The organism is Streptomyces sp. NPDC001153, assembly GCF_053598315.1.
This window is the reverse complement of record NZ_JBSFJZ010000028.1, coordinates 54,804-111,352: the sequence shown is the minus strand read 5'-3', so window position 1 is coordinate 111,352 and position 56,549 is coordinate 54,804. Positions and strand designations below refer to the sequence as shown.

At 71.6% G+C, this 56,549-nt stretch carries 50 protein-coding genes, 2 tRNA genes and 1 pseudogene (2 of these 53 cut by a window edge); 26 read left to right on the top strand and 27 right to left on the bottom strand.

Annotation, left to right across the window (positions count from 1 at the left end):
- Together folC and ACWDEN_RS29300 are read right to left on the bottom strand one after the other, a co-directional pair.
- Positions 1-1,381 carry the 5' portion of a bifunctional tetrahydrofolate synthase/dihydrofolate synthase gene (folC, locus tag ACWDEN_RS29305; RefSeq protein ID WP_351615155.1) on the bottom strand. 131 nt of this gene lie to the left of the window's left edge, so 1,381 of the gene's 1,512 nt are visible here — the first part of the coding sequence; the start codon lies at positions 1,379-1,381; the stop codon falls past the left edge of the window.
- A 142-nt stretch (positions 1,382-1,523) separates the two neighbouring features.
- Entirely contained in the window at positions 1,524-4,148 is a 2,625-nt protein-coding gene (locus ACWDEN_RS29300; RefSeq protein WP_351615152.1) for a valine--tRNA ligase, read from the bottom strand.
- Positions 4,149-4,285: 137 nt separating this feature from the next.
- Here ACWDEN_RS29300 and ACWDEN_RS29295 point away from each other — a divergent pair, with 137 nt between their 5' ends.
- Positions 4,286-5,293 (top strand): hypothetical protein, encoded by a 1,008-nt coding sequence (locus ACWDEN_RS29295; protein ID WP_351615149.1) that lies wholly within the window; start codon positions 4,286-4,288, stop codon positions 5,291-5,293.
- 63 nt (positions 5,294-5,356) lie between these two features.
- On the opposite strand, the gene clpX is transcribed toward ACWDEN_RS29295, so the two are convergent.
- The 5 genes from clpX to ACWDEN_RS29270 form a co-directional block, all read right to left on the bottom strand.
- The gene (clpX, locus tag ACWDEN_RS29290; RefSeq protein WP_208900879.1) at positions 5,357-6,643 is read right to left on the bottom strand and encodes an ATP-dependent Clp protease ATP-binding subunit ClpX; all 1,287 of its coding nucleotides are present in this window, start codon (positions 6,641-6,643) and stop codon (positions 5,357-5,359) included.
- 170 nt (positions 6,644-6,813) lie between these two features.
- Positions 6,814-7,479, bottom strand: a complete 666-nt coding sequence (locus tag ACWDEN_RS29285; RefSeq protein ID WP_351615145.1) for an ATP-dependent Clp protease proteolytic subunit — start codon at positions 7,477-7,479, stop codon at positions 6,814-6,816.
- Between the two features lie 69 nt (positions 7,480-7,548).
- Positions 7,549-8,154 carry an ATP-dependent Clp protease proteolytic subunit gene (locus ACWDEN_RS29280; RefSeq protein WP_351615198.1) on the bottom strand — a complete coding sequence of 202 codons (606 nt, stop codon included), beginning with the start codon at positions 8,152-8,154 and terminating at the stop codon, positions 7,549-7,551.
- Positions 8,155-8,518: 364 nt separating this feature from the next.
- The gene (tig, locus tag ACWDEN_RS29275) at positions 8,519-9,907 is read right to left on the bottom strand and encodes a trigger factor (protein ID WP_450860708.1); all 1,389 of its coding nucleotides are present in this window, start codon (positions 9,905-9,907) and stop codon (positions 8,519-8,521) included.
- A 190-nt stretch (positions 9,908-10,097) separates the two neighbouring features.
- Positions 10,098-10,174 (bottom strand) — tRNA-Pro (locus ACWDEN_RS29270).
- 206 nt (positions 10,175-10,380) lie between these two features.
- Here ACWDEN_RS29270 and ACWDEN_RS29265 point away from each other — a divergent pair.
- Positions 10,381-10,451 (top strand) — tRNA-Gly (locus ACWDEN_RS29265).
- Between the two features lie 135 nt (positions 10,452-10,586).
- Positions 10,587-10,760 carry a hypothetical protein gene (locus ACWDEN_RS29260; protein ID WP_351615140.1) on the top strand — a complete coding sequence of 58 codons (174 nt, stop codon included), beginning with the start codon at positions 10,587-10,589 and terminating at the stop codon, positions 10,758-10,760.
- 570 nt (positions 10,761-11,330) lie between these two features.
- Here the strand turns inward: ACWDEN_RS29260 and ACWDEN_RS29255 are convergent.
- Positions 11,331-11,525: a hypothetical protein gene (locus ACWDEN_RS29255; RefSeq protein ID WP_351615137.1), complete on the bottom strand. Its 195-nt coding sequence runs from the start codon at positions 11,523-11,525 to the stop codon at positions 11,331-11,333.
- A 416-nt stretch (positions 11,526-11,941) separates the two neighbouring features.
- On the opposite strand from ACWDEN_RS29255, the gene ACWDEN_RS29250 reads away from it, so the two are divergent.
- Positions 11,942-13,177 carry an acyltransferase family protein gene (locus tag ACWDEN_RS29250; RefSeq protein ID WP_351615135.1) on the top strand — a complete coding sequence of 412 codons (1,236 nt, stop codon included), beginning with the start codon at positions 11,942-11,944 and terminating at the stop codon, positions 13,175-13,177.
- Here ACWDEN_RS29250 and ACWDEN_RS29245 read toward each other — a convergent pair.
- Together ACWDEN_RS29245 and ACWDEN_RS29240 are read right to left on the bottom strand one after the other, a co-directional pair.
- Positions 13,167-13,628, bottom strand: a complete 462-nt coding sequence (locus tag ACWDEN_RS29245; protein WP_351615133.1) for an HD domain-containing protein — start codon at positions 13,626-13,628, stop codon at positions 13,167-13,169. The genes ACWDEN_RS29250 and ACWDEN_RS29245 overlap by 11 nt on opposite strands.
- A 91-nt stretch (positions 13,629-13,719) precedes the next feature.
- Positions 13,720-14,892 (bottom strand): PP2C family protein-serine/threonine phosphatase, encoded by a 1,173-nt coding sequence (locus ACWDEN_RS29240; protein ID WP_351615132.1) that lies wholly within the window; start codon positions 14,890-14,892, stop codon positions 13,720-13,722.
- 186 nt (positions 14,893-15,078) lie between these two features.
- Between ACWDEN_RS29240 and ACWDEN_RS29235 the strand changes: the two genes are divergently transcribed.
- Positions 15,079-16,320: a GNAT family N-acetyltransferase gene (locus ACWDEN_RS29235; protein ID WP_450860705.1), complete on the top strand. Its 1,242-nt coding sequence runs from the start codon at positions 15,079-15,081 to the stop codon at positions 16,318-16,320.
- Between the two features lie 82 nt (positions 16,321-16,402).
- On the opposite strand, the gene ACWDEN_RS29230 is transcribed toward ACWDEN_RS29235, so the two are convergent.
- Positions 16,403-17,827 carry an amino acid permease gene (locus ACWDEN_RS29230; RefSeq protein ID WP_450860703.1) on the bottom strand — a complete coding sequence of 475 codons (1,425 nt, stop codon included), beginning with the start codon at positions 17,825-17,827 and terminating at the stop codon, positions 16,403-16,405.
- 236 nt (positions 17,828-18,063) lie between these two features.
- On the opposite strand from ACWDEN_RS29230, the gene ACWDEN_RS29225 reads away from it, so the two are divergent.
- A complete protein-coding gene (locus ACWDEN_RS29225; protein ID WP_351615126.1) occupies positions 18,064-18,549 on the top strand; it encodes a ribose-5-phosphate isomerase in 486 nt (161 codons plus the stop codon).
- A gap of 101 nt (positions 18,550-18,650) precedes the next feature.
- Positions 18,651-19,460, top strand: a complete 810-nt coding sequence (locus tag ACWDEN_RS29220) for an Fpg/Nei family DNA glycosylase (RefSeq protein WP_351615124.1) — start codon at positions 18,651-18,653, stop codon at positions 19,458-19,460.
- Between the two features lie 22 nt (positions 19,461-19,482).
- Here ACWDEN_RS29220 and ACWDEN_RS29215 read toward each other — a convergent pair whose 3' ends face one another.
- Positions 19,483-20,064, bottom strand: coding sequence for a biotin transporter BioY (locus ACWDEN_RS29215; RefSeq protein WP_351620261.1), 582 nt, complete (start codon positions 20,062-20,064; stop codon positions 19,483-19,485).
- 484 nt (positions 20,065-20,548) lie between these two features.
- Here ACWDEN_RS29215 and ACWDEN_RS29210 point away from each other — a divergent pair, with 484 nt between their 5' ends.
- The 8 genes from ACWDEN_RS29210 (at position 20,549) to ACWDEN_RS29175 (ending at position 29,133) form a co-directional block, all read left to right on the top strand.
- Positions 20,549-21,748, top strand: coding sequence for an ROK family protein (locus tag ACWDEN_RS29210; RefSeq protein ID WP_450860700.1), 1,200 nt, complete (start codon positions 20,549-20,551; stop codon positions 21,746-21,748).
- Between the two features lie 257 nt (positions 21,749-22,005).
- On the top strand, positions 22,006-23,046 hold the full coding sequence (locus tag ACWDEN_RS29205; protein WP_351620266.1) for an ABC transporter substrate-binding protein: 1,041 nt from the start codon (positions 22,006-22,008) through the stop codon (positions 23,044-23,046).
- Entirely contained in the window at positions 23,043-23,891 is an 849-nt protein-coding gene (locus ACWDEN_RS29200) for an ABC transporter permease (protein ID WP_351620267.1), read from the top strand. The genes ACWDEN_RS29205 and ACWDEN_RS29200 overlap by 4 nt, the downstream gene beginning before the upstream one ends.
- Complete coding sequence (locus tag ACWDEN_RS29195; RefSeq protein WP_450860697.1) at positions 23,867-24,601, top strand: ABC transporter ATP-binding protein; 735 nt, start codon at positions 23,867-23,869, stop codon at positions 24,599-24,601. Before ACWDEN_RS29200 ends, ACWDEN_RS29195 begins: the two co-directional genes overlap by 25 nt.
- A complete protein-coding gene (locus ACWDEN_RS29190) occupies positions 24,598-25,932 on the top strand; it encodes an LLM class flavin-dependent oxidoreductase (RefSeq protein ID WP_351620271.1) in 1,335 nt (444 codons plus the stop codon). The genes ACWDEN_RS29195 and ACWDEN_RS29190 overlap by 4 nt, the downstream gene beginning before the upstream one ends.
- A gap of 22 nt (positions 25,933-25,954) precedes the next feature.
- Complete coding sequence (locus ACWDEN_RS29185; protein WP_351620273.1) at positions 25,955-26,851, top strand: TauD/TfdA dioxygenase family protein; 897 nt, start codon at positions 25,955-25,957, stop codon at positions 26,849-26,851.
- A 125-nt stretch (positions 26,852-26,976) separates the two neighbouring features.
- A complete protein-coding gene (locus tag ACWDEN_RS29180) occupies positions 26,977-28,365 on the top strand; it encodes an amino acid permease (protein WP_351620276.1) in 1,389 nt (462 codons plus the stop codon).
- A 120-nt stretch (positions 28,366-28,485) separates the two neighbouring features.
- On the top strand, positions 28,486-29,133 hold the full coding sequence (locus ACWDEN_RS29175; protein ID WP_351620279.1) for a superoxide dismutase: 648 nt from the start codon (positions 28,486-28,488) through the stop codon (positions 29,131-29,133).
- A gap of 188 nt (positions 29,134-29,321) precedes the next feature.
- Here the strand turns inward: ACWDEN_RS29175 and ACWDEN_RS29170 are convergent, their stop codons facing one another.
- Positions 29,322-29,972 (bottom strand): mycothiol-dependent nitroreductase Rv2466c family protein, encoded by a 651-nt coding sequence (locus tag ACWDEN_RS29170; protein ID WP_351620282.1) that lies wholly within the window; start codon positions 29,970-29,972, stop codon positions 29,322-29,324.
- Positions 29,973-30,110: 138 nt separating this feature from the next.
- On the opposite strand from ACWDEN_RS29170, the gene pepN (ACWDEN_RS29165) reads away from it, so the two are divergent.
- The 4 genes and pseudogenes from pepN (ACWDEN_RS29165) to ACWDEN_RS29150 form a co-directional block, all read left to right on the top strand.
- The gene (pepN, locus tag ACWDEN_RS29165) at positions 30,111-32,690 is read left to right on the top strand and encodes an aminopeptidase N (protein ID WP_351620285.1); all 2,580 of its coding nucleotides are present in this window, start codon (positions 30,111-30,113) and stop codon (positions 32,688-32,690) included.
- 227 nt (positions 32,691-32,917) lie between these two features.
- Positions 32,918-33,955 (top strand): hypothetical protein, encoded by a 1,038-nt coding sequence (locus ACWDEN_RS29160; protein ID WP_450860693.1) that lies wholly within the window; start codon positions 32,918-32,920, stop codon positions 33,953-33,955.
- 169 nt (positions 33,956-34,124) lie between these two features.
- Entirely contained in the window at positions 34,125-34,931 is an 807-nt protein-coding gene (locus tag ACWDEN_RS29155) for an SGNH/GDSL hydrolase family protein (protein WP_351620290.1), read from the top strand.
- A 36-nt stretch (positions 34,932-34,967) separates the two neighbouring features.
- Positions 34,968-35,336, top strand: a pseudogene (locus ACWDEN_RS29150) (GNAT family N-acetyltransferase); the annotation flags it as partial.
- On the opposite strand, the gene ACWDEN_RS29145 reads toward ACWDEN_RS29150, so the two are convergent.
- The 6 genes from ACWDEN_RS29145 to ACWDEN_RS29120 all read right to left on the bottom strand — a co-directional run bounded on the left by ACWDEN_RS29145 (position 35,286) and on the right by ACWDEN_RS29120 (position 41,852).
- Positions 35,286-36,653 carry a glycosyltransferase gene (locus ACWDEN_RS29145; RefSeq protein ID WP_450860736.1) on the bottom strand — a complete coding sequence of 456 codons (1,368 nt, stop codon included), beginning with the start codon at positions 36,651-36,653 and terminating at the stop codon, positions 35,286-35,288. The pseudogene ACWDEN_RS29150 and the gene ACWDEN_RS29145 overlap by 51 nt on opposite strands.
- Positions 36,654-36,804: 151 nt before the next feature.
- Positions 36,805-37,947 carry a serine hydrolase domain-containing protein gene (locus tag ACWDEN_RS29140; RefSeq protein WP_351620293.1) on the bottom strand — a complete coding sequence of 381 codons (1,143 nt, stop codon included), beginning with the start codon at positions 37,945-37,947 and terminating at the stop codon, positions 36,805-36,807.
- Between the two features lie 95 nt (positions 37,948-38,042).
- A complete protein-coding gene (locus tag ACWDEN_RS29135; RefSeq protein WP_351620296.1) occupies positions 38,043-39,791 on the bottom strand; it encodes a TIGR03767 family metallophosphoesterase in 1,749 nt (582 codons plus the stop codon).
- A 201-nt stretch (positions 39,792-39,992) separates the two neighbouring features.
- Complete coding sequence (locus ACWDEN_RS29130; protein WP_351620298.1) at positions 39,993-40,481, bottom strand: NUDIX hydrolase; 489 nt, start codon at positions 40,479-40,481, stop codon at positions 39,993-39,995.
- Between the two features lie 10 nt (positions 40,482-40,491).
- Complete coding sequence (locus tag ACWDEN_RS29125; RefSeq protein WP_351620301.1) at positions 40,492-41,403, bottom strand: pyridoxamine 5'-phosphate oxidase family protein; 912 nt, start codon at positions 41,401-41,403, stop codon at positions 40,492-40,494.
- A gap of 2 nt (positions 41,404-41,405) precedes the next feature.
- Positions 41,406-41,852: a VOC family protein gene (locus ACWDEN_RS29120; protein WP_351620303.1), complete on the bottom strand. Its 447-nt coding sequence runs from the start codon at positions 41,850-41,852 to the stop codon at positions 41,406-41,408.
- Between the two features lie 110 nt (positions 41,853-41,962).
- Here ACWDEN_RS29120 and ACWDEN_RS29115 point away from each other — a divergent pair, with 110 nt between their 5' ends.
- Positions 41,963-42,505, top strand: coding sequence for a CGNR zinc finger domain-containing protein (locus tag ACWDEN_RS29115; RefSeq protein WP_351620305.1), 543 nt, complete (start codon positions 41,963-41,965; stop codon positions 42,503-42,505).
- 39 nt (positions 42,506-42,544) lie between these two features.
- On the opposite strand, the gene ACWDEN_RS29110 is transcribed toward ACWDEN_RS29115, so the two are convergent.
- Positions 42,545-43,393, bottom strand: a complete 849-nt coding sequence (locus tag ACWDEN_RS29110) for a hypothetical protein (RefSeq protein ID WP_450860689.1) — start codon at positions 43,391-43,393, stop codon at positions 42,545-42,547.
- 1 nt (position 43,394) lies between these two features.
- Positions 43,395-43,961, bottom strand: coding sequence for a sigma-70 family RNA polymerase sigma factor (locus tag ACWDEN_RS29105; RefSeq protein WP_351609489.1), 567 nt, complete (start codon positions 43,959-43,961; stop codon positions 43,395-43,397).
- A gap of 332 nt (positions 43,962-44,293) precedes the next feature.
- On the opposite strand from ACWDEN_RS29105, the gene ACWDEN_RS29100 reads away from it, so the two are divergent.
- Positions 44,294-45,313, top strand: a complete 1,020-nt coding sequence (locus ACWDEN_RS29100) for an aspartate-semialdehyde dehydrogenase (protein WP_351609487.1) — start codon at positions 44,294-44,296, stop codon at positions 45,311-45,313.
- Between the two features lie 24 nt (positions 45,314-45,337).
- Here the strand turns inward: ACWDEN_RS29100 and ACWDEN_RS29095 are convergent, their stop codons facing one another.
- Positions 45,338-45,484 carry an MFS transporter permease gene (locus ACWDEN_RS29095; protein ID WP_351609484.1) on the bottom strand — a complete coding sequence of 49 codons (147 nt, stop codon included), beginning with the start codon at positions 45,482-45,484 and terminating at the stop codon, positions 45,338-45,340.
- Here ACWDEN_RS29095 and ACWDEN_RS29090 point away from each other — a divergent pair.
- The 3 genes from ACWDEN_RS29090 to ACWDEN_RS29080 all read left to right on the top strand — a co-directional run bounded on the left by ACWDEN_RS29090 (position 45,477) and on the right by ACWDEN_RS29080 (position 48,338).
- Positions 45,477-46,130, top strand: coding sequence for a hypothetical protein (locus ACWDEN_RS29090; RefSeq protein ID WP_351609481.1), 654 nt, complete (start codon positions 45,477-45,479; stop codon positions 46,128-46,130). The genes ACWDEN_RS29095 and ACWDEN_RS29090 overlap by 8 nt on opposite strands.
- A 19-nt stretch (positions 46,131-46,149) precedes the next feature.
- Positions 46,150-47,511 (top strand): RNA polymerase subunit sigma-70, encoded by a 1,362-nt coding sequence (locus tag ACWDEN_RS29085; RefSeq protein ID WP_351609478.1) that lies wholly within the window; start codon positions 46,150-46,152, stop codon positions 47,509-47,511.
- Positions 47,512-47,579: 68 nt separating this feature from the next.
- Positions 47,580-48,338: an SDR family NAD(P)-dependent oxidoreductase gene (locus ACWDEN_RS29080; RefSeq protein ID WP_351609475.1), complete on the top strand. Its 759-nt coding sequence runs from the start codon at positions 47,580-47,582 to the stop codon at positions 48,336-48,338.
- 88 nt (positions 48,339-48,426) lie between these two features.
- On the opposite strand, the gene pepN (ACWDEN_RS29075) is transcribed toward ACWDEN_RS29080, so the two are convergent.
- Positions 48,427-51,000 (bottom strand): aminopeptidase N, encoded by a 2,574-nt coding sequence (gene pepN, locus ACWDEN_RS29075; RefSeq protein ID WP_351609472.1) that lies wholly within the window; start codon positions 50,998-51,000, stop codon positions 48,427-48,429.
- Between the two features lie 112 nt (positions 51,001-51,112).
- Here pepN (ACWDEN_RS29075) and ACWDEN_RS29070 point away from each other — a divergent pair, with 112 nt between their 5' ends.
- Positions 51,113-51,601 carry a DUF1203 domain-containing protein gene (locus tag ACWDEN_RS29070; protein WP_351609469.1) on the top strand — a complete coding sequence of 163 codons (489 nt, stop codon included), beginning with the start codon at positions 51,113-51,115 and terminating at the stop codon, positions 51,599-51,601.
- 214 nt (positions 51,602-51,815) lie between these two features.
- Here ACWDEN_RS29070 and ACWDEN_RS29065 read toward each other — a convergent pair whose 3' ends face one another.
- From ACWDEN_RS29065 to ACWDEN_RS29050, 4 genes are read right to left on the bottom strand one after another with little or no spacing between them, the layout of a single operon-like run.
- Positions 51,816-52,712, bottom strand: coding sequence for a LysR family transcriptional regulator (locus tag ACWDEN_RS29065; protein WP_450860685.1), 897 nt, complete (start codon positions 52,710-52,712; stop codon positions 51,816-51,818).
- Between the two features lie 17 nt (positions 52,713-52,729).
- Positions 52,730-53,659: a DMT family transporter gene (locus tag ACWDEN_RS29060; RefSeq protein ID WP_351609463.1), complete on the bottom strand. Its 930-nt coding sequence runs from the start codon at positions 53,657-53,659 to the stop codon at positions 52,730-52,732.
- Positions 53,660-53,688: 29 nt separating this feature from the next.
- A complete protein-coding gene (locus ACWDEN_RS29055; RefSeq protein ID WP_450860683.1) occupies positions 53,689-54,618 on the bottom strand; it encodes an EamA family transporter in 930 nt (309 codons plus the stop codon).
- On the bottom strand, positions 54,615-55,955 hold the full coding sequence (locus ACWDEN_RS29050) for an MFS transporter (protein ID WP_351609458.1): 1,341 nt from the start codon (positions 55,953-55,955) through the stop codon (positions 54,615-54,617). The genes ACWDEN_RS29055 and ACWDEN_RS29050 overlap by 4 nt, the downstream gene beginning before the upstream one ends.
- Positions 55,956-56,054: 99 nt before the next feature.
- Between ACWDEN_RS29050 and ACWDEN_RS29045 the strand changes: the two genes are divergently transcribed.
- Positions 56,055-56,549, top strand: partial view of a MarR family winged helix-turn-helix transcriptional regulator gene (locus ACWDEN_RS29045; protein WP_351609455.1) — the 5' portion only. The gene runs 12 nt beyond the window's last position; the window shows 495 of its 507 coding nt (coding positions 1-495); it begins with the start codon at positions 56,055-56,057; its stop codon lies off the right edge, out of view.

Here is a 56,549-nt window from a genome sequence, read left to right as displayed (position 1 = left end):
GCGGCTCGACCTGCACCCGCTCCTCGCCGAACACCTCGACGGCGAGCGCGGCCAGCTCGTCCGCGTCCATGGCGCGGTGGCTGGAGTTCTGCGTGACGACGACCTCGGCGAAGATCGGCTCGAAGGCCTCCAGCAGGCCCCGTACGTTCTTGTCGCCGCTCGCGCCGACCACGCCGATCAGCCGGCTGAAGTCGAACGCCTCCTGCACCGCCTCGGCGGTCACCCGCGCGCCCGCCGGGTTGTGCGCGGCGTCCAGCACGATGGTCGGGGAGCGCCGTACGACCTCCATGCGGCCCGGCGAGGACACGGCGGCGAAGGCCCTGCGGACGGCGTCGATGTCCAGCGGCTCGGCGCGCTGGGCGCCGACACCGAAGAACGCCTCGACGGCGGCGAGCGCCACGGCCGCGTTGTGCGCCTGGTGGGCGCCGTACAGCGGGAGGTACACCTCGGGGTACTCGCCGCCGAGGCCGCGCAGGGTGAGCAGCTGCCCGCCGACGGCGACCTGCCGGGCGACGACCCCGAACTCCAGGCCCTCGCGGGCCACGGTGGCGTCCACCTCGACGGCCTTCTTCAGCAGCACCTGCGCCGCGTCGACCGGCTGCTGGGCCAGGATCACGGTCGCGTCCTGCTTGATGATCCCGCCCTTCTCGCCGGCGATCTCCGCGGGCGTCTCGCCGAGGCGGTCGGTGTGGTCCAGGTCGATCGGGGTGATCACGGCGACGTCACCGTCGATGACGTTGGTGGCGTCCCAGGAACCGCCCATGCCGACCTCGACGACGGCGACGTCCACGGGGGCGTCCGCGAAGGCGGCGTACGCCATGCCGGTCAGGACCTCGAAGAAGGACAGCCGGTACTCCTGCGACGCGTCCACCATCTCGACGTACGGCTTGATGTCCTGGTACGTCTCGATGAACCGCTCGGCGGAGACCGGGGCGCCGTCCAGGCTGATCCGCTCGGTGATCGACTGCACGTGAGGGCTGGTGTAGCGGCCGGTGCGCAGCTCGAAGGCGCCGAGCAGGGCCTCGATCATGCGGGCGGTGGAGGTCTTGCCGTTGGTGCCCGTGATGTGGATCGAGGGGTACGAGCGCTGGGGCTCGCCGAGGACGTCCATCAGCGCGGAGATGCGGCTGACCGAGGGCTCCAGCTTGGTCTCGCCCCAGCGGGTGGCCAGCTCGGCCTCGACCTCACGCAGGGCCTTGTCGACCTCCGGGTCCTCGGGCCGCGCGGGTACGTCGGCCTGCGGCGGGCCTCCCTGGGTGCGCAGGGTGCGGCTGCCGGCCTCGATGACCGCGAGGTCGGGGTCACGGGTGGTCTCGGCCTCGATGATCTCGTCGAAGTGGTCGAGGGGGTCGGGCTGGTCGGTGCCGTTCGGGTCGCTCACAGGGCCCAGTTTACGGAGCGGCACCGACAATGGATGCAGTGGCTTGGGACGCCCGCTGAAGCAGCGGCGGCGATGCCGTGCGGGCAAGCGAAGGCCCCCGGTACCTCGAACACACCGGGGGCTTTCACTCACGTGACGCGGCTCACGCCTGCGGCAGCTTCTCCAGCTGGGCGGTGATGCGGGCGATGTCCTCCTCGGCCTTGGCCAGGCGCGTGCGGATCTTGTCCACCACGTGGTCCGGAGCCTTGGCCAGGAAGGCCTCGTTGCCGAGCTTGGCGTTCGCCTGGGCCTTCTCCTTCTCGGCGGCGGCCAGGTCCTTGGCGAGGCGCTTGCGCTCGGCGGCCACGTCGATCGTGCCGGACAGGTCGAGCGCCACCTCGGCGCCGGCGACCGGCAGGGTGGCCGTGGCCGTGAAGGAGTCGCCCTCCGGCTGCAGGCGCAGGAGCTGGCGGATGGCGGCCTCGTGCGGGGCGAGGGCCGTACCGTCGAGCTCCAGGCGGGCCGGGACGCGCTGGCCCGGCTGCAGGCCCTGGTCGGCGCGGAAGCGGCGGACCTCGGTGATGACCGACTGGAGGCTCTCGATCTCCCGCTCGGCGGCCGTGTCGCGGAAGCCACTGTCCTTCGGCCAGTCGGCGATGACGAGCGACTCGCCGCCGGTGAGGGTCGTCCACAGGGTCTCCGTGACGAAGGGGACCACCGGGTGGAGCAGCCTGAGCGTGACGTCCAGGACCTCGCCCAGGACGCGCTTGCTGACCTCGGCCGGCTCGCCGCCCGCCAGGAAGACCGTCTTGGACAGCTCGACGTACCAGTCGAAGACCTCGTCCCACGCGAAGTGGAAGAGGGTGTCCGACAGCTTGGCGAACTGGAAGTCGTCGTAGTGGGCGTCGACTTCGGCCACGACCGAGTTCAGGCGGGAGAGGATCCAGCGGTCGGTCGCCGACATCTTCGCCGGCTCCGGCAGCGGGCCCTCCACCGTGGCGCCGTTCATCAGGGCGAAACGGGTGGCGTTCCAGATCTTGTTGGCGAAGTTGCGGGAGCCCTGGACCCAGTCCTCGCCGATCGGGACGTCGACGCCCGGGTTGGCGCCGCGGGCCAGCGTGAAGCGCAGGGCGTCGGAGCCGTACTTGTCCATCCAGTCCAGCGGGTTGACCGCGTTGCCGAAGGACTTCGACATCTTCTTGCCGAACTGGTCGCGGACCATGCCGTGCAGGGCGATGGTGTGGAACGGCGGGGTGCCGTCCATCGCGTAGAGGCCGAACATCATCATCCGGGCGACCCAGAAGAAGAGGATGTCGTAGCCGGTGACCAGGACGGAGTTCGGGTAGAACTTCGCGAGCGACTCGGTCTGTTCGGGCCAGCCGAGGGTCGAGAAGGGCCACAGGCCGGAGGAGAACCAGGTGTCGAGGACGTCGGTGTCCTGGTGCCAGCCCTCGCCGGTCGGCGCCTCGTCGTCGGGCCCGACGCACACGACTTCACCGTTCGGGCCGTACCAGACCGGAATCCGGTGACCCCACCACAACTGCCGCGAGATGCACCAGTCGTGGAGGTTGTCGACCCAGTCGAAGTACCGCTTCTCCATCTCCTGCGGGTGGATCCTGACGCGGCCGTCGCGGACGGCGTCGCCGGCGGCCTTCGCCAGCGGGCCGACCTTGACCCACCACTGCATGGACAGGCGCGGCTCGATGGTGGTCTTGCAGCGCGAGCAGTGGCCGACGGAGTGGACGTACGGCCGCTTCTCGGCGACGATCCGGCCCTCGGCGCGCAGTGCGGCGACGATGGCGGAGCGGGCCTCGAGCCGGTCCAGGCCCTGGAAGGGACCGTGGGCGGTGATGACGGCGTGCTCGTCCATGATCGTGATGGACGGCAGGTCGTGCCGCTGGCCGATCTCGAAGTCGTTCGGGTCGTGGGCCGGGGTGACCTTGACGGCGCCGGTGCCGAACTCGGGGTCGACGTGGGTGTCCGCGACGACCGGGATGGAACGGTCGGTCAGCGGGAGCCTGATGAGCTTGCCGACGAGGTGCCGGTAGCGCTCGTCGTCCGGGTGGACGGCGACCGCGGTGTCACCGAGCATCGTCTCGGCGCGGGTGGTGGCGACGACGATGGAGTCCTCCCCGTCGCCGTAGCGCATGGAGACCAGCTCGCCGTCGTCGTCCTGGTACTCGACCTCGATGTCCGAGATGGCCGTCAGACAGCGCGGGCACCAGTTGATGATGCGCTCGGCGCGGTAGATGAGCTCGTCGTCGTAGAGGCGCTTGAAGATGGTCTGGACGGCCTGGGAGAGGCCCTCGTCCATGGTGAACCGCTCACGGGACCACGCGACGCCGTCGCCGAGGCGGCGCATCTGGCCGCTGATCTGCCCGCCGGACTCGGCCTTCCACTGCCAGACGCGGTCGACGAACGCCTCACGCCCGAGGTCGTGCCGGGACTTGCCCTCCTTGCCCAGCTCCCGCTCGACGACGTTCTGCGTGGCGATGCCGGCGTGGTCCATGCCGGGCTGCCACAGCGTCTCGTAACCCTGCATGCGCTTACGACGGGTGAGGGCGTCGATGAGGGTGTGCTCGAAGGCGTGGCCCAGGTGCAGGCTGCCCGTGACGTTCGGCGGCGGGATGACGATCGTGAACGGCGGTTTGTCGCTCTTGGCGTCCGCCTCGAAGTAACCGCGCTCTACCCAGCGCTCGTACAGCGGCCCCTCTACATCGGCCGGCGCGTACTGGGTCGGCAGTTCGGTGTCGGGCGCGGGTGGCTGCTGCTGAGCGTTCTCGGTCACGGGGCTCAGTTTAGAGGTGTCACGGGGTGGTCCCGAAACACGTTTGTTCTGTAACGGTGCGCCCCCCGGTGCCGCGTGCTTTCCGGGCCTGGGCCAGGATGTCAGGAACACATAAGCGTCCTAGGGGGAACCCAGAAATGAGCAACAACCAGCCGGGCCCGTACGGCCAGCCACCCCAGCAGCCGGGTCCCTACGGCCAGCCGGGGCAGCCGGGTCCGTACGGCCAGCCGGGGCCCTACGGCCAGCCGGGCCAGCCGGGCCCGTACGGCCAGCAGCCGCAGGCCCCGCAGCCCGGCTATGGCTACCCCCAGCAGGCACCTCCGGCCGCCCCGCCGCAGCCGGGTTACGGCTACCCGCAGCAGGGCGGCGTGCCGCAGCAGCCGAATCCTTACGGCCAGCAGCAGCCGAACCCCTACGGGCAGCAGCCCTACGGCATGCCGCAGGCTCCGCAGCCGGCCGGCGGCAAGAAGAAGACCGGCCTGATCATCGGCGCGGTGGCCGTGGTGGCGGCCGTGGCGGTGGGGGCGTACTTCGCGTTCGCCGGCGGCACCGGAGTGACGGACGACGGTCCGCACAAGCTGACGACTCCGCAGGCCGTCATCAACGGCACCTACACGAAGAGCGACGCCGCCGACTCGTCGAACGGCCCCGGCGACTCCGACAAGTCCGACTTCGAGAAGTGGGGGGTGACGAACCCCACGGAGGTGGCCGCCGAGTACGACAGCGGCAGCGGGCTGACCAAGAAGGCGATCAAGTTCAACGGCGTGTACGGGAGCATCAAGGACCCCGAGGCGCTCGTCGACTCCATGTTCGCCAAGATCAAGACGGCTTCCCAGAAGGACCAGAGCGGTTCCAGCTTCAAGGGCAAGCTGATCGGCAGCCCCGAGACCGTCCACCCGGCGGGCTTCTCCAACGGCGTCATGAAGTGCCAGGTGGCCCAGATCGACACCTCCGCCTCGTCGTCCACGGACGCGGGCGTGCCGAAGAGCATGCAGATGCCGCTCTGCATCTGGGGCGACCACAGCACCGCGTCCCTCGTGATGTCGTACAGCGTGGCCTCCCTGGCCTCGGGGCAGGCCGGCTCGCTCGACGACGCCGCGGAACTCGCGGCCAAGCTGCGCAACGACGTGCGCGTCAAGGCCTGACGCCCGCACAACGCGGAAAGGGGCCCCGGTCGGTCGACCGGGGCCCCTTTCCGTGCCTGGGAGTTACGCCGACTTCTGCTCGCCGGAGCCGCGGCCGCGGGCGTCCCGCGGGATCAGGGTCGGGTTGACGTTGGAGAGGACCACGTCGGCCGTGATGACGACGCGGGCCACGTCCTTGCGCGACGGGACCTCGTACATGACGCCCTGGAGGACTTCCTCCATGATGGCGCGCAGGCCCCGGGCGCCGGTCTGGCGGAGGATCGCCTGGTCGGCGATGGCCTCCAGGGCCTCGCGCTCGAAGTCCAGCTCCACGCCGTCGAGTTCGAAGAGGCGCTGGTACTGCTTGACCAGGGCGTTGCGGGGTTCCACCAGGATCTTGAGGAGCGCTTCGCGGTCGAGGTTGTGGACCGAGGTGATCACGGGCAGGCGGCCGATGAACTCCGGGATCATGCCGAACTTGACCAGGTCCTCCGGCATGACGTCCTCGAAGACGTCCTTGGCCTCCAGCTCGCGCTTGGAGAGGATCGTCGCGCCGAAGCCGATGCCCTTCGCGCCCGCGCGGGCCTCGATGATCTTCTCCAGGCCGGCGAAGGCGCCGCCCACGATGAACAGGACGTTCGTCGTGTCGATCTGGATGAACTCCTGGTGGGGGTGCTTGCGGCCGCCCTGGGGCGGGACGGAGGCCGTGGTGCCTTCGAGGATCTTCAGCAACGCCTGCTGGACGCCCTCGCCCGAGACGTCACGGGTGATCGAGGGGTTCTCGCTCTTCCTCGCCACCTTGTCGATCTCGTCGATGTAGATGATCCCGGTCTCGGCCTTCTTGACGTCGTAGTCCGCCGCCTGGATCAGTTTCAGGAGGATGTTCTCGACGTCCTCGCCGACGTAGCCGGCCTCCGTGAGCGCCGTGGCGTCGGCGATCGCGAACGGCACGTTCAGCATGCGCGCCAGGGTCTGCGCGAGGAGGGTCTTGCCGGAGCCCGTGGGGCCCAGCAGGAGGATGTTGGACTTCGCCAGCTCGATGGCGTCGTCACGGCCGCCCGGGCCGCCGTTCTCGCCTGCCTGGACCCGCTTGTAGTGGTTGTACACCGCGACGGAGAGGGCCTTCTTAGCCGCCTCCTGGCCGACCACGTAGCCCTCGAGGAACTCGTAGATCTCGCGGGGCTTGGGGAGTTCCTCCCAGCGCACCTCGCTGGTCTCCGCGAGCTCTTCCTCGATGATCTCGTTGCAGAGATCGATGCACTCGTCGCAGATGTACACACCGGGCCCTGCGATGAGCTTCTTGACCTGCTTCTGGCTCTTGCCGCAGAACGAGCACTTGAGCAGATCGCCGCCGTCACCGATGCGTGCCACGGTGTGCTTCCCCTTCGCCTGGGAGACGCCCGGACGCTTTCGAGTCCAGCGGCTCCTGGTGCTGCCTTATGTCGACGGTACCTTGCCGGGCCCCGTGTTCGGGCCCCCCTTGGCAGGGTTCACTTTGACGCGGACCCTGCCAAGAAGGGCCCAGAGTATGCCGTTCCGCCTCAGCGGACCGCGGCGTTGTTCAGCTTGCGGGTGGAGATGATCTGGTCGACGAGGCCGTACTCCAGCGCCTCCTCGGCCGTGAGGATCTTGTCGCGCTCGATGTCCTCGCGGATCTTCTCGATCGGCTGGTTCGAGTGCTTGGCCAGCATGTCCTCCAGCTGCTCGCGCATCCGGGTGAACTCGTTGGCGATGATCTCCAGGTCGGAGAGCTGGCCGCGGCCGGTGGAGCCCGCCGGCTGGTGGATCAGCACACGCGAGTTCGGCAGGGCCATGCGCTTGCCGGGCGTACCGGCGGCGAGCAGGATGGCCGCCGCGGAGGCCGCCTGGCCCATGCAGACCGTCTGGATGTCGGGCTTCACGAACTGCATCGTGTCGTAGATCGCCGTCAGGGCGGTCATGTCGCCACCGGGGCTGTTGATGTAGATCGAGATGTCCCGGTCCGGGTCCATCGACTCCAGGCACAGCAGCTGCGCCATGACGTCGTTGGCGGAGGCGTCGTCGATCTGGACGCCCAGGAAGATCACGCGCTCCTCGAAGAGCTTCGCGTACGGGTCGTACTCGCGGATGCCCTGGGAGGTGCGCTCGACGAAGCGCGGGATGACGTAGCGGCTGTCGGGGCGGGGCCCTTCGTACATGCCGCTGGCGGCGCCGGGGAAGTTGTTCATGGGGTGTTCACCGTCCTGGTGGCGTTCTGGGGGCTGGGGTCGTGGCGGTGCTTGGCGTGGCCGGGCCGGTCAGGCACCGGTGCCGCCGCCTCCCGGAACACCCGAGGCGTGCGTGATGATCTCGTCAATGAGACCGTACTCCTTGGCCTCTTCCGGGGTGAACCAGCGGTCGCGGTCGCCGTCGCGGATGATCGTCTCGACGGACTGGCCGGAGTGCAGCGCGGTCAGCTCGGACATGGTCTTCTTCGTGCGCAGCAGGTACTGGGCCTGGATCTTGATGTCCGAGACCGTACCGCCCAGGCCCGCGGAGCCCTGGTGCATCATGATGTCGGTGTGCGGCAGGGCGAAGCGCTTTCCGGCGGTGCCGCCGGTGAGCAGGAACTGGCCCATCGAGGCCGCCATGCCCATGCCGATCGTGACCACGTCGTTCGGGATGTACTGCATGGTGTCGTAGATCGCCATGCCGGCCGTCACCGAGCCGCCGGGGCTGTTGATGTAGAGGTAGATGTCCTTGTCCGGATCGGCGGCAAGGAGAAGCAGCTGTGCGGTGATCTTGTTGGCGATGTCGTCGTCAACCTGCTGGCCGAGGAAGATGATCCGCTCGCCGAGCAGCCGGTTGTAGACCTGGTCGCCGAGGCCACCACCGATGGAAGGCTCGCCGGCGGCTGAGGGCATCAGATTCGTCACGTATCCACCTGCTCGTCTTACGACGGCGCCGGGCCGTCTCATTGTTCTGCCTTTCATGGACCCTAACGCGAGGGTCCCTTCGGGGAATCCCGGAGATGGTGGTGTTCGCCGGGGGCGTAGCGCTCCGCTGGGGGGCCGGTGCGGTTCGTAGGGGGTGCCGGGGTCGTCGTCGGGCCGCGGGTGAGTGGGGGGTGAGTGGGGGCGGGTGGGGGCTTGTCGCGCCCGTGCGGCGGAGCCGCATATCGGATGCAGCCCCGCGCCCCTTTCGTCGGCGCGCCCCAGTACGGCAAACGGGCCCCGGGGAAAGTCCCCAGGGCCCGCTGTGCGTGCCTTACAGGCGCCGTAGGGCCGGTCAGCCCTCGGCGTTCTCCTCGGAGGTCTCCGAGCCCTCGGCGGCCTCGACCGTCTCGATGACGGTCTCGGTCTCCTCCTCGTCCTCCAGGTCGACGACCTCGCCGTTGGTGTCCTTCACCGTGGCGGCCTCGACCACGACGGCCAGGGCCTTGCCGCGGGCGACCTCGCCGACCAGGAGCGGCACCTGGCCGCCCTCGACGACGGCCTGGGCGAACTGGTCGGGGGACATGCCGGAGGAGGCGGCGCGCCGCATGAGGTGCTCGGTGAGCTCCTCCTGGTTGACGTTGAGCTGCTCCTTCTTGACCAGCTCGTCCAGGACGAACTGGGTCTTGATGCCCTTGACCGCGGCCTCGCGGGTCTCGGCGTCGAACTCCTCGGCGGTCTTGCCCTGGATCTCCAGGTACTTGTCGAGGGTCAGGCCCATCTGGCCGAGCTGGTGGTGCTCCAGGTTGTGCTTGCGGGTGTTGATCTCGTCCTCGAGCAGCTTCTCGGGGACCGGGACCTCGACCAGCTCGAGGAGCTTCTCCAGGACGCGCTCCTGGGCCTGGGTGGCCTGGTCGAACTGCTTCATGTTCGCGAGGCGCTTGCGGCTGTCGGCCCTGAGCTCGTCCAGGGTGTCGAACTCCGAGGCGAGCTGCGCGAACTCGTCGTCCAGCTCGGGCAGTTCACGGGCGGCGACCTGGGTGACCTTGACGGTGACCTCGGCCTCCTTGCCCGCGGCGGAGCCGCCCTTCAGCTCGGAGGTGAAGGTGGCCTCCTCACCGGCGGACAGGCCCTTGACGGCGTCGTCGATGCCGTCCAGCAGCTCGCCGGAGCCGATGGTGTAGGAGACGCCGTTGGCGATGCCGTCCTCCAGCACCTCGCCGTCGACCTTGGCCTGCAGGTCGATGGTGACGACGTCGCCGTCCTCGGCGGCGCGCTCGACCGGGGAGGTGGAGGCGAAGCGCTCGCGCAGCTGCTCGACCGACTTCTCGATGTCCTCGTCGGTGACCTCGACGGCGTCGACCTCGACCTCGATGCCGGAGTAGTCCGGGATCTCCAGGGCCGGGCGGACGTCGACCTCGGCGGTGAAGTTCAGCGTCTCGCCGTCCTTCAGCTCGGTGATGTCGACCTCGGGCTGGCCCAGCGGGCTGAGCTCGGCCTCGTTGACCGCCTCGGTGTAGAACTTCGGAAGCGCGTCGTTGACGGCCTCCTCCAGCACGGCGCCACGACCGAACCGCTGGTCGATGACCCGGGCCGGGATCTTGCCCTTGCGGAAGCCCTTCACCGTGACCTGCTGGTTGATCTTCTTGTACGCCGCGTCGAGGCTGTCCTTGAGCTCCTCGAAGGGCACCTCGACAGTGAGCCGAACCCGGGTCGGGTTCAGGGTCTCCACGGCGCTCTTCACGGTTCGGTCTCCTTGTGGCTGACTTCTTGGATTCTGCCGGAGCCAGACGGGTCCGGCGGATTCGCCGCCCGGAGGAGTTCGTAGGCCGAGTGGGCCGGGACACACGGGCGCGCAGCTTGCATAGTAACCGCAGCCGGTCAGCGCCCCAAAAGGCGATCATCACGACGTCGTGAGCAGGTGCCCGGGCAGGTGGTCGGGGTGGCGGGATTTGAACCCACGGCCTTCCGCTCCCAAAGCGGACGCGCTACCAAGCTGCGCCACACCCCGTCTGGTGCGACACGTAGGGTACATGCCCTGGCCGGTTACGTCGGCCGCATTCTTCGAGGCGGTACGCGCGAGGGCTCCGGCGCGGGGGCGCGAGGGGGCACGTACGGCGCGTACGGGAGCTGTGGGATCAACTCGTTGGCCTCGGCACCGGGCGACCCGCTACGATTGCCTCCAGTGCCGCGGTCACCGACCTGCGGCGCACTGTTGCGGGCGTAGCTCAATGGTAGAGCCCTAGTCTTCCAAACTAGCTACGCGGGTTCGATTCCCGTCGCCCGCTCCGATCGGTCGCCATGACCAGCCCAGGGGCCCGGTTCCGCTTCGGCGGGGCCGGGCCCCTGGTGTGTCCGGGGGTCCCTGACGTTCGCCCGTCCGTCGCGGCCACGAGGTGTGAGCGCCGTGTCCCGTCGAGTGCGTGACCGTCGGGCGCGAGGTCGAGGTGGCCGCCGGCGAGGCCGAGCCGACCGTCACCGCGGGTAGCGTCCGGCGTCCGGGCCGTCACTGCGGTACGGGTCCTGCACGGCAGGTGCTGTCGTTCTTCCCGCCTGTCGGTGACCTGGTGTTCGCGTCCCCGGTCGGCGCCATGTGAGCCGGGCCGGTGGCCGGGATGCCGTCGGCCGCGCGGAGCAGGGGCGTGCCGGTGGCGGCGCAGTGGTTGAAGGAGTCGCTCGGGTCGGCACCGGAGGGGTCCTGGCCTGGCAGGCGCCGGGACCGTCGCCACGGCCGGCGACGGAGGCGGGCCATCACCGGGGCCGGTGCCGTCGTACCGGCTCCACCGGGCGGGCGTGCGGGATCGGTCTCCGCGGCGGGTCCCGTGCCGGGCGGTCCTGGGGTGTTCGCCCGGTCCTCCAGGGGCTCACGCCTTCGAGGGGGCAGCGCCGGGTGGCGGCGTGCACGAGGACCGCGCCCGGCGAGTGTGACGTCGGCCGGTTTCAGGTCCTGGTGGGCCACTCCTGCGCGTGGCCGTCCAGGGGCGCGCGGCGGCGGCCTCGCGGTTGAACCGGATGCGGAACTCGTCGTCGGCGGCGGTACGGGCCGTGGACGACCTTGACCGCGAGCCGGCGGCCGGAGGCGGAGCGGGCGGGGTGGACCACGTCCTCCCCCACCTGTTCAGCTCTGTAGTCGTTCAGCGCGTTCCGGCCCCCGGCCCCGCACCGGGTCAGAACTTGATCGAGCTGATCGAGTCCGCTATCGAGTTCAGGAAACGGTCGATGGACGGGGCCATACCGGTCGAGGCGAGGAAGAACCCGAAGAGGACCGCGACGATCGCGGGCCCCGCCTTGATGCTCCCCCCTCTCAGGAGCACTACAAGGATGATCGCCAACAGCAGCACCACAGACAGTGAAATGGCCACAACTGATCACACCCTCGGTCGGTCCGCTCTCCCGGCCCAGGGGTACGACCCGCGCACCCCCGCCAGAACCATCGTGCCACCAACCCTGCCGCCTCATGCGGCCCGTGACACAACGTCGGGCACCGAACCGACGCGGGCGCCCCGCCGCACGGGAATTCGACGGGTGCCCGCACGTAACTCACCGGAGAATTACGCGACTTCGTTTCTCGCTACACACATCTCGTGCACAACTAATTCGAGTTGATGGTGAATCGAAGACACAGGGTAGCGGTATGCCCCATTTAGTGGGGATGAATATGGACATCCAGGGTGAACTGACGACCCGTGGTGGGATATCAGCGGCCACGCGAAGGCATTAACCAGGAATAATTGCCGGGGTTTTACGAAATCCCGCGGGCGACGCTAGGGTGCCTGAGATGTCTGACGCCGCCTCCTCCCCCGGCCGGAACCGCAGGCCGCTCCCCCCGGCACAGTCGCCGGCGGACGGAGTGCCCGGTTCGCGTACCCCGATGACTGCGCGGAAGGGGCCGGCGAAGGCGGACAGATCCGGCGAACAGCGTGACGGCCCGCAGCACGACGGCCCGCAGCGCGACGGCCTGCAGCGCAACGCGTTCTTCGACAACGCCAAGTACCTGGCCATCGTGCTCGTGGCGGTGGGGCACTCATGGGAGCCGCTGAAGAGTGACAGCCGCATCCTCCAGGGCGTGTACGACGTCGTGTACACGTTCCACATGCCGGCCTTCGTCCTCATCTCGGGCTACTTCTCCCGCACCTTCGACCTGAGCCCGGCCCGGCTCAAGCGGCTGATCACCGGCGTCGCCGTGCCGTACGTCGTCTTCGAGACCGCCTACTCGCTCTTCGAGCGCTACTTCAACCACAACCCCGGTCAGGACATCAGCCTCGTCTACCCCTTCTACCTGACCTGGTTCCTGTGCGCGCTGTTCGTCTGGCGGCTGACCACGCCGATCTGGCAGCTGGTGCGCTGGCCGGTGCCGCTCGCCCTCGTCGTCGCCATGCTGGCCACCGTCACCTCGCACATAGGCGACGTCCTGAACATGCAGCGCCTCCTGCAGTTCCTGCCGTACTTCGTGCTCGGCCTGTGCCTGAAACCCGAGCACTTCCGGCTGGTGGACCGCCGCTCGGTGCGGATCCTGTCGGTGCCGGTGTTCGCGACCGCGCTGCTCGTCGGCTGGTGGGCGGCGCCACGGATGAACACCGCGTGGTTCTACCGCCGCGACTCGGCGCCGGGGCTGGGCGCGCCCTGGTGGACCGGTCCGGTCATGACGCTGGCGATGTTCGGCTGCGCGGTGCTGCTGACCGCCTGCTTCCTGTCCTGGGTGCCGGGCCGGAAGACCTGGTTCACGGCGATCGGCTCGGGCACGCTCTACGGCTACCTGCTGCACGGTTTCCTGAGGAAGGCCGGTGAGTACAACGGCTGGTTCGACCACGCCTGGCTGCACACCCCGCTCGGTGAGATCTTCATGACCGTCCTCGCGGGCGCCGTGGTCACCGTGCTGTGCACCAGGCCCGTGCAGCGCGTCTTCCGGTTCGCGATGGAGCCGAGGATGGAGTGGGCGTTCCAGCAGGACCCGGCCGAACTCGCCCGGGAGCGGCAGCGGAAGGACCGCGAGCGCGAGAAGGTCAGCGTGTGAGGCCCGGCTGCGGCAGACCGAGAAGGGCGCGCATCCGGGCGTACTTCTCGGTCAGCCGTTTCCTGGTCGGCTCGTCCAGGGCCGCCAGCCGCTGCGGGTCGGCGTTGTGCGCCAGGTCGGCCTCCTTCACCAACCGCGCGCCGTCCGTGGCGAGGATCCGCCGCGCGTACGCCTCCGGCTCCTCCCCCGGCCGCTTGGTGAGCGCGTCCACGATGGCCTTGGTGCGCGCGCTCAGCGCCGCCTGTGCGAGCCACTGACGGGTGAGCGCGTCGTCCTCGACGGCGTCGTGCAGCCAGGCCGCCGCGATCTGTTCCGCGTCCCCGCCCCGGGCGCGCACACCGGCGGCGACGGCGGCGAGGTGTTCGGCGTACGGCCGTCCCGCCTTGTCGGTCTGGCCCTCGTGGGCGGTGCGGGCGACGGCCTCGACCTCGGTGAGCGTGAGTTGTGTCATCGGCCCAGTGTGCCGTGGCACCGGGAACGCCGGGTGAGCCGGGTGGACCAGGTGGGCCGGGCAGCGGGCCGCTGGTTGAGCGGGTAGCGGATCAGCCGATCAGCGGGGCCGGCCGGCGGCAGATCAGGAGCAGCGCCCGGTCGTCGTTGACGTCCTTCGCGACCGCCTCGATGAGGTGCCAGGCGGCGCCGTGGAAGCCGCCGGCGACATAGCGGTCGGCCTCGCCGGTGAGCCGGTCGATGCCCTCGACGATGTCGCGGTCGGAGGTTTCCACCAAACCGTCCGTGAACAGCATCAACACGTCACCGGCGCGCAGCGAGCCCTTCACGGGGTCGAACTGGGCGCCGTCGTACACACCGAGAAGCGGGCCCTCGGCCGTCTTCTCCTCCCAGCGTCCGCTGCCCGCGCTCAGCTGCAGCCCGGGCGGATGCCCGGCGGAGTACAGCTCGTAGTCGCCGGAGTCGAGGTCCAGGACGAGATGGATGGAGGTGGCGAAGCCCTCGTCCCAGTCCTGGCGGAGGAGGTAGCCGTTCGCGGCGGGCAGGAAGGCGTGCGGGGGAAGGGAGCCCAGGAGGCCCCCGAAGGCCCCCGACAGCAGCAGGGCGCGCGATCCCGCGTCCATGCCCTTGCCGGACACGTCCGTGAGCACGACCTCCAGCGTGCGGCCGCCGTTCGTGCGGGCCGCGACGACGAAGTCCCCGGAGAAGGACTGGCCGCCGGCCGGCCGCAGCGCCATCTCGTGGTGCCAGCCCTGCGGCAGCTTCGGCAGCTTGCTCTGCACCCGGATCCGCTCGCGCAGGTCGAAGAGCATGGTGCCGCCGCGCCGCCAGGGCACGCCGACCCGGCTGCGGAACTGGGCCGTGAGCAGGCCGAAGAAACCGCACGCGGCCACCACCAGCACCACACCGGGAGTGACCCGCGAGGGCCCCTCGGTGTACGGCCCGAGCCGCACCGACTCCACGATCAGCGCGGTGGCCGCCGCCGCGTACAGGCCGAGCAGGCTCGCCGGGCGCAGCAGCAGGCCGCCGGCGATGATCGGCAGCACCAGGGTGGCCGGGGAGCACCACACCGAGTCGACCAGGGTCACGCCCATGAGGACGGGGATGGTGAGCAGCAGTCCGGCGAACGCGATCCAGTCGGAGCCGTCGCCGCGGAAGTAGTCCACGGCGCTTCTGCGCAGGCCGGTGCGGACCCGGTGCCACTGCATCCGCCACCGGGCCGTGAACGTCTCGGCCTTCGCGCGCCGCTCTCGTCCTGCTGCCATTAGTTCGGGACCCTATCCATCGGACCGGCTGCTTGGCACGGGAGGTCCCACTTGTCCCCCGTGCGGGGCCCGACTTCGCGCCTTGTCGTCGGTTCGTCCTCACAGTGAACGGCACACGAGGCGATCGCGCCGCCGTCCGGGAGAAATTCGCTGGCCCGTCCCGCAAGGCCCTGGTACGCATGGCGCATGGGGACTGACCGGGGAACCGAGTTGAGGGTGCTGCGCGAGTCCGACTGGGACCGGTGGTACGACGTCCTGTACCGCGCCTTCGGCGCCTCGGCGGCACCGCCCGAGGAACGCGAACTGGACAGGTCCCTCACCGAGTTCGACCGTTCGCTGGCCGCATGGGACGGGGACGAGATCGTCGGTTCGACGGGGTCGTTCGGCTTCCGGATGACCGTGCCGGGCGGTGCCTCGGTCCCGGCGGCCGGCGTGACCATGGTGAGCGTGGCGGCCACCCACCGGCGGCGCGGGGTGCTGACCTCGATGATGCGCCGGCAGCTGGACGACGTTCGGGCGCTGGGCGAGCCGCTCGCGGTGCTGACCGCGTCCGAGCCCGCGATCTACGGCCGCTTCGGCTATGGCGCGGCCACGTTCCGGACGACCGCCGAGATCGACACGAGCCGGGTGACGCTGTCCCTGCCGCCCGGCGTGGAGGACGTACGGCTGCGCTACACCGCGCCCGCCGACGTCCTGGACGCCTGCGAGGCGGTCTACGCGGCGCTGGTGCCGCGGCGGCCCGGGATGCTGGCCCGGCAGCCCGGCTGGGAGCGGGCCGGTCTCCTCGACCCCGAGAGCGAGCGGGACGGGGCCTCGGCGCTGCAGTGCGTGGTCGCCGAACGGGACAGCGCGGTGACGGGGTACGTCCGCTTCACCACCAAGCTCGGCTGGGGCGAGAGCGGGCACGACGGCACGGTGCACGTGAGGGACCTGGCCGCGCTCGATCCCGTCACCGAGGCGGCGCTGTGGCGCTTCCTGTTCGGCATCGACCTGATGACGACGCTGTCGGTGAGGTCACGACCGGTCGACGACGCCTGGCGGTACCTGGTCTCGGACACCCGCCGCTGCCGGCCGCGCCTGAGGGACGACGCGTACGTCCGTCTCGTCGACGTCGGTGGGGCACTGTCGGCGCGTACGTACCAGGCGCCGGTCGATGTCGTGCTGGAGGTGGAGGACGTCTTCTGCCCGTGGAACGCGGGGCGTTGGCGGCTGACGGGCGACGCCAAGGGCGCGTCCTGCGAGCGTACGTCCGACGCGGCCGACCTCTCCCTGTCCGTACGGGAGCTGGGCGCGTCCTATCTCGGCGGGGTGACGTTGCTGTCGCTCGCGGCGGCCGGGCGGGTACGGGAGCTGCGGCCGGGGGCGCTGACGGAGGCGTCGGTGGGGTTCGGCTCACCGGTGGCCCCGTGGCTGCCGCACGGCTTCTAGAGCGCTGCCCCACCACGACGTACGGCACGGTGAAGGAGTCCTTCACCGTGCCGTACGTCGTGGTGGTCGAAGCGGAGGCCGGTCAGCCCACGGACACCTTGTCGGCCGGGGCCTCGACGGCGGGGGCCGGGCGGTTCGCCGTGAGCTTCTGCTTCACCACGGCGACGGTCACCACCACCGCCGCGACCGCCACCGACAGCAGCACGGTCGTACGGCCGCTGCTCTCGCCCTTGGTGTCGGTCAGCATGTAGCCGAGGACGAAGACGATGAAGGCGGCCGTCGCCCAGGTCAGGTACGGGTACAGCCACATCCGCACGACGAGCTTCTCCGGTGCCTCGCGCTGGATGATCCTCCGCATCCGCAGCTGAGAGAAGCAGATGACGAGCCACACGAACAGGGCGACCGCCCCGCTGGAGTTGACCAGGAAGAGGAAGACGGTGTCCGGGTAGGCGTAGTTGAAGAAGACCGCCACGAAGCCGAAGACGACCGAGGCCAGGATCGCCGCCATCGGCACACCGCGGGAGGTGGTGCGGGCGAACGCCTTCGGGGCGTCACCGCGCTGGCCGAGCGAGAAGGCCATGCGGGAGGCCGTGTAGAGGCCGGAGTTGAGGCAGGACAGCACCGAGGTCAGGATGATCACGTTCATGATCTGACCGGCGTTGGGGATGCCGAGCGAGTTGAGCGCGGCGACGTAGGAGCCCTGCTCGGCGATGGACGGGTCGTTCCACGGCAGCAGCGAGACCACGACCAGGATCGAGCCCAGGTAGAAGACGCCGATACGCCAGATGATGCTGTTGGTGGACTTGGTGACCGCGCGCTGCGGGTCCTCCGACTCGCCGGCCGCGAGCGTCGCGATCTCGCTGCCCATGAAGGAGAAGACGACCAGCAGCACACCGGTGAGGATGGTGCCGGGACCGTGCGGCAGGAAGCCGCCGTGGTTCGTCAGGTTGCCGAAGGACGCCTTGTCGGCGTGCACGCCCGGCAGGACGCCGAAGATCGCCAGCAGGCCGACGGCGATGAACGCGCCGATCGCCACCACCTTGATGCCGGCGAACCAGAACTCGAACTCGCCGTAGGAGCCGACGGAGACCAGGTTGGTCGCGGTCAGCACGGTCATCACGATGAGGGCCCAGCCCCACTGCGGCACGCCCGGGACCCAGCCCGAGAGGATCTTGGCGCCGGCGGTGGCCTCGACGGCCAGCACGACGACCCAGAAGAACCAGTAGAGCCAGCCGATGGAGAACCCGGCCCAGCGGCCGAGGGCACGGTCGGCGTGCGCGGAGAAGGAGCCGGAGGTGGGGTTGGCGGCGGACATCTCGCCGAGCATGCGCATCACGAGGACGACGAGGGTGCCGACGATCGCGTACGACAGGAGGATGCCCGGTCCCGCGGTGGCGATACCGGAGCTGGAACCGACGAAGAGGCCGGCTCCGATGACGCCACCGATCGCGATCATCGTCAGGTGACGGTTCTTGAGTCCTGCTTGGAGGCCCGAACCAGGGGTCATGGACGGATTTCCTTTACGCCAGGCGGAGCATTCGTACGAGCGGTGTACGAGCCGGTCCAGTGAATCCGAGGCGAACGGATTCGGGAACCTCTGAATCCGTATCGTTACTTGAGGTTCCCTTGAGGTTCTATGGTCCCGCTCACATTTCGGGCAGCCTGGCGGGGTGCTTCCCGGGGCCCGGCGGGGGGCCGCCACCCGAGGCTGCTGCCCTTCATGGGGCGTGTCACACTCATGGCATGCGCGTGTATCTCGGCTCCGACCATGCTGGCTACGAACTCAAGAACCACCTCGTCGAGTGGCTCGAGGCGGCGGGTCACGAGCCCGTCGACTGCGGGCCGCACATCTACGACGCCCAGGACGACTACCCGCCCTTCTGCCTGCGGGCGGCCGAGCGTACGGCGGCGGACGCCGACGCCCTCGGCATCGTGATCGGCGGCTCCGGGAACGGGGAGCAGATCGCCGCGAACAAGGTGAAGGGCGTGCGGGCGGCGCTGGCCTGGAGCGAGGAGACGGCGGCACTCGGCCGGCAGCACAACAACGCCAACGTGGTGGCGGTGGGTGCGCGCATGCACAGCACGGAGGAGGCGACGAAGTTCGTCGAGGTCTTCCTCAACACGCCGTTCTCCGGTGACGAGCGTCACATCCGGCGGATCGACATGCTGTCGGCGTACGAGACGACGGGCGACCTGCCGCCGATCCCGGCGCACCATCCGCAGAGCTAGCGGTCCCCTGGGGGCTGCGCCCCCCTGACCCCATCCGCCCGCCCGGCCCGGTCGGCCGCCGGCGGGCGGATGGGCGCGAGGAAGGAAAGGACACCCCCGCCGTGCCGGAAGGGCACACCATTCACCGGCTGGCCCAGGACTATGCCGAGCGGTTCCTCGGGAGCGGCCCGCGTGTCACCAGCCCCCAGGGCAAGTTCTCCGACGCCGCGGCCCTGCTGGACCGGGCCGAGCTGACGGCCACGGAAGCCCACGGCAAGCACCTGTTCCTCCGCTTCCGGGACACCGACTGGGTCCACATCCACCTCGGCCTGTTCGGCAAGGTCACCTTCGGCGGCGCCCCCGCGCCCCCGCCGACGGACACCGTCCGGCTCCGGCTCGCGAACGGCACGGCGTACGTGGACCTCCGCGGCCCCACGACCTGCGCACTGATCACCGACGGCGAGAAGCGGGCCGTACACGACCGCCTCGGTCCCGACCCGCTCCGCGAGGACGCCGACCCGGGCGCGGCGTACCGCAGGATCTCCCGCAGCCGTACGACGATCGCCGCGCTTCTGATGGACCAGAAGATCGTCGCCGGCGTCGGCAACGTCTACCGCGCCGAGGTGCTGTTCCGGCACGGCATCGACCCGTACCGGGCGGGCAAGGACATCACCCCGGCCGAGTGGGACGCCCTCTGGGCCGACCTCGTCGAGCTGATGCACCAAGGGGTGCGGAACAACAGGATCGACACGGTGCGGGCCGAGCACACCCCGGAGGCCATGGGCCGGCCGCCCCGCGTGGACGACCACGGCGGCGAGGTGTACGTCTACCGGCGCGCCACCCTGCCCTGCCACATCTGCGGCGACGGGATCCGCACCGCCGACCTCGCCCAGCGCAACCTCTTCTGGTGCCCCACCTGCCAGAGACCGTGACAGCGGTTCCTGGTCGGCTGCGCTAGCGCTTGTTCGCGAACTTCCAGGCGGTGGGCAGCGCGCCCATCGCCAGGGCGGCCTTGAGGGCGTCGCCGATCAGGAACGGGGTCAGGCCGAGCGCGACGGCCCGGGAGAGGGACATGTCGCCGGCGACGGCCAGGTAGGGCACGCCCACGGCGTAGATGAGCGCCTCGCCGAGGAGCATCGTGCCCGCCATGCGCAGCGGCGAGCGGTCGGCGCCGCGCCGGGCCAGGGCACCGACGGCCGCCGAGGCGAGGAGCATGCCCAGGATGTAGCCGAAGGAGACCGAGGCAGCACCGGAGGAGCCGCCCGCGAACCACGGCACGCCCGCGGCACCGGCGAGCGCGTACAGGGCGAGGGAGAGGAAGCCGCGGCGGGCGCCGAGCGCGGTGCCGACGAGCAGCGCGGCGAAGGTCTGGCCGGTCACCGGCACCGGGGTGCCGGGCACCGGGATCGCCACCTGGGCCGCGAGGCCGGTGAGCACGGCGCCGCCGATGACGAGGGCCGCGTCGCGGACGCGGGACGCAGGCAGCAGATCGGCGAGGACGGCGCCGGGGCGAGCGGTGACGGTGGCGGTGCTCATGGGGACTCCGCGGGTGAGTGGGCAGGTGGGAACACCGTGACGCTATACCGCGCCACTCGCGCCGATCACCGTCTCCGGTCGACAAAGGCTTGAGCGGGGCGTTGGTGGGCTTCGCACAAATGGTGTGCGCTACACCGGATTCGACGTGATACCGGTCACTGAGGTGGGGTGGCCTGCGGTACGGCGTGCCCTGCGGGGCGCCTCTGTAGGTTCCCGCCAAAGCCTCGCGGGGGACCGTCTCGCCCGTCGGTCGCCGTCTGGGCAGCGCCGGGGCGTTTTGCTAGCTTCGAACGCATGGTTGCCCAGGCCCGGTACTTCACCTCGCGTCGCTATGTCGACCTGCGACGCCAGGGCACGGCCACCTGTCGCCGCCCGGGGTAGGGGCGGGACCGCCAGGCACGCCTCTGTTTCGAACCCTTCGAGTCTCTTTCGGACCCTTCGAACTCCGAGACGTGTCGGCCCCGTTTCCCGAGGACGGTTCCCCATGCCCCGTACCGCGGCATCCACCCTTGTCTCGACCGTTCCGCGCGCCGCCGACAGCGACCGGCGGCGCACCAGCGCCAGCGTCGTGCTGCGGTCCGTGCTGGAGCACGGGCCGGTGGCACGCAGCACCGTCGCCCGGCTGACGGGGCTGTCGCCCGCGTCGGTCACCGAGCACTGTGCCCGGCTCACCGAACTCGGCCTGATCCGCGAGTCCGCCGCGCCCCGCCGCTCGAACGGGGTCGGCCGGCCGCACGTCCCCGTCGACCTGGACGACACGGGGTTCCTGGTCGGCGGGGTGCATGTGGCCGTGCCGTACACGACGGTCGCCCTGCTGGATCTGCGCGGCCGGGTGGTGGCGCGGCGTGAGCTGAAGCATGAACGGACCGATCCCGGCTGGGTGTTGGCGCGGGCCGCCGAGGGCCTCGCGGGGCTGCTCGCCGGGGTGCCGGGCCGCCGGCCGCTGGGGGTCGGGGTGGCCGTCGGCGGCTGGGTGGACCGGGAGACCGGCACCGTGGTCGAGCACGAGCTGCTGGGCTGGCGCGAGGTGCCGGTGCGGGAGCTGCTCGGCGCCCGTACCGGCCTGCCGGTCCATGTGGACGGGCACGCACGGGCGTTGGTGCACGGGGAGCGGCTGTTCGGGCGGGCCCGGGGCAGCCGGAGCGTGCTGCATCTGTTCGTGGGCAACGTGGTCGACGCGGCCTTCGCCACCAACGACGAGGTGCACCACGGGCCGCGCTCGGCGGCCGGGTCGATCGCGCATCTGCCGGTGCCGGGCGGCACCGAACCGTGCCCGTGCGGCCGTACCGGGTGCCTGCAAGTGGAGCTGAGCGAGCGGACGCTCGGCCGGCGGGCCCGTGCGGCCGGGGTGATCGGCTCGGCCGATCCGATGCACGTGGTGGCCGCGGCGGCGGCCGGTGACGAGGTGGCCCGGCGGCTGCTGGTCGAGCGGTCCCGGACGGCCGGGTGGGCGGCCGGGCTGCTGCTGGATGTGCTCAACCCGGAGACGGTCGTCGTCACCGAGGTCGGGGTCCTCCACTTCGAGGAGTGCCTGGGCGCGCTGCGGGAGGCGGCCGGAAACCGCCGTACGGCGGCGGTGCTGCCGACGAGTTTCCCGGATTCCGTGCTGGCGGTGGCGGGCGGTTCCTTGGTGCTCGACGTGCTGTTCCGTGATCCGCTGGGTGCGTCACCTGAGGGTATTTAATTCAGAAACTCGGAATGTTGACAGGAGTCGCTCATGGCCAGGAACATGCTGGTCATGAGCCACCTCACGAGCTGTCGCACCGTCTGTTGCTGACATATTGCCGCGCATGAAGCGCGTGTTTCCCGCTGCGTGAGTCTGCGTGAGTTCTCCTCCCCGGCTTGTCTTTCCCGGCTTGCCTTCCCCGGCTTGTCTTTCCCGGCTTGCCTTTCCCGGATTTCTTCCCGCCTTTCCAGCCCTTTTCTCCCGGGAGTCCTCCCATGCACCGTCGTGTCTTTCTCACCTCCCTGCTGGGCGCGTCCGCCGCCGTGGGCCTCAGCGGCTGCGCCAAGGGCGATGCCGCCGCCGACACCCGGGGCGCCGCGACCAAGCCGCTCGCGGACAAGGTCCCGGCGGGCACCAGCCTGAAGATCGCCTCCTACCAGAACGTCGAGCAGCTGCAGTTCCGGCTGGCGAAGCTGCCCAGGCTGCCCTTCACCGTGTCGAGTTGGGTGAACATCGGGGCGGGCCCGGATGTCATCAACGCCTTCCGCGCGGGGTCCCTGGACCTCGCGAACAACGCGGGCATCCCGCCGATCCAGGCGCACTACCAGGGCTTCGCCGCGAAGATCGTGGCGATCGGCATCACCCGCAAGCCCAACTACCTCTTCGCCACCAAGCCCGGCAGCGACATCCGCACCGTCGACGACTTCAAGGGCAGGCGGCTCGCGTTCTCGCAGGGGCAGGCCCAGGGTGTCGTCCTGCTGCGGGCGCTCAAGAAGGCGGGCCTCGCGTACGACGAGGTGAAGCTGGTCCCGCTGACCAGCAACCAGTTCCTCACCGCGCTGCAGTCCGGGCAGGTCGACGTCGCCCCGCTCGCCAACAGCCAGGCACCGGCCTACCTCGCGCAGTACGAGCCCAGGGGCGCCCGCACCATCCCCACCGACGTCGTCGACCTGCTCAACCTGCTGTGGGCGCCGCAGTCCGTGCTGAACGATCCCGCGAAGGCCGCCGCGATCGCCGCCTACATCCCGCAGTGGGCCCGGGGCCAGGTGTGGCAGTACGAGCACCCGGACGTCTGGAACGAGGAGTTCTACGTCAGGACGCAGAACCTGACCCCGGAGCAGGCGCGCGGCATCAGCAGGCTCGCCAACAAGCCGCTGTTCCCGCCCGGTTGGGGTGAGGCGATCACGTGGGAGCAGGAGACGGCCGATCTGCTCGCCGAGGGCGGGTTCGTGAAGAGGTTCGACGTCTCCTCGCTCTTCGACCACCGCTTCGAGTCGATCGCCGCCCGGGCCGTACCCGAGGAGTACCGCAAATGACCGCCGTGACCACGACGACCACCGCCGCCGCGGCAGCGGAGGCGGAGGAGGTTCCCCAGGTCCGCAGGCGCCGCCGCCTCTCCCCCGGCCGCCGGCTGCCCGCGGCCCGGCTGATCGGCCCGACGGCGGTGCTCGTCCTGTGGGCTGCGGCCTCGGCCGCCGGAGCCCTCGACCCCGGCGCGATCCCCGCGCCCTGGACGGTACTGAGGACCGCCGGCCGGCTGTGGACCGACGGCACCCTGCCCACCGACATCCTGACCTCGCTGAGGCGGGCCGGATACGGCTTCGCGATCGGTCTGACCGCGGGCGTGCTGCTCGCGCTCGCCTCCGGGCTCAGCCGCACCGGGGAGGCGCTGATCGACGGGACCGTGCAGCTCAACCGTGCGATCCCGACGCTCGGTCTGATCCCGCTGTTCATCCTCTGGCTGGGCATCGGGGAGACCTTCAAGGTCGCCATCATCGCGATCGTCGTCTACATCCCGGTCTATCTGAACACCCATGCCGCGCTGGCCGGCATCGACAGCCGGTACGTCGAACTCGCCGAGGTGCAGGGCCTGTCCCGGCTCGCCTTCATCCGCCAGGTGGTGATCCCCGGCGCGCTGCCCGGGTTCTTCGTGGGACTCCGGCTCGGTGTGACCAGCTCCTGGCTGGGCCTGGTGGTGCTGGAGCAGATCAACGCCACCAGCGGCCTCGGCTACCTGATGTTCCAGGCGCAGAACTACGGCCAGAGCGACGTCATCCTGGTCGGCCTGCTGGTCTACGGCGTCTTCGGCCTGGTCTCCGACAGCGTGGTCCGTCTCGTGGAACGGAGGGTGCTGTCATGGCGCCGCACCTTGGACAACTGACCCGGCCCGCCGTCCGGCTCCGGGGCCTGACCCGCTCCTTCGGCGGCCGTACGGTCCTCGACGGCATCGACCTCGACCTGCCTCCCGGCCAGTTCACGACCCTGCTCGGGCACAGCGGCTCGGGCAAGTCCACGCTGCTGCGGGCGGTCGCCGGACTCGACCACGGGGTCGCCGGCAGCGGGCGGCTCACCGCCCCGGAGCGGGTCTCGGTCGTCTTCCAGGACTCCCGGCTGCTGCCCTGGCGCCGGGTGCTGGACAACGTCCTGCTCGGCACCGACGGCAAGGACGCCGGGGAGCGCGGCCGGGCCGCCCTCGCCGAGGTCGGGCTGAAGGGCCGCGAGCGGGCCTGGCCGGGCGAGCTGTCCGGCGGTGAGGCCCAGCGGGCCGCGCTCGCCCGTTCCCTGGTCCGCGAGCCCGAACTCCTGCTGGCCGACGAGCCGTTCGGCGCGCTGGACGCGCTCACCCGGATCAGGATGCACACCCTGCTGCGCGACCTGTGGCAGCGCCACCGGCCGTCCGTCCTCCTGGTCACCCACGACGTCGACGAGGCGATCGTCCTCGCCGACCGGGTCCTCGTCCTGGACCAGGGCCGCATCTCCCTCGACCTCACCATCGACCACCCCCACCCCCGCACCTACCGCGAGCCGCTCCTGGGCGACTACCGCGAACACCTGCTGACCGCACTCGGCGTCACGGAGGACCACCGGTGACACGGAGAAGACTTCATCTGAACGCGTTCCTGATGAACACCGGCCACCACGAGGCATCCTGGCGGCTTCCGGAGAGCGATCCGTATGCGCACGTCGACCTCCAGCACCACGTCCGGCTCGCGCGGATCGCCGAGCGCGGGACCTTCGACTCGCTCTTCCTCGCCGACGGCCCCCAGTTGTGGGGCAACCTCGCCCAGCGCCCGGCCGGGGCCCTGGAACCGCTCACCCTGCTGACCGCGCTGGCGACGGCCACCGAGCACATCGGGCTGATCGCCACCGCGTCCACGTCCTACAACTCCCCGTACAACCTGGCCCGCAGGTTCGCCTCGCTGGACATCATCAGCGGCGGCCGGGCCGGGTGGAACATCGTCACCACGGCCGGCGTCGAGGCCGCCCGGAACTTCGGGCTCGACGCCGAGCCGGCCCACGCCGAGCGGTACGCCCGCGCGGCCGAGTTCCTCGATGTGGCGCTGAAGCTGTGGGACAGCTGGGAGGACGACGCGATCGTCGCCGACAAGGCGGCCGGTGTCTGGGGCGACGACAGGAAAATCCATCCGCCCCGGCACCAAGGGACGTACTTCAGCGTGGCCGGTGCCCTCAACGTCCCGCGCACACCGCAGGGTTACCCGCTCCTGGTGCAGGCGGGATCGAGCGAGGACGGCAAGGCCTTCGCCGCCCGGTACGCGGAGGCCGTCTTCACCGCCCAGCAGACCCTCGCCGGCGCCCAGGCCTTCTACGCCGACCTCAAGTCCCGCACGTCACAGGCGGGAAGGGACCCCGAGCACCTCAAGGTGCTGCCCGGGATCGTGCCCGTACTCGGCTCGACGGAGGCGGAGGCGAGGGCGGCGGAGCGGCTGCTGGAGGACCACATCGTGTACGACCACGGGGTGGGCCGGCTGGAGAGCCTGCTGCAACTCCCCGCCGGGACACTGGAGCTGGATGCCCCGCTGCCCGCCGGCCTGCCGCCCGAGTCCGCCGTCGAGGGGGCCAAGAGCCGCTACACGCTCGTGGTCGAGCTGGCCCGGAGCGAGCGGCTCACCGTCCGGCAGCTGATCGCGCGGCTCGGCGGCGGCCGCGGCCACCTCACCTTCGCCGGGACGCCCGAGCAGGTGGCCGACCGGATCGAGGCCTGGTTCACCCAGGGCGCCGCCGACGGCTTCAACGTCATGCCCGCCGTGCTGCCCTCCGGGCTGGAGGCGTTCGTCGAGCACGTCGTACCCCTCCTGCGCGCCCGCGGCCTGTTCCGCCACGAGTACGGCCCCCGCCACACGCTCCGGGAGCGCTACGGCCTTCCCCGCCCCGCCAACCAGCACACCGCAGCCCTCGTCTGACCTCACCTGAAAGGACCCGCCCATGTCCCTCGAGATCACCCAGATCACCGCACGCATCGGCGCCCGTGTCTCCGGCGTCGACATCACCAGGCCGCTCGCACCGGAGGAGGTCACCGCGATCCGTGAGGCCCTGAACGTCCACAAGGCGCTCGTCTTCGACGCGGACGGCCTGGACGACGCGGGCCAGCAGGCCTTCGCCCGCCACTTCGGCGACCTGACCACCGCGCACCCGACGGTCGGCGCGGTCGACGGTGCCCCGAACGTGCTGCCCGTGGACAGCGAGCGGGGCCGGGCCAACCACTGGCACACCGACGTGACCTTCGTGCTCAACCCGCCGCAGGCCAGCACCCTGCGCTCGATCACGATCCCGCCGTACGGCGGCGAGACCCTGATCGCCAACGCGGCCGCCGCCTACCGGGACCTGCCCGAGCCGCTGCGCCGCCTCGCCGACACCCTGTGGGCCGAGCACACCAACGACTACGACTACGCCGTACCGGACGAGGAGATCGACGAGGAGAAGGCCGCCCAGCGCGCCGAGTTCACGTCCATCACGTACCGCACGGCCCACCCGGTGGTCCGTGTCCATCCGCTGACCGGGGAACGCGGGCTGTTCGTCGGCGGGTTCGCACAGCGGATCGTGGGCCTGTCCGTCGGGGAGTCCCGCACGGTCCTGGACCTGTTGCAGGCCTACGTCACCCGCCCGGAGAACATCCTGCGCCACCGCTGGGCGGAGAACGAGCTGGTGCTCTTCGACAACCGGATCACCCAGCACTACGCCATCGACAACTACGACGGACGGCCGCGCCGGCTGCACCGGGTGACCGTCGCCGGAGACGTCCCGGTCGGCATCGAGGGCAAGGAGAGCTACTCGGTCGAGGGCGACGCCTCGCACTACACGCCGGTGCTCACGGCGGCGTAACCGGGCTCTCACCCTCCGTGCAGCGGGTGTCCGGATACTGGGCGGCCCCTCCGTGTGAGCGGACGGGCCGCCCAGACTGGCGGGGTTTTTGCCCGCCCATTGCCTTGCCCGGGAGAGCCGCCCCCATGCCCACCAGCACCACCACGGAGACGCCACCGCAGGAACAGGCCGCCTCCGCCTCCCTCTCCCACGGCCTCAAGCAGCGCCATCTGTCGATGATCGCCCTGGGCGGTGTCATCGGCGCGGGTCTGTTCGTCGGCTCCGGCGCGGGCATCGCCGCCGCCGGCCCGTCCATCGTCATCGCGTACACGCTCTCCGGCCTGCTGGTGATGCTGGTGATGCGGATGCTGGGCGAGATGTCCGCCGCCCACCCCTCCTCCGGCTCCTTCTCCGCGCACGCCGAGCGGGCGATCGGCCCCTGGGCGGGCTTCGCCGCCGGGTGGTCGTTCTGGGTGCTGCTGTGCACGGCCGTCGGCCTGGAGGGCATCGGCGCCGCGCACATCGTCCAGGGCTGGCTGCCGGGCACCCCGCAGTGGATGTGGGTGGCCCTGTTCATGGTGGTGTTCTGCGGGGCGAACCTGGCCGCCGTGAAGAACTTCGGCGAGTTCGAGTTCTGGTTCGCCGCGCTGAAGGTCGGCGCGATCAGCCTGTTCCTGGTCCTCGGCGTGCTGGCCATCGCCGGTGTGCTCCCCGGCACGCACTCCCCCGGCGCCTCGAACCTGAGCGACTTCATGCCGCACGGCAACCAGGGCCTGCTGGTCGGGCTGCTCGCCTCCGTCTTCGCCTACGGCGGCCTGGAGACGGTCACCATCGCGGCCGCCGAGTCCGAGAACCCCGTCAAGGGCGTGGCGTCCGCCGTCCGCACGGCCATGTGGCGGATCGCCCTGTTCTACATCGGCTCGATGGCGGTCGTCGTCACCCTGGTCCCGTGGAACTCCAAGGAGGTCGTGGAGAAGGGCCCGTACGTCGCCACGCTCGACCACCTCGGCATTCCCGGCGCGGGCCGGCTGATGGACGTGGTCGTCCTGGTCGCCCTGCTCTCGGCGATGAACGCCAACATCTACGGCTCCTCGCGCATCGCCTACTCGCTGGTCGAGCGCGGCCAGGGCCCGAGGGCGCTGGCCAAGCTGTCCGGCGGTGTCCCCCGGATCGCGGTCCTCACCTCCTGCTTCTTCGGTTTCGTCTGCGTGCTGCTGAGCTACTGGCGCCCGAACGACGTCTTCCCGTGGCTGCTGAACATGATCGGCGCGGTCATCCTGGTCGTCTGGATCTTCATCGCCGTCTCCCAGTTGCTGCTGCGCCGCCGCATCGAGCGCGAGGCCCCCGGCCGGCTGGTCGTGCGCATGTGGGCGTTCCCGTGGCTGACCTGGGTGGCGCTGGCCGGCATGGTCGCGATCTTCGTGCTGATGGCCCGCGAGCCGGACACCCGCGTCCAGCTCTTCTCGACCGGCGGCATGACCCTGGTCCTGGCGGTCGTGGGCTACCTCTGGCAGCGGGCCCGCGCCAGGCGCTGAACCCGTCCCCCGGCAACGGCCCCCACGTGCGACACGTGGGGGCCTTTCTGCTGCCCCGCACTCTTGCTGCTAGCGTGTAGTTGCAAGTTAATTGCAATAAGGTTCCGGAGGGGATCACCCATGCCCGTCTACTCGCTGCCCGACCTGCCCTACGACTACTCCGCGCTCGCCCCCGTGATCAGCCCGGAGATCATCGAACTGCACCACGACAAGCACCACGCGGCCTATGTGAAGGGCGCCAACGACACCCTGGAGCAGCTCGCCGAGGCGCGGGACAAGGAGGCCTGGGGATCCGTCAACGGGCTGGAGAAGAACCTGGCCTTCCACCTCTCCGGGCACATCCTGCACAGCATCTACTGGCAGAACATGACCGGCCCGAAGGACGGCGGCGGCGAGCCGCTCGCGGCCGACGGCGTGGGCGAGCTGGCGGAGGCCGTCAAGGAGTCCTTCGGCTCCTTCGCCGCCTTCAAGGCCCAGCTCTCCAAGGCCGCGGCCACCACCCAGGGCTCCGGCTGGGGCGTGCTGGCGTACGAGCCGCTGAGCGGCCGGCTGATCGTGGAGCAGGTCTACGACCACCAGGGCAACGTCGGCCAGGGCTCCACCCCGATCCTGGTCTTCGACGCCTGGGAGCACGCCTTCTACCTCCAGTACCGCAACCAGAAGGCGGACTTCGTCGAGGCCATGTGGCAGGTCGTCAACTGGCAGGACGTCGCCCGCCGCCACCAGGCCGCGAGGTCCCGCGCCGACGTGCTCCTGACGGCTCCCTGAGAGCCCGCCGCTCGTCCTGCCTCGTGATCGTCTTCTCACCCTTCACGACGGCAGGCGGATGAAAGAGGACCCCCCGCGAGGACGTGACTCGCGGGGGGCCTCGGCGCCGGAAGGAGGTGCGCCACCCCGAGGGCTTTCGGCGGGAACGGGCCCGGCGCCGAGCGGCGCCGGGCCCGTACGCGGGGGATTCACAGGTTGCTGAAGTCCGGTCCCTTGGTGCGGGTCCGCTTGAGCTCGTAGAAGCCCGGTACCGAGGCCACGGCGACCGTGCCGTCCCACAGGCGGGCCGCCTCCTCGCCCTTCGGGGCGGGGGTGACGACCGGGCCGAAGAAGGCGATCTGCTCGCCGTCGGGGCCGGGCAGCGCGATGACCGGGGTGCCGACGTCCTGGCCGACCTTCTCGATGCCCTCCTTGTGGGAGGCGCGCAGCTCGGCGTCGTACTCGAAGTCCTGCTGCTCGGCGTAGTCGATGAGGCCGGCCGGCAGGCCGACGTCCGCGAGGGCGCCCGCGATGGCCTCCAGGGTCGGGCCCTCGCCGTTGTTGTGGATGCGGGTGCCGAGCGCGGTGTACAGCGGGCCGAGGATGTCGTCACCGTGCTTCTGCCAGGCGGCGGTGACCACGCGGACCGGCTGCCAGGCCTTGGTGGCGAGCATCTCCCGGTACTCCTCGGGCAGCTCGTCCAGCCTGTTCTCGTTGAGTACGGCGAGGCTCATGATGTGCCAGCGGACCTCGATGTCGCGGACCTTCTCCACTTCGAGCACCCAGCGGGACGTCATCCAGGCCCACGGGCACAGCGGGTCGAACCAGAAGTCGACGGGGGTCTTGCCGGACTCGGACATGGCTCTCCTCAGCGAAAGACTCTTTTCACGCCTCAACGACGTCCTCGCGACCCGCATTCCCTGCTGCCCGCTGTCAGGGGCACATGGCAGGATCGGTCCTGTTCAGGTCATCCATGCGACCACAAGGGAGTGCCGTCCGTGCCCGGTGAGAATCTGTCCCGTGACGAGGCCCGGGAGCGGGCCGCCCTGCTGTCCGTCGACGGGTACGAGGTGTCCCTGGACCTCAGGTCCGCAGTCGGCGACGGGGACGGCGAGCCGCGCACGTTCCGCTCGGTGACCACGATCCGCTTCCGCTGCAACGAGCCGGGCGCGGCCTGCTTCGCCGACCTGATCGCGCCGAGTGTGACCTCGGTGTCGCTCAACGGCCGGGACCTGGACCCGGGCGAGGTCTTCGACGGCTCGCGGATCGCGCTGGAGGACCTGGCCGCGGAGAACGAACTGGTGGTGGACGCGCAGTGCGCCTACTCCCGCACCGGTGAGGGCCTGCACCGCTTCGTCGACCCCGAGGACGGCGAGGTCTACCTGTACACCCAGTACGAGCCGGCCGACGCCCGCCGGGTGTTCGCGAACTTCGAGCAGCCGGACCTCAAGGCGCCGTACCGCTTCGAGGTGCGGGCGCCCGAGGGCTGGACGGTGTGGAGCAACGGCGCGGGTGAACTCGCCGACGGCGTCTGGCGGTTCGCGGAGACCAAGCCGATCTCGACGTACATCACGTGCGTGGTGGCGGGGCCGTACCACTATGTGACGGATTCCTACGAGCGGGTGTTCGAGGACGGCACCAAGCTGGAGATCCCGCTCGGCGCGATGTGCCGCAAGGGTCTCGCCCCGCACTTCGACGCCGACGACGTCTTCCTGGTCACCAAGCAGGGCCTGGACTTCTTCCACGACCACTTCGACTACCCGTACCCGTTCGGGAAGTACGACCAGGCCTTCGTGCCCGAGTACAACCTGGGCGCGATGGAGAACCCGGGCCTGGTGACCTTCCGCGAGGAGTACATCTTCCGCGGCAAGGTGACGCAGGCGTCGTACGAGGGTCGGGCCAACGTCGTCCTGCACGAGATGGCGCACATGTGGTTCGGCGACCTGGTCACCATGGAGTGGTGGGACGACCTGTGGCTGAAGGAGTCCTTCGCCGACTTCATGGGCACGTTCGGATGCGTGGGCGCGACCCGCTTCAAGAACGCCTGGATCACCTTCGCCAACCGCCGCAAGGCCTGGGCGTACCGCGCGGACCAGCTGCCGTCGACGCATCCGGTCACGGCGGACATCCGTGACCTGGAGGACGCCAAGCTGAACTTCGACGGCATCACCTACGCCAAGGGCGCCTCGGTGCTCAAGCAGCTGGTGGCGTACGTCGGCCAGGACGCCTTCCTGGAGGGCGCGCGGCGCTACTTCAAGCGTCACGCGTACGGCAACACGCGCCTGGGCGACCTGCTGTCGGTGCTGGGCGAGACCAGCGGCCGGGACATGTCGGCGTGGGCGCGCTCCTGGCTGCAGACGGCCGGGGTCAACTCCCTGACGCCGCAGGTGCTGCTGGACGCTGAGGGCAGGGTGGCCGAGGTGGCGGTGGTGCAGGAGGCGCCGGAGGCGCACCCGGAGCAGCGTCCGCACCGGATCGCGGTGGGCCTGTACCGGCGTACGCCCGAGGGCGCGCTGGAGCGGTACGCGCGCGTGGAGACGGACGTGCACGAGCCGCGCACGGTCGTCGCGGACCTGGCGGGCGCCGAGGCCCCGGAGCTGGTCCTGGTCAACGACGACGACCTGACGTACTGCAAGATCCGCTTCGACGCCACCTCGCTGGCGACGCTCAAGGAGAGCCTGGGCGCGCTGACCGACCCGCTGGCGCGGGCGCTGTGCTGGTCGGCTCTGTGGAACATGACCCGGGACGCGCTGCTGCCGGCGCGGGACTTCGTCGGTCTGGTGCTGCGGTTCGCGGGCCGCGAGTCCGACATCGGGGTGCTGCAGATGCTGCACGCGTGGGCGGACTCGGCGCTGGTGCACTACGCGGCGCCCGAGTGGCGGGAGGCCGGCGGTGAGCTGCTGGCGCAGGGCGCGCTGCGGGAGCTGGAGGCGGCCGAGCCGGGCAGTGAGCACCAGCTGGCGTGGGCGCGTTTCTTCGCGACGGTGGCGTCCGGCGAGACGGACCTCGCCCTGCTGAAGCGCCTGCTGGACGGCGCGGAGACCATCGACGGCCTGGAGGTGGACCAGGAGCTGCGCTGGGCGTTCCTGGAACCGCTGGCGGCGCACGGCGTGGCCGACGAGCCGGTCCTCGCGGCCGAACTGGCCCGCGACGACACGGCGTCCGGCAAGCGCCACCAGGTCCGCTGCCTGGCGGCCCGCCCGTCGGCGGCGGTCAAGGCGCAGGCGTGGGCGCAGGTGGTGGAGTCCGACGCGCTGTCGAACGCGCTGGTGGAGGCGACGATCGCGGGCTTCGGCCGGCCCTCGCAGCGGGAGCTGACGGCGCCGTACGCGGAGAAGTACTTCGCCGTGATCGAGCGGGTGTGGCGGGAGCGGTCGATCCAGATCGGCATGGACGTCGTACGGGGCCTGTTCCCGGCGCTGCAGGACCGGCCGGAGACGCTCGAGGCGACGGACGCCTGGCTTCAGGCGCACCGGGACGCGGCGCCGGCGCTGCGCCGGCTGGTGCTGGAGGCGCGGGACGACCTGGCGCGGGCGCTGCGCGCACAGGAGTGCGACGCGACGGCGGTCGCCGACTGACACCGACTGACACCGGCCGACCTTTGGCCTGAGCTTGGGCCGCCGGTGACCGTTACGGAATTCGGTCAATCGGAACCGTAACCCCTGGTCCGCACCCGATCGGACCAGGGGTTTCCCGTCCCTACTCGGCATACGAACACCTGACCTTTAGTCCCCTCTTGTCCGCATTCTTCGACGGCCGTGTAACAGCGGTTAAAGGTGGGACCCGGGGCGGGAATCCCGACGCCATGACGCACAACACCCCGCTCTCCCCCCGCCCCCTCCGCCACCTCTCCGAGGTCCACCGCCGCGTCCTGACGGCGGCCCAGCTCCGCTCCCACGGAGTGACGACGGCCGAACTGGCCGAGCACTGCCGCCCCGGCGGCCCCTGGCAGCAGCTGCTGCCGAACGTGGTCCTCCTCCACCCCGGCCCCGCCACGAGCGAGGAGCGTCTGCACGGGGCGCTGCTGTACGCGGCCCGCGAGTCCGTGCCGGGCGTCCCGGCCCAGCCGACGGCGGAGGAACCGCACCGCCCGGTCTACGCGGAGGCGATGATCACGGGCCTCGCGGCCCTCACCCTCTACGGCTTCTCCGCCACCCCGCCGCTGCTCTCCCTGAACCACGTGGACGTCCTGGTCCCCCGCCTGCGCCGGATCCGCACCACGGGCTACGTCCGTGTCCTGCGCACCCCCGCCCTGCCCACGCCCAACGCGGTGACGGGGCTGCCGGTGGCGCCGGTCCCGCGGGCGCTGGCGGACGCCGTGGCGGAGCTGACGGACGCGGAGGCGGTACGGCGGCTGCTGACCGAGGCGGTGCGCGGCGGCCACTGCGAACCGGCCGCTGTCGTACGGGAGTTGACCAACGCGAAGCTGCTCAACCGTCCGCACGTGGTGAACGCGGTGGACGCGCTCGTGGCGGAGGGCCGCTCGATCGCCGAGGACCGCCTGTACCGGATGGTCGGCGAGTACGGCCTGCCCGACCCGGTCTGGAACGTCGACCTGCGGCTGCCCGGCGGCCCGCACCTCGGCGGGCTGGACGCGTACTGGCCGGACCAGGCGGTGGCGGTGGAGCTCGACACGAGGGCGCCCCGGCAGGACGACGACGCGCTGTGGTCGGAGTACGCCCGCAAGCGCGAGCACCTCGAACGCCTCGGGATCACGGTCGTGTACCTCACGCCGAAGAAGCTCAGGGACTCGATGGAGCAGCAGGCGGCGGTGGTCCGCACGGCCCTGATGGCCTCGGCGGACCGTGACCCGGCCGCCTACGTCGTGGTGCTTCCCCGGTAGTGACGGACCGGGACGCACCGGGAGGGCCGCAGCGAGCCCTCAGGAGGGGAGAGGAGGGGCCACCGGGCGATTCCGGTGGCCCCTCCTCGTGCGTCGCGCCGGCCCACCGGTTCACCCGAACGGACGAGCCTCGCGGGCGGTGCGGGCCGGGCCACGAAAGATGAGAGGTATGCGACATACCCGGACAGCCGCGTGTTCGGCGGCCCTCCTGCTCGCCACGGCCTGCCTCGTCGCCGCCCCCGGGACGGCACAGGCGGTGCCCCCGGCAGCCGTGGGCTATGTGGCCCTCGGTGACTCCTACTCCGCCGGGCTCGGTGCCGGCGACTACCTCCCCACCGGCACGAACTGCAGGCGCAGCGGCCGCGCGTACCCGGTCCTGTGGGCCTCGGCGCACAAGGTGGCGTCCTTCGCCTTCCCCGCGTGCAACCACGCCCGGACGGGCGACGTCCTGTCCGGCCAGCTCGGTGCGCTCGGCGCGGGCACCAGGCTGGTCACCCTCACCGTCGGCGGCATGGACGCGGGTTTCGGCGTCGTGATGACGACCTGCGCACTGGGCGGCACCAGCCGCTGCCTGTCGGCCGTCACCGCCGCCCGAGCCACGGTGGACAGCTCCCTCGGGGACAACCTGGACCGGCTCTACTCGGCCATCAGGGACCGGGCTCCCGCCGCCCACGTCGTGGTGCTCGGCTATCCGCACCTGTACCACCTCAGAGGCACCTGCGAAATGGGCCTCCAGGACAGTGCGCGCGCCGCCATCGACGACGGTGTCGACCACCTCGACGCGTTGATCGCCCGCCACGCCGCCGCCCACGGGTTCACCTTCGCCGACGTCCGGGCAGCCTTCGCCGGCCACGAGATCTGCTCCGCGGCCCCCTGGCTGCACAGCGTCGAGGTGCTGGCCCCCACCGAGTCGTACCACCCCACGGCATCGGGCCAGTCGCTCGGCTACCTCCCGGCGTTGGACCGGGTCTCCTGACGGGGTCCTGACAGGCCACGCCGTACGCTCTCGCCCATGTCCGCCGAATCCGTGACCCTGCGCCCCGTCGACGAGGACGACCTCCCCCTGCTGGAGCGCTTCCTCACCGAGCCGGAGACGGCGGGGCCGTTCCAGTGGTACGGCTACACCGACCCGTGGCGGTTCCGGCAGCGCTGGGCGGAGAACCGGCTGCTCGGTGAGGACGGCGGCCAGCTCGTGGTCACCGCCGGCGACGAGGCGCTGGGGTTCGTCGCCTGGCGGAAGGTCGTCGTCACGGCCTCCACCTACTGCTGGAACATGGGCGCCCAGCTGCTGCCCGAGGCCCGCGGCCGGGGCCTCGGCACCCGGGCCCAGCTACAGCTCGTCCGGTACCTCTTCGCCCACACACCCGTGATGCGGATCGAGGCCGACACCGAGGCCGAGAACATCGCCGAGCAGCGGGCCCTGGAGAAGGCCGGGTTCACCCGCGAGGGCGTACTGCGGGGCATCGTCTTCCGGAACGGCCGGTGGCGCGACGGCGTCGCCTACAGCGTGCTGCGCGACGACCCGCTGCCCACCGACGTGTGAGGCGTACACCTCGTCGAGGAGGGCGGCGTAGGCCGCGATCATGCGGGTGCGGCTGAAGCGCTCGCGGGCGGCCTCCAGGGCCGGGGCGAGCCCGGTGCGCCCACCGGCCGCGGCGGACCAGGCCAGGGCGATCGCGGCCGGGTCCGGCGGGGTGACGAAGCCCAGGCCCTCGACGATCGACGCGCTGTCACCGACGTCGGTCGTCACCGGGACCGCGCCGCACATCATGCCCTCGATCAGGCACAGCGGCGCCGCCTCCCCGGAGACGGAGGTCAGGGCGACGACGTCGGCGGCGGCGTACACGGCCGGCATGTCGTGCCGTACGCCGAGCAGGTGCACCCGGTCGGTGAACGACGGCGCGTCGGCGAAGGCGTCGGCGAGGTCCGCGCTCAGCCCGGAGTTGCCGGCGGTCATCCCGGCACCGCACATCAGCACGTGCCCGCCGCCCTCCCGGGCCAGCCAGGCGCGGGCCGCCCGGAGCAGCAGGGGGACGTTCTTCATCGCGGCGTACCGGGCCGCGAAGACGACCACCGGCGCCCGGTCCGCGATCCCGAGGGAGGCGCGCAGGGCGAGGCGGGCGGCCGGGTCCGGGCGGAAGCGGAGCAGGTCGACACCGTTGGGGATGACGTGCAGCAGCCGGCCCGGGATGCCGGCGGCCTCGTAGGCGGCCCGGGTGGACTCGGCGCAGCACACGCACGCGGCCACCGTGCCGTCGGCGATGGCGGCCTTCAGCTCGTCGAGGGCGGGGCCCTGGTTCTCCGGGTCGGAGCGGTGCAGACAGACCACGACCGGGCGCCGGGGCAGACCGGCCTGGTTGAGCAGGGCCAGCGGCTGCTCCTTCAGGGAGAGGATCACATCCGCCCCGGCCATCGACCGAGCCGTTCCGGCCAGCTCGGGTCCGCTGAAAGCATTCGCCGCGAGCGAGCCGTCCACCAGGCCCGCGCTGCGGCCGAGCGAGGTGACGCCGACCCCGCCGGCCGTCAGCGCCCGGTAGCAGTGGTCGTCCTCCATGCGCTGCCGGGTGGCCTCGCGATGAACCTCGCCATGGATACTGAGCACCTGGTGGGACTGGCCGCCCTCGGCCAGTCCCAGTACGACGTCACTGTGCACGATCCGGGCTCCTCCGGAGAAGAAGCCCTCGTAGACCGACAGCACACGCAGTCCGTGCCTCGCGCGCACGCGACCACCCGCCTTGCATAAATGATCGAGAAGATCGAGCCATCCCCGTCCAAAGCGGGATAGCCGATATGAGGCGGTACAGACATTGCGTCCGGGTTAACACGGAATGACGTGGATGAAACGGTGGCTAACAGAATTCCCCGTCGATCACCGACTGCATGTCGCCGGCCCAGTCGCCGTTGAAATTGAAGGCGATCGCATGGCCGCCGTCCGCCGTGGTCATCGCCGAGGACGCGGACCCGTGAATGCCGCCGTTGTGACCCCAGACATGAACACCGCAGGTCAGCCGGGTGTCCATGAGCCCGAGGCCGTAGCGCGTGTTCGGGATGCCCGTCGCCTCGACGGTGGTCTTCATTTCCTTCAGCTGCTTCGGCGGCAGGAGTTTTCCGCGGAGCAGGGCGCTGTAGAAGCGGTCCAGATCGGCGGAGTCGGAGATCATTTCACCGGCCGACGAGGCCAGGGACGGATTCAGGGTCGTGACGTCGTACACCGGACCCGTCGGATCGAGGAATTTCGAGTAGGCGCGGCTGCTCGGGCGGGGCACGGTGGTCCGGGTGCCGGGAAGGAAGGTGCCCCGCAGCCGCAGCGGCGCGATGACGCGGCGCTCGATCTCGGTGGCGTACGAGTGGCCCGTCACCTTCTCGATCACCATTCCGGCCAGGACGTAGTTGGTGTTGGAGTACTTCCAGGCCGTGCCCGGCGCGAAGTACGGCTCGTGCTTCATGGCGATCGTCACCAGCTCGCCCGGGGCGAACGTGTCGTAGCGGTGCCGGGAGAAGCCGTCCGCGGTGAAGAACGCCCGGTCGAAGTCCGCGTCGCCGGTGTAGTCGAAGATGCCGCTCGTGTGGTTCAGCAGCTGCCGCACCGTGATGTGGCGGCCGTCGTGGCCGTGCCCGTGGACGACGCCGGGCAGCCACTTCTCCACCGTGTCGTCCAGCGACAGCCGGCCCTCGGCCTCCAGCTGGAGCAGGACGGTGGCGACGAAGGTCTTGGTGATGCTGCCGACGCGGTACCGGTCGGCGGTGGAACGCGGCGCGCCCGTGCGGCGGTCGCCCACGCCGGCGGTGGCGGACCAGGTGCCGTGGCCGTCCTTCGCGGTGGCGGTCACCCCGGGCACCCCGGCCGCGACCGCGGCGTCGATGGCCTTGCGGGTGCCGGCGTGGGAGTGCCCGCCTGCGGGGTGGGCGCCGGTGGCGGCCACGGCCGGAGCCGCGAGGGCCGCCGTGACGAGCAGGGCGGCGGCGCCCACCAGGGTCGTGCGTACGCGCATGTCTTCCCCCAACCTGTGCTGTTCGGTGCGGTCAGGGGAGGAAACTTTCCAGGAATGCGCGAAGGTTGCTCTGCGATAGGCCGGTTGGGTGATATTCAGCCCTTTTTCAGCACCAGCTCCGTGTTCCGGTCGGCCGCGCTGCCCGCGAGGGTCTTGCCGGCGCCCGGGGCGTTGTAGGCCAGCTCGCGGTAGAGGGCGGCGAGCCCGGTCTGGGAGAGGTCGGCGAAGTCGGTGCGGTGCGGGGCGGCGGACTCGATCAGGGTGGTGAACAGGGAGACGGTGCCGTCCTTGTTGTCCACCAGCTCGATGATGCGGGCCAGGTGGGGGTGGTCGATGTGCGAGGCGGTGGAGATCTCCCAGAAGGAGCGGCCGCCGGAGGCCTGGTGCGGGGTGATGACGTTCCGGTGGACGTGCCCGTTCACCCAGGCCAGCACGTTGGCGTGGGCGGACAGGACCGAGACCACCTCGGCGCCGCTGTGCCGCTTCTCGCCGGGGCGGGCCGGGTCGGGGCGGGTGTTGTCCATCGACGTGCTGGTGTGGTGGCTGAAGACGACGGCGTAGGAGTCCTTGTTGTCCTTCAGCGTCCTGGCCAGCCAGTCCAGCTGGGCGGTGCCGACGGAGCCCTCGTAGTGGCCGCCGGCGTCGGTGGTGTCGAGGCTGATGCCGATGACGTCGCCGGAGATGCGGAAGGCGTAGTACTGGGTGCCCGCGTCGAGGTTCGCCGAGGAGTAGCCGTGCCCGACCGGGCCGTGGCCCTGGTGGGCGGGGTCGAGGTGGGCCTTGAGGTAGTCGGCGGGGGTGTAGGGGGCGCGCTTCTCGTCCGGCGTGACCGAACGCATGGAGCGGGCGTGGGCCTTGAGGAAGTCGCGGTAGCCGGTGCCCTTGGGGTCGGTGCCGTTGTTGATGGAGGCCAGGAGTTTCCTGGCGTCGGCGGCCGGGACGTCCATGAGTTTCCTGCCGCCGATGGCCGCCTCGGCGAGGTAGGGGTCGCCGTGGGAGCCGTAGGCGCCGAGCGCGAGGGCGTCGTGGTTGCCGACGGTGGAGTACCAGGGCAGGTGGAGACCGGGGCTCTGCACCTCGCGGATCGCGGCGGCCAGGAAGCCCTTCAGCTGCGGGAAGCCGAGCGTCTTGTCGTGGTCGCGGAGGGCGGTGTCGGGCTGCCAGTACTGCTGCAGACCGCTGTTCTGCACGCCCTCGTAGTGCCGGGGGTCACCGGAGTTGGGGCTGATGCGGCCACCGCTCATCACCTTCATGAACCACTCCAGCTCGGAGTGGGCGTTGTTGTCGGTGTTGTCGCCGGTGGTCATGACGAAGTGGAGCGGGGCGCCGGTGACGGGGGCACCTCGCAGCGCGTTGACCCGCTCGACGAGCGAGACGGCGCCGGGCACGGTGAGCGCCTCCTGCGGCCGCCAGGCATGCGGGTCCGCCGCGCGCAGGAACTCCCAGCGCAGCGGGTGCTGAACGTCCATCAGGTGCAGGTCGGTGAACTGCACGAACGTGGCGAGGGCGCGGCGGCGGCTCGCGCGGCCGGACGTGGGCGTGGCCAGCTCACCGCGCACCACGCGCGCCCAGCCGGGCCCGTCGCCGAGCCGCCGGTAGCCGGAGCTGTTCCGGGGCGCGGAGACGGAGGCGAGCGTGGTGCCCTTGGTGTAGGGGGCGAGCGGGGCCGCCGCGGTGGCCTGCCGGGAGCGGGCGACCGGCGCCGCGGCGGTGGCGGCCTCGCTGTCGGTGGGGCGGAGGGCGTAGCCGACGCCCGCGGAGAGCGAGACCGCTCCGGCGGCGGCGAGCACGGTGCGGCGGTTGACCTCCAGAGCGGAGGCGGCGACAGAGCGTATGCGCGACATTGGCGCGATCTCCCCGAGTGCGAACGCGTCGGCAGTGGTCGCGGGCCGTCGCCGTCGCGAACGCCCCGCTCGCTCTGGATCGTTGGCACCGGGAATGACCTGTGTGTGAACGCGGCGGCAACGCGCAGCGCCCATCACCGTACGTGGATCACGGCGTGGGGGTCGCGGTCATGGAGTGGATCGCGCGCGGCCCAGGGGATGTCACTCCTCGTTCATCTGCTGGGGCAGGGGACGGGTTCCGGCGGTGAGGTGCCCGTTCGCGGGGCGTTCCCGCCAGAGACGCAGGGCGGTGTCGACCAGGGGCACCCGGTTCAGGTCCGGCACGACCGAAAGGTCCCGCCATGCGGCGAAGTCGGTGGACCCGCCGACCTCGTACCGGAGTTCACCGCCGAGGACCTCCCCTTCGTAGACGAGACGCAGGGCGTGGTGGTCGGTACGACGAGGGTGCCGGCGCCGGCCCAGGGTCAACCGGAACGAGTCCACGCCGAGCAGACCGGTCACCTCGATGCGGTAACCGGTCTCCTCCGCGACCTCGCGGCGGACGGTGTCGTACGGGTCCTCGCCGTGCTCCATACCGCCACCGGGCAGCACCCACTCCGGGGTTCCGTCGGGACCGGGGGAACGTGCGAGCAGGATCTGTCCGTCACGGACGCACACGGCGTAGGCCGCCACCCTCAAGTTCCGTCGCATCCCAGGGACGTTAGCCCGGAACGTCCGGATTCGCCGGTGAATATTCGGGCGCGGACCAGCGCAGCGGCAGGGCGGCCGGGGTCCACAGGGCCTCGGTGAGAGTGAAGCGGACGGTGCGCTCGCCGGCCGCCGTGAACTCGGCGCGGGCCTCGCCGGTGAGCTGGAGGGTGGCGCCGGTGGTCCAGTCGAGGAAGAGCAGTCCGGCGCGGGGGTCGCTGCGCAGATTGCCGAGGGTGAGGAACATGGCGTTGCCGGGATAGTCGGGCCAGGCCAGTTCGCGCGGGGACGCGACCTGGACGAAGCCGGGGTTGCCGCCGCGGTGACTGGCGTCGGCTCCGGCGGAGTGGGCGGTGGCCAGGAAGAAGGTGTCGGCCTCGTGGATGAACTCCGTGTGCCGCGGGTCGAGTTCGGTCAGGCGGTGGGGGCTGCCTGGTGTGCGGTCGCCGAGTGTCTCGTACGTCTCCCTGCGCTGGATGTGTCTGGGGCAGTTGGAGAAGACCTGGTCCGCCTCTACGGCGAAGCCGCGGGGGGTCGGTCTCAGCCGGCCGTTGAGGCGCATGCGGCGGCGGGTGCGGGGGTCCAGGGCGATGGTGCCTATCGGGGTGCCGGGGGTGTTGAGGGCTGTGGTGAGTGGGTCGCCGTTCGGGTCCGGGCCGCCGGATCCATGCCCGGCACTGGTGACGACCGACATCTGTCTCGGCCCCGTGGCCCGGACGAAACCCGGAGCCCCCGTGAGCGCCGACGCCCACACCCTCCCCGTCCCCGGGTCCGCCGCTCCCACCACCAGCAGTGGCTGGAGCTCCAGGAACGCCGCCGCGATCGGCTTGATGTCCTGGCCGAGGGAGCGGCCCACGTGGTCGGCGCGGTCGCGGACGCCCATCAGGTCCTGCACGGCGAGCGAGCCCGCGTGATAGGTGCCCATGGTTAGAAGAAACCGCAGGTCGGCGCGTCCGAGTGGGGCGCCGGGGCCCCGTCGGGGCCGAGGGGGGCGGCGATCTCCAGGCGGATGCCGTCCGGGTCGTGGAAGAAGATCCCGCCCGAGGTCCCGCCCTCGCGGTGGGCGACCACGCCGTCGTGGGCGAAGTCCACGCCGGCCGCCCGCAGCGCGGTCTCGTACTCCCGGACGCGGTCGATCGAGTCGACCGTGAGGGCGAGGTGGTGCAGCCCGGGGCGACCGCTGTCGTACGTCCCCCGCGCCTGCTGCCAGAGGGTGACGAGCGGGGCGCCGCCGCTCTCCCCCAGCATCGCCCAGCGCTGGTCGTCCTCCTTGCCCTCGGCGAGCACGGCGAAGCCGAGGAGGTCGCGGTACAGGGCGAGCGAGCGGTCGAGGTCGGTGACGTTCAGACCGGCGTGCGCGATGCGCGGAGTCATGGGGTTCCCCTTCGAGCTGTTACCTAACCTTCGTCATCCAGGTTAGAAGGTTAGTACCCGAAGGTCAACCACTCACATACAATTGAGCGGTTAGACGAAAGGAGAGCCCGATGAACGCCCCCCGCGACCCCCGCCCCCTCACCGGCGAGCCCCTCGCGCTCGACCTGCTCAACACCCGGTGGAACCGGGAAGGCGTCACCCAGGACCTGCTCGACGGCGCCGACGGGCTGGCGGTGTGGCTCGCGAGCAACGGGCTGGCCGGGGAGCACGATGCCGGCGCGGAGACGCTGGAACATCTGCGTGAGGCGCGCGACGCGATCAAGGAGGCGGTGCACGGGACACCGGCCCAGGCCGCGCCGCTCGTGGACGCCGTACTGGCGCACGGGCGGATCCGGGCCCGGCTGACCCCCGACGGCCCCGCCGAGGAGCCGGAGTTCACCGATCCGTCGTGGGGGCCCGCCTGGCTCGCCGCCCGGAACTACCTGGACCTGATCACCCGGGCCCCGGAGCGCATCCGGACCTGCTCCGGCGGCAGCTGCATCCTGCACTTCTTCGACACGTCCCGGAACGGCACCCGCCGCTGGTGCTCGATGGCCGCGTGCGGCAACCGCGCGAAGGCGTCCCGGCACTACGCGCGCTCGAAGGACAACTGACCGCGCCATCACGGGTCATACGGGCCACCCCCGCCCTGGTCACGGCCTGCCGGTGGGCGCCTTGCCGCTCGGGCAGGTCAGGTGCCGGGACCTGGGCAGCGCCTCGGTGATCCAGGCACGGTCGGCGGCCACACGGGTGTCCCCGACGGCCCACAGGCTCGCGTTCCGCCGTCCCACGCCGACCTGGACGAGTACGTGCTGGCCCGCGCGCGCGGCCGGTTGCGCGCCGCCGTCGAGCAGGAAGCTGACCCGGGCCGGGCCGTGCGCGGGCTTGTAGGAGCGGATCACGGTCAGCGTGATCCGGGACCACGGGGACGGCTTCTGCGGCTCCACCTCGGCCACGGTGCCCTCCACGACCAGCCGGGAGCAGGCCAGGTCGCGTTCCGGGTCGGACGGGCGCCCGCCGTCCCCGGAGACCCTGGCCCGTGCGTCGCCCGCGCTCTTGCCCGCGGCACTCGCGCTGTTGTCGTCCGAGGCACCGGAGTGCGTCACCATCCAGCCGAACCCGACGACCAGGGCGAAGGCCGCGGCCCCGGCGAGCGACCCGAACGCGATCCGCAGCGCCCGGCGCGGTCCGGAGGGCCGGCCGGGGCGCGGAGGCCGGCGCCCTGCCCCCACCGGTCGCGCGGCACCGCGCGGGCGGGACACCGGCCGAGGGCTCACGGCCGCCTCGGCGGGCACCGCCCCGTCCCCCCGCTCCCCGGTCAGCGCCTCCGCGAGCCAGGTCAGCTGCTCCCTCAGCACCGCCAGGTCGGCCTCGGCCGCCCGGTGTCCGGCGAGGAAGCCCGGATCGGGGTGAGCCTCCTCCGGCAGCGGCTCCCCCGTGATGGCGGCCATCAACGCGTCCATCCCGCCGTGCTCCCCGGCGTTTCCCTGTCCGGCGGTCACGTCACACCACCTCGTCCTCGTGCAGACGGTCGCGCAGGGCGCGGACCGCCGTGTGCAGCCTGCTCTTGACCGTGCCCTCGGGGATGCCCAGTTCCTCGGCGATGGCCCGGACGGGCAGGTCGGCGAAGAAGCGCAGCACGACCACCTGCCGCTGGGCGGCGGGCAGTTCGTCCAGGCCCTGGGCGACGGCGAGGGAGAGCAGGCTGGTCTCCTCGCCGGAGGGGTGCGCGGGCTCGCGGAGCGCGGCCAGCCGCTCCCCCAGCCGGTCCCGGCGCCGCTTGGCCCGGTGCCAGTCCATGGCGAGGTTGGAGGCGACCACCGCCGCCCACGCCGAGATGTCCCGCGGCGCCTCCCGTCCGCTCGCGGTCCGCTCCAGCAGCCGCAGCCGTACCTGCTGCACCCCGTCCGGCAGGTCCGACTGCGGCACGCCGCCGAGCGCGAGCACCGCCCGCACCCGGCGTTCCTGGGCCGCGTCCAGCGGATCGTCGCCGGTACGGTCCGCGCCCGCCCCACGGTCCGTACCGGCGGCGTACGCCCCCCGGTCGCGGCGCGCCCCTCCGCGCAGCACAGGCCACCCCCTTCCGCGTTCGCCCCTACGACGCGGCAGCGGGCCCAAACGTTCGGACGGGTTTCCGGCGGTCCGCAGAGGCGTACGTCACATCGCCGAGTGGCCGGGGAACCGTACGGGCAGGCGCGGGACGGAACAGCTTGCGGCCCTGGCGCCCGACGGAGGGAATTTCTCCAGCTCAGGGGCGTGTTGGACGGACGTACGGAACCGTCCGCCGGGTGATCGTGTCCCACTCCTCGGGCACGCCTCGCAAAGAATTGGACAGGTGGACCGGGGTCGGCCGCATGATGGAAAAGCCCCGGTCATGCACGAGACACAAAGAGGGAGTCACTGTGAGGGTCGGAATCGTCGGAGCCACCGGTCAGGTCGGCACGGTCATGCGCAGGATCCTCGCGGAGCGGAACTTCCCCGTGACCCAGCTGCGCCTGTTCGCCTCGGCGCGCTCGGCCGGCAGCGTGCTGGACGGGGTGACGGTGGAGGACGCGGCGACCGCCGACTACACCGGCCTGGACATCGTGATCTTCTCGGCGGGCGGCGCGACCTCCAAGGCGCTGGCCGAGAAGGTCGCCTCCCAGGGCGCGGTCGTGATCGACAACTCCTCCGCCTGGCGGCGTGACCCCGAGGTCCCGCTGGTGGTGTCCGAGGTGAACCCGCACGCGGTCGCCGACCGCCCCAAGGGCATCATCGCCAACCCGAACTGCACCACGATGGCCGCGATGCCGGTCCTGAAGCCGCTGCACGAGGAGGCCGGGCTGGAGGCGCTGGTCGTCGCCACCTACCAGGCGGTGTCCGGCTCGGGTCTCGCGGGCGTGGCCGAGCTGCACGGCCAGGTGCAGAAGGTGGCCGACGAGGCCGACAAGCTGACCCACGACGGCCGGGCGGTCGACTTCCCCGAGCCGCAGGTCTACAAGCGCACCATCGCCTTCAACGTGCTCCCGCTGGCGGGCTCGATCGTCGACGACGGTCTGAACGAGACCGACGAGGAGCAGAAGCTGCGCAACGAGTCCCGCAAGATCCTGGAGATCCCCGAGCTGAAGGTCTCCGGCACCTGCGTGCGCGTGCCCGTCTTCTCCGGCCACTCCCTCCAGGTCAACGCCCGCTTCGCCCGCCCGATCTCCCCGGAGCGCGCCACCGAGTTGCTCGCAGGGGCCCCGGGCGTCGCCCTCTCCGACATCCCGACCCCGCTGCAGGCGGCCGGCCAGGACCCGTCGTACGTCGGCCGCATCCGCCGCGACGAGACGGTGGACCACGGCCTCGCCCTGTTCATCTCCAACGACAACCTCCGCAAGGGCGCCGCGCTGAACGCGGTCCAGATCGCGGAGCTGGTGGCGGCGGAGCTGTCCGCGAAGTAGGCCGGCCGTACGGCACAGGGGCGGTCACCGTGGTGTGGCCGCCCCTTTCGTGTCCCCGACCGCCGCCGGCAGCGCGAGGACCGCACCCGTGACCAGTACGACGGTCAGTCCGGGCCCGTCCGCGAGCCGGCCGCCGGTCAGGGCGCCGAGTGCGACGGCGGTGTTGAACACCCCGGCGAACAGCGCGGACGCCGCCTCCCGGGCCCGGGGTGCCGCGACCGCCGGCCGGGTCTGCGCTCGGACGGACACCCCCGCCGTACGCCAGGCGGACGCGCGGGCGGTGGCCCGGGGCGGCGTGGGCCCGCTGCGGCTGGGCTTCCAGGGCGCGGCCGACACGCAGCTGATGGCGGCGGTGACGGCGTTCGGGACGGCGGACCGGGGCCGCTCCGCGGAGCTGGTGGAGATCCCGTTCTCCGATCCGTTCGGCGCGCTGCGGCGCGGTGCCGTGGACGCGGCGGTGGTGCTGCTGCCGGCCGAGGAGCCGGACCTTCCTCGGTCCGGTGTCCTCGCGGCAGCGGCGGACGGTGGCCGTCTCCCGCCGCCGTCCCCTCACCGGACGGGACCGGGTCGACGCCACCGAGGTCGCGGCCGTACCGCTGATCGCCCCGGCCCCGCCCGCACCGCCGTACTGGCGGACCGCGCACGCCCCGGCACGCTGCCCGGCCCGTCCGCCACCACCCTCCAGGGGGCCCTGTCCCTGGCCGCGGCGGGCCGGGGCGCGCTGGGGCTGGTGTGGCAGCGGGAGGCGGAGACCGAGACGGTAGGCGAGTTCGCGCGGGTGCTGGCGGGGGCGGCTGCGGTGCGCGAGGATCGCTGACCGGGATTCCGAGCGGGAGGTGGCCGTGGACACGTGCGCGACCTGTGGCGGCCCTCTTCCGGCGCGGGCCGGCCGCCGGGGCCGTAGCTCGCTGTACTGCTCGGCGGCCTGCCGGCAGAAGGCGTACCGGGAGCGGCAGGACGGAGGCGGGGGCGGGGGCCTGGAGGAGCTGATCGAATCGGTCGGGCGGCAGGCGGGTTCCCTGGTGCCGAGGCCGGTCTCCGCGCTGTACGCGGGCGTGAGCGAACTGTCCGCCTCCGTGGCCCGGCTGCGCCGTATCGCACGGCTCGCGCAGGAGACCCAGCAGACCGCGGACCATTCCGTCACAGAGCCCGGCGTGACGGAAAACCCCGGGAGCGGGGCCGGCGCCGGCAGCCCGGATTCCGTCACGGACTCCCCCGTGACGGAAAGCGACGCGACGCCCTTCGACGAGTCCGCCTTCGCCGCCCTCACCGAGTCCCACCGGCGGGCGATCCGCGCCCACTGCTATCGCATGACCGGCTCCTACGACGACGCCGAGGACCTGGTCCAGGAGACGTTCCTGCGGGCCTGGCGGGGCCGGGACGGCTATCAGGGCCGGGCGAGCGCCCGTACCTGGCTGTACCGCATCGCGACCAATGCCTGCCTGGACTTCCAGCGCCGTACCGCCCGCCGCCCGCAGACTTACGAGCCGCTGCCCGGCATGGACCACGGCACCGGCGAGCCGCCCGCCCGTATCACCTGGCTGCAGCCGTACCCGGACGACGAGCTGCCGGACAGCGCGGCGGAATCGCGCGAGACCGTCGAGCTGGTCCTGCTGGCCGCGCTCCAGCACCTGCCGGCCCGGCAGCGGGCCGCGCTCGTCCTGCGCGACCTGCTCGGCCTCACCGCCGCCGAGACCGCCGAGGCCCTCGGCAGCTCCGTGGCCTCGGTCAACAGCGCGCTGCAACGCGCCCGTCCGGCCCTGCGCGAGCAGCTGCCCGAGAGCCGTACGGACTGGACGGCCACCCCGCCGACGGACGCCCAGCGGGCCGCGCTCCAGCGGTACATGACGGCCGCCGAGCGGCTCGACTTCGCCGCGATGGCCGAGCTGCTCGCCGAGGACGTCACGCTGACGATGCCGCCCAACCCGTTCTGGTTCACCGGCCGCGAAGCACTGCTCGCCTTCCTCCGGCCGAGCCTCGACCCCGCGTCCCCCCTGTTCCTCGGCCACTGGCGCCACCTGCCCGCCCGCGCCAACGGACAGCTTGCGGCCGGGGGGTACGTCCGCCGACCCGGTACGAACGTCTACCGCGCCCAGGTCCTGGACGTGCTCCGCTTCGACGCCGCCGGCCGCGTCACGGAGATCACGTCCTTCGAGCCGCACCTGTTCCCGGCGTTCGGACTGCCGCTGCGGCTGTGAGCGATGAGCGCCGGGGGTGCCGTGCGTCTGTATCGGTGAAACGGACACCACTTCCGAAGGAGTTCACCATGCTGCTCACCGACAGGACCGCGGTCATCTACGGCGCCGGCGGCTCGATCGGCGGTGCGGTCGCCCGCGCCTTCGCCGAGCAGGGCGCCCGTGTCCACCTCGTCGGCCGTACCCGCGCGACGCTGGAGGCGGCGGCCGCCGACCTCAAGGACGCGGAGGTCGCCGTCGTGGACGCCCTCGACGAGGCGGCGGTGGAGGAGCACCTCGCGGCGGTCGGCGACGTCGACATCTCGTTCAACCTGGTCACCCGCGGCGACGTGCAGGGCGCCCCGCTCACCGAGATGCCCGTGGACGACTTCCTGCGGCCGGTGATCAACGGCGCCCGCGCCAACTTCATCACCGCCCGCGCCGCCGGGCGCCGCATGGCCGAGCGCGGCTCGGGCGTCGTCCTCACCCTCAACAGCGGCTCCGCGCACGGCAGTCCGATGATGGGCGGCACGGGACCGGCCGATGCCGCGATCGACACGCTCGTACGGAACCTGGCGATCGAGCTGGGTCCGCGCGGGGTGCGGGCCGTGGGACTGTGGGCGGCCGGGGTGCCCGAGACGTTCACCGTCGAGAAGCTGTCCGCCGTCAACCCGGCCATCGACGCCGCCGCCGTCCAGGGCATCGTCGACAACCTCGCGACGATGCGCATGACCCGCCGCAACCCCACCCTCGCCGAGGTCGCCGCCACCGCCGTCTTCCTCGCCTCCGACCAGGCGGCCGGCATCACCGGCACCTTCGTCGACGTCACCGGCGGGATGGTCGCTCGCTGAGCCGGGGAAGGGCGCCCGGGGCCGGTGAGCCACGCGCATACGAAAGGGCGCCCGGCACGGATGCCGGGCGCCCCTCCTCGAATGGTGGCTACTCCGCCGCCGCGTCCGCGGCCTGGGCCTTCAGCGCCCGCTCGATGCCCGAGCGGGACTCCGAGACGAGACGGCGCAGGGCCGCGTTCGGCTCGGCCGCGGCCAGCCAGGTGTCGGTCTTGGCGAGGGTCGCCTCGGAGACCTGGACCGCCGGGTACAGGCCGACGGCGATCTGCTGGGCGATCTCGTGCGACCGGGCGTCCCAGACGTCCTTGACGACCTCGAAGTACCTGTCCGCGTACGGCGCCAGCAGCTCGCGCTGGTCGGTCTGGACGAAGCCGCCGATCACCGCCTCCTGCACGGCGTTCGGCAGCTTGTCGGAGTCGACCACCGAGGCCCAGGCCTCCGCCTTGGCCTCGGCCGTCGGGCGGGCGGCGCGGGCGGTGGCCGCGTGGCGCTCACCGGCGGCCGTCTTGTCCCGCTCGTACTCGGCCGCGATCTCCGCCTCGTCGAAGCGGCCGACCGCCGCCAGCCGCTCCACGAACGCCCAGCGCAGCTCGGTGTCCACCGCCAGGCCCTCGACGGTCTGGGTGCCCTCCAGCAGCGCCTCCAGCAGGTCCAGCTGCTCGGGGGTGCGGGCCGTCGCCGCGAAGGCACGGGCCCAGGCCAGCTGGTGGTCGCTGCCCGGCTCCGCCGCACGCAGGTGGGCCAGCGTGGCGTCGGTCCAGCGGGTCAGCAGGGACTCGCGGGCGGCCGGGTCGGCGTACAGGTCGATGGCGAGCTTGACCTGGCGGTGCAGCGACTGCACGACACCGATGTCCGACTCCTTGGCGATGCCGGACAGGACCAGGGAGAGGTAGTCCCGGGTGGCCAGCTCGGCGTCGCGGGTCATGTCCCAGGCCGAGGCCCAGCACAGGGCGCGCGGCAGGGACTCCTGGAAGTCGCCGAGGTGCTCGGTGACCGTCTTCAGGGACTCCTCGTCCAGGCGGACCTTGGCGTACGACAGGTCGTCGTCGTTGAGCAGCACGACCGCCGGACGGCGCTTGCCGGTCAGCTGCGGTACGGCCGTCAGCTCGCCGTCGACGTCCAGCTCGATCCGCTCGGTGCGCACCAGCTTGCCGGAGCCGGAGTCGAGGTCGTACAGGCCGATGGCGATGCGGTGCGGGCGCAGGACCGGCTCGCCCTTGGCGCCGGCGGGCAGGGCCGGGGCCTCCTGGCGGACGGCGAAGGAGGTGACGACGCCGTCAGCGTCCGTGGCGATCTCCGGGCGGAGGATGTTGATGCCCGCCGTCTCCAGCCACTTCCCCGACCAGGTCTTCAGGTCGCGGCCGGAGGTCTCCTCCAGGGCGCCGAGCAGGTCGGACAGGCGGGTGTTGCCGAACGCGTGCCGCTTGAAATAGGCCTGCACGCCCTGGAAGAACTCGTCCTCTCCGACGTACGCGACGAGCTGCTTGAGCACGCTCGCGCCCTTGGCGTACGTGATGCCGTCGAAGTTGACGAGCACGTCGTCCAGGTCGCGGATGTCCGCCATGATCGGGTGCGTGGACGGCAGCTGGTCCTGCCGGTACGCCCAGGTCTTCATCGAGTTGGCGAACGTGGTCCACGAGTGCGGCCAGCGGGAGCCGGGGGCCGCGGCCTGGCAGGCGATGGAGGTGTAGGTGGCGAACGACTCGTTCAGCCACAGGTCGTTCCACCACTCCATGGTGACGAGGTCGCCGAACCACATGTGGGCCAGCTCGTGCAGGATCGTCTCCGCGCGGACCTCGTACGCCGCATCGGTCACCTTGGACCGGAAGACGTACTGGTCGCGGATGGTGACGGCACCCGCGTTCTCCATCGCGCCCGCGTTGAACTCGGGCACGAACAGCTGGTCGTACTTCGCGAAGGGGTACGCGTAGTCGAACTTCTCCTGGAACCAGTCGAAGCCCTGCCGGGTGACCTCGAAGATCGCGTCCGAGTCCAGGAACTCGGCCAGCGACGGGCGGCAGTAGATGCCCAGCGGCACGCTCTGCCCGTCCTTCTCGTACACGCTGTGCACGGAGTGGTACGGGCCGACGATCAGCGCGGTGATGTACGACGAGATGCGCGGGGTCGGCTCGAAGGACCAGACGTTGTCCTGCGGCTCCGGGGTCGGCGAGTTCGAGATCACCGTCCAGCCCTCGGGGGCCCGCACGGTGAACCGGAAGGTGGCCTTCAGGTCCGGCTGCTCGAAGGAGGCGAACACCCGGCGGGCGTCCGGGACCTCGAACTGGGTGTAGAGGTAGGCCTGCTCGTCGACCGGGTCGACGAAGCGGTGCAGGCCCTCGCCGGTGTTGGTGTAGGCGCAGTCCGCGACGACCCGCAGGACGTTGCGGCCCTCCAGCAGCCCCGGCAGGGCGATCCGCGAGTCCTTGAAGACCTCGGCGGGGTCGAGCGCGTCACCGTTCAGGGTGACCTCGTGGACGGTGGGCGCCACCAGGTCGATGAAGGACTCGGCGCCGCCGCGGGCGACGTCGAAGCGCACCGTGGTCACGGACCGGTAGGTACCGCCCTCCTGCGCGCCGGAGAGGTCGAGATCGATCTCGTACGAGTCAACGGTGAGCAGCTCGGCCCGCGCTTGCGCCTCTTCGCGAGTCAGGTTTGTGCCAGGCACGCGGTCATCTCCTCGTTATGTGTCGGTTGCGCCATCCTTCCATGCCGCCCACCGGGAAGGCGATGTCCGGTTCCCGCCGGTGGGCGGGGCGTCGCGGCGGGACGCTGGAGGCATGACGACGACGGACACGACGACACACATCGCACGTCCCATCCAGCCCCGGGTTCTCAAGGAGCTGCGGACCGCCGACGACGCGGGCCGCCCCCTCGTCCCCTTCACCGACGAGGAGGGCGGCGCCCCGCTGCGCTGCTGCCTGCGCCCCAGCGAGCCCGGCGAGCAGATCGCCCTGGTGTCGTACGCGCCGCTGCGCCGCTGGGCGGCCGGGACGGGCGCCGATCTCGGGGCGTACGACGAGCAGGGACCGGTCTTCATCCACGCCGCCGGCTGCCCGGGGCCGGCCGACCCGGCGGCCCTGCCCTTCACGAACGCCCACCGCGTGCTGCGCCGCTATGCGGCCGACGGCCGGATCCTGGGCGGCCGCCTGACGGCCGCCGACTTCCCGTCCGCCCTCACCGAGGCCTTCGCCGACCCGGAGGTGGCGGTGGTGCATGTGCGGGCGGTGGAGTACGGGTGCTTTCTGTACGAGGTGCGGCGGGGCTGAGGCTCGCGGCAGAAGGAAGCCCCAGCCGTGCTGGACGCGGCGGGCCGCGGCCACGAGCTCGGCGGGCAGGCCGGGGCCGGCGCAGGCGTGGTCGATCAGCAGGTCCCGGTACGTGTCGTTCGGCAGCTCCGGCGCCAGTTCGATCAGCTCGCCCATCACCCTGCTCGGCGTGTACGCCGGCCAGATCGACGCCGTGAGCGTCCAGTGACGGCCCTCAGACGGCGGCTGCGGTACGGAGGGCCTCGAGGACGCGGGCCACCGCCCGCCCCGTCTCCCCGCCCCTGCGCACCGCCGCCGTCACGTGCCGGACCGGTCCGTCCGGGCCGAGGTCGCGCATGACCACCCCGTCGCGGCGGCCCGCGGCCATGCGGGGGACCAGGGCCACGCCCATGTCCGCCTCCACCATGGCGAGGATCGCGGTCCAGCCGGAGGCCGAGTGGCCCTGGTGGGGGCTGAAGCCGGCCGCCTCGCAGGCGCGGCGGGTGATGTCCGACCAGGGGCCGCTGCCGCCGAAGATCCAGGGCTCGGCGGCCAGGTCGGTGAGGGTCAGGCCGGGGACCGTGGCCAGGGGGTGGTCGGGGGGCAGGGCGACGTCCAAGGGGTCGGCCAGGAGGGGGACTTGGGTGAGGCGGGGGTCCGCCGCGCTGGGCGCCGACGCCGTGAGGGACAGGGCGAGGTCGACCTCGCCGGCGGTCAGAAGGTCGTAGGCCTCCGCGGCCTCCGCCTCCTGTACGCGGACGGTCACCCCTGGGTGCGTGTCCCGCAGGGTCCGCACGGCCGGTACGACCAGGGCGGGTACGGACGTCGAGAACGCGGCGACCCGGACCTCGCCCGCCTCCCCCTGGACGTACGCCGCCAACGCGGCCTCCGTGCGCTCCAGTTGCTCGAAGACCGGCTCGGTGTGGGCCAGCACCAGGCGGGCCGCGTCGGTGAGCCGGACCCGGCGGCCGCGCGCCTCCAGCAGCGGCACGCCGAGCTGCCGGGCGAGGTTGGTGAGCTGCTGGGAGACGGCGGACGGAGTCATGTGCAGGGCCTCGGCCGTCGCGGTCACGGTGCCGCGCTCGCGCAGGGTGCGCAGGATCTGCAGCTTCCGGAGGTCCCAGTCGGCCATGCCCGGAAAGCTACACGTCAACGCCGTGAACCCGCGCCCAGCACCACCCCGCCCAGGATCAGCGCCATCGACAGCAGCTGCGGCAGGCCCGTCGTCTCGCCGAGGACGGCCCAGGACAGGACGGCCACGCAGACCGGCTGGAGGTGGTAGACGATGCCCGCGCGGGTCGCGCCGATCAGGGCGACGGCCTTGTTCCAGGCGAAGAAGGCCACCGCGGAGGAGGCGACGCCGACGTAGAGGAGCGGCAGGACGGTGGCGGGGGTGGGGTGGAAGGAGCCCTGCACGGTCACGCTCACCGCCTGCGCGGGCAGGAGCAGGACCGTGCCGGTCAGGAACGTGGTGAACAGGAAGCCCGTGCCGTGGAGTCCGGCGGGCCTGCGGCGCAGCAGCGCGCTGTAGCCGGCGAAGCAGCAGGCCGCCGCGATCATCCACAGATCGCCGGGCGGGTGGGCCGTACCGCCGCCGGACAGCAGCGTCACGCCCGCGCAGGCGACGAGCAGGCCGGCGGTGCGGCGCGCGCCGAGCCGTACGCCGCCCAGCCGGTCGAAGACCGCCATGAGCACCGGCGACGCGGCCATGATCATGCCCATGGTGGCGGCCGGGGTGGTCAGTCCGGCCTGGTTGACGAGGGTGTTGTAGGTGGCCACGCCGAGGAGGGAGACGAGGAGGACGTAGCGGGCGTGGCGGCGGATCAGGGCCCGCTGCCGCCAGGCCTGCCGGGCGCCGAAGGGGGCTACGGCCAGGAGCGCGATGACCCAGCGCCAGAAGGCGTGCTGGACGGGCGGGACGCTGTCGTGCAGCCCCCGGGAGGTGACGAAGCTGCCGGACCAGACGAGGGTGGCGAGGGCGGCGAGGGCCAGGCCGGTCGCGGGGGCGGCGGCCTTGCGGGCGGGTGCGGTGGGGTTGGAGGTGGGGGTGGGGGTGGTCCTGGGCAGGACGGCGGCCACGGGGCTCCTTTTCGGTGGATGGTGTGTCCCTACCGTCGCAGTGCCCGATCCATCAGGTCCATCGAATCTTTGCGAGCATTCTTTTCAGCTGAACTGAAAGGTCGGCTCCCGCCGCCACCGAGCTGTCCCGCCAGCGTCGCGCCGAACGCCAGCGCCATGCCCCCCACCTGCACCGGTGTGAGCGCCTGGCCGAGGGCCGCCCAGCCGACGACGGCCGCGGTGAGCGGGGAGAGCGGGCCGAGGAAGGCGACCTGGGTCGCGGTGAGCCGGCCGATGCCGCGGAACCAGAGCCAGTACGCCACCGCCGTGTTGGCCAGGGCCAGGTAGAGATAGCCGCCTGCGGCGCGGGCGTCCAGGGCGGGCGGCGCTCCCTCGGCCATGAAGGCGAGCGGGGCGATGAGCAGGCCGCCGGCGGTGAGCTGCCAGCCGGTGAGCGCCAGCGGGCCGACGCCGTCGGGGCGGCCCCATCTCTTGGTCAGCACCGTGCCGGCTGCCATGGAGGCGGTGGCGGCGAAGGCCGCGAGCACGCCCACGGCATCGAGGGCTCCGGCTCCCTGGAGGACGACGAGGCTGACGCCGAGCGCGGCCACGACCCCGGTGACGAGCGTGCGCGGGGCCGGGCGCCGCCCGAGCAGCAGCGCCGAGAGGCCGACGACGAACAACGGCTGGACCGAGCCGACGACGGCGGCCATACCGCCGGGCAGCCGGTACGCCGACACGAACAACAGCGGGAAGAAGGCGCCGATGTTGAGTGCGCCGAGCACCGCCGACCGCCACCACCAGCCGCCCCGCGGCAGCACCCGGGTCAGCGCCAGCAGGAGCAGCCCGGCGGGCAGGGCCCGCAGGAGGGCCGTGAACAGGGGGCGGTCCGGCGGAAGGAAGACGGTGGTGACGGCGTAGGTGGTGCCCCAGGAGACGGGGGCGAGCGCGGTGAGCGGGACGGTCACGGTTCGCTTCACGGCCGGGTCCCCCGGGTTCCCGCGGCATCGGCAAGGACAGGGGTGGGGGTGCAGGTGGGGCCGGGGGCGGAGGCGGGGGCGTCGCCCCGGGCCACCGTCGCCGGCAGCGGTCGTACCGCCTCCGCCGGCAGTCGGGGTTCCGTCCGGATCAGGAGGGCCGCGGCGACGGCCGAGGTGAGGACGAGGACGGCCCACGGCGCGCGGCCGTCCAGCGCGAGCAGGGCCGTGAACAGGGAGGGCGCCACGGCCTTCGCCAGGGACCAGGACATCTGGTACGCCGCCAGATACCGGCCGCGCACCGCTTCGGGCGCCGCCGCCATCGCGAGCACCTGGGCGGCGGGGCTGTGGATCAGCTCGCCGAGGGTGTAGACGACGACCACGGCGACCAGGGCCCCGCCCAGGACCGTGACCGAGCCCGGTCGTACGGTGCCGAGCACGATCTGCGCGGCGAACGCGGTCGCGAACAGGCCCCCGCCCAGCGCCGCCGCCCGGGTGCGCCGGGCCCCGGCCCCGCGGACCCGCGCGCCCACGCCGACACCCGCGACCGCGCACAGCACGGTGTTGAGGGTGAACGCGGCGCCGGTGAGCACCGACGGCCCGTGCAGCCACTCCACCATGAAGAGGGGGAAGAGGACCGACAGAGCCGAATAGCTCAGCGCGTTGAGGAAGTTGGCTCCGGTGACGACCAGGAAGGGCCGGTCGGCGAGGACGAGCCGGTAGCCGGCACCGGCCCGGCGCGAGAGCGGCGCCGCACCGGCCGTGCGCACCTGCCGCAGGGGCCGCAGGAGCAGCGCCGCCAGCGCGAAGGAGAGGGCGTTGCCCCAGGCCGCGTACGTGTAACCGGCGCTGCCCGCGAAGGAGATGACCAGCGTGGCCAGCAGGGCGCCCGCCCCGTTGCCGGCGTTCTGCAGGGCGCGCGTCGACGCCTGCAGCCGGTCCTGCCCCGCGCCGCTCGCCACCTCGCCGATCAGGGACTGCTGGGCCGCCGGGAAGGCCCGGTCGGCGGCGGCCGTGACCAGGGCGACGGCCGCGAAGGCGGGGAGGGAGTGGGCGAAGGGGTAGAGGGCGAAGCCGGCGACCCGGACGCCGTACAGGGCGTACTGCACCCGCTTCGCGCCGTACCGGTCGACCGCCGTGCCGGCGAGGGGCAGTACGGCGATGCCCGCGAGGCCGGTGGCGGTGAGCACGGCGCCCACGACCGCGAAGGACAGCCCGGTGACGGCATGGAAGAAGACCAGCGTGAACGGGACGTACATGCCGGTGCCGATGCCGTTGACGGCGGCGGTGACGGGCAGGGTCCACTCGCCGGGTATGCGCTCGTTCTCTTTTGCCACCATGACCCCCTGAAGTAACTTGGCAGGAAGTAGCTTAGCACTAAGTCACTTTCCAGCAAGTTACTTTCTTGCCGACAACCACCCGGGAGGCATACTCGGCACATGAGCGCAGGCAAGGATTCGGTGGACGCGATCATCGACCAGTGGGCGGCCGTACGGCCCGACCTCGACTCCAGGGCGATGGAGGTCTTCGGGCGGATCTACCGCCTCTCCCGGACCATGGGCGACCGCATGGAGAAGGCATACCGGCCCTACGGCATCTCACGCGGCGAGTTCGACGTGCTCGCGACCCTGCGCCGGGCCGGCGAGCCGTACACCCTCTCGCCGCGCCAGCTGTCGGCCACCCTCATGCTCACCACCGGCGGAATGACCGGGCGGCTCGACAAGCTGGAGAAGGCCGGCCTGCTGCGCCGCTCCCCCGATCCGCACGACCGCCGGGGCCTGCAGGTGACACTGACCGACAAGGGACTGGACATCATCGACCGGGCGGTCGGCGCGGGCCTCGCGGTCCAGACGGAAGCCCTGTCCTTCCTCGACGACGAACAGGTCGGCCAACTGGCCGACCTGCTGAGGGAGTTGCTCGCCGGTACGCTGGAG

Excerpts from the sequence above, each read along its gene's own strand:
- ACWDEN_RS29205 (WP_351620266.1), top strand. The coding sequence starts at position 22,006 with ATGCACCGTCGTGTCTTTCTCACCTCCCTGCTGGGCGCGTCCGCCGCC.
- ACWDEN_RS29140 (WP_351620293.1), bottom strand. The coding sequence starts at position 37,947 with ATGCGCGTACGCACGACCCTGGTGGGCGCCGCCGCCCTGCTCGTCACG.
- ACWDEN_RS29135 (WP_351620296.1), bottom strand. The coding sequence starts at position 39,791 with ATGTCGCGCATACGCTCTGTCGCCGCCTCCGCTCTGGAGGTCAACCGC.
- ACWDEN_RS29180 (WP_351620276.1), top strand. The coding sequence starts at position 26,977 with ATGCCCACCAGCACCACCACGGAGACGCCACCGCAGGAACAGGCCGCC.
- ACWDEN_RS29200 (WP_351620267.1), top strand. The coding sequence starts at position 23,043 with ATGACCGCCGTGACCACGACGACCACCGCCGCCGCGGCAGCGGAGGCG.
- ACWDEN_RS29175 (WP_351620279.1), top strand. The coding sequence starts at position 28,486 with ATGCCCGTCTACTCGCTGCCCGACCTGCCCTACGACTACTCCGCGCTC.
- ACWDEN_RS29245 (WP_351615133.1), bottom strand. The coding sequence starts at position 13,628 with ATGACACAACTCACGCTCACCGAGGTCGAGGCCGTCGCCCGCACCGCC.
- ACWDEN_RS29280 (WP_351615198.1), bottom strand. The coding sequence starts at position 8,154 with ATGCCCTCAGCCGCCGGCGAGCCTTCCATCGGTGGTGGCCTCGGCGAC.
- ACWDEN_RS29080 (WP_351609475.1), top strand. The coding sequence starts at position 47,580 with ATGCTGCTCACCGACAGGACCGCGGTCATCTACGGCGCCGGCGGCTCG.
- ACWDEN_RS29185 (WP_351620273.1), top strand. The coding sequence starts at position 25,955 with ATGTCCCTCGAGATCACCCAGATCACCGCACGCATCGGCGCCCGTGTC.
- ACWDEN_RS29215 (WP_351620261.1), bottom strand. The coding sequence starts at position 20,064 with ATGAGCACCGCCACCGTCACCGCTCGCCCCGGCGCCGTCCTCGCCGAT.
- ACWDEN_RS29065 (WP_450860685.1), bottom strand. The coding sequence starts at position 52,712 with ATGGCCGACTGGGACCTCCGGAAGCTGCAGATCCTGCGCACCCTGCGC.
- ACWDEN_RS29155 (WP_351620290.1), top strand. The coding sequence starts at position 34,125 with ATGCGACATACCCGGACAGCCGCGTGTTCGGCGGCCCTCCTGCTCGCC.
- ACWDEN_RS29050 (WP_351609458.1), bottom strand. The coding sequence starts at position 55,955 with ATGGTGGCAAAAGAGAACGAGCGCATACCCGGCGAGTGGACCCTGCCC.
- ACWDEN_RS29070 (WP_351609469.1), top strand. The coding sequence starts at position 51,113 with ATGACGACGACGGACACGACGACACACATCGCACGTCCCATCCAGCCC.
- ACWDEN_RS29170 (WP_351620282.1), bottom strand. The coding sequence starts at position 29,972 with ATGTCCGAGTCCGGCAAGACCCCCGTCGACTTCTGGTTCGACCCGCTG.
- ACWDEN_RS29230 (WP_450860703.1), bottom strand. The coding sequence starts at position 17,827 with ATGACCCCTGGTTCGGGCCTCCAAGCAGGACTCAAGAACCGTCACCTG.
- ACWDEN_RS29195 (WP_450860697.1), top strand. The coding sequence starts at position 23,867 with ATGGCGCCGCACCTTGGACAACTGACCCGGCCCGCCGTCCGGCTCCGG.
- ACWDEN_RS29285 (WP_351615145.1), bottom strand. The coding sequence starts at position 7,479 with ATGAACAACTTCCCCGGCGCCGCCAGCGGCATGTACGAAGGGCCCCGC.
- ACWDEN_RS29120 (WP_351620303.1), bottom strand. The coding sequence starts at position 41,852 with ATGACTCCGCGCATCGCGCACGCCGGTCTGAACGTCACCGACCTCGAC.
- ACWDEN_RS29240 (WP_351615132.1), bottom strand. The coding sequence starts at position 14,892 with ATGGCAGCAGGACGAGAGCGGCGCGCGAAGGCCGAGACGTTCACGGCC.
- ACWDEN_RS29115 (WP_351620305.1), top strand. The coding sequence starts at position 41,963 with ATGAACGCCCCCCGCGACCCCCGCCCCCTCACCGGCGAGCCCCTCGCG.
- ACWDEN_RS29210 (WP_450860700.1), top strand. The coding sequence starts at position 20,549 with ATGCCCCGTACCGCGGCATCCACCCTTGTCTCGACCGTTCCGCGCGCC.
- ACWDEN_RS29250 (WP_351615135.1), top strand. The coding sequence starts at position 11,942 with ATGTCTGACGCCGCCTCCTCCCCCGGCCGGAACCGCAGGCCGCTCCCC.
- ACWDEN_RS29235 (WP_450860705.1), top strand. The coding sequence starts at position 15,079 with ATGGGGACTGACCGGGGAACCGAGTTGAGGGTGCTGCGCGAGTCCGAC.
- ACWDEN_RS29125 (WP_351620301.1), bottom strand. The coding sequence starts at position 41,403 with ATGGGCACCTATCACGCGGGCTCGCTCGCCGTGCAGGACCTGATGGGC.
- ACWDEN_RS29160 (WP_450860693.1), top strand. The coding sequence starts at position 32,918 with ATGACGCACAACACCCCGCTCTCCCCCCGCCCCCTCCGCCACCTCTCC.
- ACWDEN_RS29295 (WP_351615149.1), top strand. The coding sequence starts at position 4,286 with ATGAGCAACAACCAGCCGGGCCCGTACGGCCAGCCACCCCAGCAGCCG.
- ACWDEN_RS29130 (WP_351620298.1), bottom strand. The coding sequence starts at position 40,481 with ATGCGACGGAACTTGAGGGTGGCGGCCTACGCCGTGTGCGTCCGTGAC.
- ACWDEN_RS29225 (WP_351615126.1), top strand. The coding sequence starts at position 18,064 with ATGCGCGTGTATCTCGGCTCCGACCATGCTGGCTACGAACTCAAGAAC.